General features: G+C 63.3%; 56 protein-coding genes, 1 tRNA gene and 1 pseudogene (2 of these 58 cut by a window edge). 36 read left to right on the top strand and 22 right to left on the bottom strand.

Annotated elements, in window-relative coordinates; genetic code table 11:
* Positions 1–509, bottom strand: partial view of an SDR family oxidoreductase gene (locus tag ACR9ZN_RS26575; protein WP_481273600.1) — the 5' portion only. 385 nt of this gene lie to the left of the window's left edge; the window shows 509 of its 894 coding nt (coding positions 1–509); the start codon lies at positions 507–509; its stop codon lies beyond the left edge, outside the window.
* Between the two features lie 92 nt (positions 510–601).
* Between ACR9ZN_RS26575 and ACR9ZN_RS26570 the strand changes: the two genes are divergently transcribed.
* Positions 602–1,471, top strand: a complete 870-nt coding sequence (locus ACR9ZN_RS26570) for a helix-turn-helix transcriptional regulator (RefSeq protein WP_481273599.1) — start codon at positions 602–604, stop codon at positions 1,469–1,471.
* A gap of 63 nt (positions 1,472–1,534) precedes the next feature.
* Here ACR9ZN_RS26570 and ACR9ZN_RS26565 read toward each other — a convergent pair whose 3' ends face one another.
* Entirely contained in the window at positions 1,535–1,891 is a 357-nt protein-coding gene (locus tag ACR9ZN_RS26565) for an endonuclease domain-containing protein (protein ID WP_481273598.1), read from the bottom strand.
* Between the two features lie 257 nt (positions 1,892–2,148).
* Here ACR9ZN_RS26565 and ACR9ZN_RS26560 point away from each other — a divergent pair, with 257 nt between their 5' ends.
* The 6 genes from ACR9ZN_RS26560 (at position 2,149) to ACR9ZN_RS26535 (ending at position 10,032) form a co-directional block, all read left to right on the top strand.
* Positions 2,149–3,000: a DUF1963 domain-containing protein gene (locus ACR9ZN_RS26560; RefSeq protein WP_481273597.1), complete on the top strand. Its 852-nt coding sequence runs from the start codon at positions 2,149–2,151 to the stop codon at positions 2,998–3,000.
* A gap of 86 nt (positions 3,001–3,086) precedes the next feature.
* Positions 3,087–4,622, top strand: a complete 1,536-nt coding sequence (gene amaB, locus ACR9ZN_RS26555; protein ID WP_454812219.1) for an L-piperidine-6-carboxylate dehydrogenase — start codon at positions 3,087–3,089, stop codon at positions 4,620–4,622.
* A gap of 20 nt (positions 4,623–4,642) precedes the next feature.
* A complete protein-coding gene (locus tag ACR9ZN_RS26550) occupies positions 4,643–5,404 on the top strand; it encodes a transglycosylase SLT domain-containing protein (protein WP_454812217.1) in 762 nt (253 codons plus the stop codon).
* 177 nt (positions 5,405–5,581) lie between these two features.
* Positions 5,582–6,325 carry a glycosyltransferase family 2 protein gene (locus ACR9ZN_RS26545; RefSeq protein ID WP_454812215.1) on the top strand — a complete coding sequence of 248 codons (744 nt, stop codon included), beginning with the start codon at positions 5,582–5,584 and terminating at the stop codon, positions 6,323–6,325.
* Positions 6,326–6,476: 151 nt separating this feature from the next.
* Positions 6,477–7,460 (top strand): TAXI family TRAP transporter solute-binding subunit, encoded by a 984-nt coding sequence (locus tag ACR9ZN_RS26540; protein WP_434959399.1) that lies wholly within the window; start codon positions 6,477–6,479, stop codon positions 7,458–7,460.
* 208 nt (positions 7,461–7,668) lie between these two features.
* Positions 7,669–10,032: a TRAP transporter permease gene (locus ACR9ZN_RS26535; RefSeq protein ID WP_481273596.1), complete on the top strand. Its 2,364-nt coding sequence runs from the start codon at positions 7,669–7,671 to the stop codon at positions 10,030–10,032.
* Between the two features lie 33 nt (positions 10,033–10,065).
* Here ACR9ZN_RS26535 and ACR9ZN_RS26530 read toward each other — a convergent pair whose 3' ends face one another.
* The 3 genes from ACR9ZN_RS26530 to ACR9ZN_RS26520 all read right to left on the bottom strand — a co-directional run bounded on the left by ACR9ZN_RS26530 (position 10,066) and on the right by ACR9ZN_RS26520 (position 12,442).
* Entirely contained in the window at positions 10,066–10,998 is a 933-nt protein-coding gene (locus ACR9ZN_RS26530) for an ATP-grasp domain-containing protein (RefSeq protein ID WP_481273595.1), read from the bottom strand.
* 10 nt (positions 10,999–11,008) lie between these two features.
* Positions 11,009–12,094, bottom strand: a complete 1,086-nt coding sequence (locus ACR9ZN_RS26525; protein WP_481274396.1) for a glycosyltransferase — start codon at positions 12,092–12,094, stop codon at positions 11,009–11,011.
* Positions 12,095–12,253: 159 nt separating this feature from the next.
* Positions 12,254–12,442, bottom strand: coding sequence for a hypothetical protein (locus ACR9ZN_RS26520; protein ID WP_454812208.1), 189 nt, complete (start codon positions 12,440–12,442; stop codon positions 12,254–12,256).
* Positions 12,443–12,832: 390 nt separating this feature from the next.
* Between ACR9ZN_RS26520 and ACR9ZN_RS26515 the strand changes: the two genes are divergently transcribed.
* Complete coding sequence (locus tag ACR9ZN_RS26515) at positions 12,833–13,552, top strand: outer membrane protein (RefSeq protein ID WP_481273594.1); 720 nt, start codon at positions 12,833–12,835, stop codon at positions 13,550–13,552.
* A gap of 105 nt (positions 13,553–13,657) precedes the next feature.
* Positions 13,658–14,611, top strand: coding sequence for a GDP-L-fucose synthase family protein (locus ACR9ZN_RS26510; RefSeq protein WP_481273593.1), 954 nt, complete (start codon positions 13,658–13,660; stop codon positions 14,609–14,611).
* A gap of 18 nt (positions 14,612–14,629) precedes the next feature.
* Here ACR9ZN_RS26510 and gmd read toward each other — a convergent pair whose 3' ends face one another.
* A complete protein-coding gene (gene gmd / locus ACR9ZN_RS26505) occupies positions 14,630–15,688 on the bottom strand; it encodes a GDP-mannose 4,6-dehydratase (RefSeq protein WP_454816656.1) in 1,059 nt (352 codons plus the stop codon).
* Between the two features lie 184 nt (positions 15,689–15,872).
* Here gmd and ACR9ZN_RS26500 point away from each other — a divergent pair, with 184 nt between their 5' ends.
* Positions 15,873–16,514, top strand: coding sequence for a YceH family protein (locus ACR9ZN_RS26500; RefSeq protein WP_434959392.1), 642 nt, complete (start codon positions 15,873–15,875; stop codon positions 16,512–16,514).
* 33 nt (positions 16,515–16,547) lie between these two features.
* On the opposite strand, the gene ACR9ZN_RS26495 is transcribed toward ACR9ZN_RS26500, so the two are convergent.
* Positions 16,548–16,880, bottom strand: coding sequence for a hypothetical protein (locus tag ACR9ZN_RS26495; RefSeq protein ID WP_434959391.1), 333 nt, complete (start codon positions 16,878–16,880; stop codon positions 16,548–16,550).
* 92 nt (positions 16,881–16,972) lie between these two features.
* Positions 16,973–17,716, bottom strand: a complete 744-nt coding sequence (locus ACR9ZN_RS26490) for an XRE family transcriptional regulator (RefSeq protein ID WP_434959390.1) — start codon at positions 17,714–17,716, stop codon at positions 16,973–16,975.
* Between the two features lie 291 nt (positions 17,717–18,007).
* On the opposite strand from ACR9ZN_RS26490, the gene ACR9ZN_RS26485 reads away from it, so the two are divergent.
* The 13 genes from ACR9ZN_RS26485 (at position 18,008) to ACR9ZN_RS26425 (ending at position 29,772) form a co-directional block, all read left to right on the top strand.
* Positions 18,008–18,175 carry a hypothetical protein gene (locus tag ACR9ZN_RS26485; protein WP_434959389.1) on the top strand — a complete coding sequence of 56 codons (168 nt, stop codon included), beginning with the start codon at positions 18,008–18,010 and terminating at the stop codon, positions 18,173–18,175.
* Positions 18,176–18,228: 53 nt separating this feature from the next.
* Positions 18,229–18,633 (top strand): hypothetical protein, encoded by a 405-nt coding sequence (locus ACR9ZN_RS26480; RefSeq protein ID WP_454812203.1) that lies wholly within the window; start codon positions 18,229–18,231, stop codon positions 18,631–18,633.
* A gap of 305 nt (positions 18,634–18,938) precedes the next feature.
* Positions 18,939–19,445 carry a hypothetical protein gene (locus tag ACR9ZN_RS26475; protein WP_454812202.1) on the top strand — a complete coding sequence of 169 codons (507 nt, stop codon included), beginning with the start codon at positions 18,939–18,941 and terminating at the stop codon, positions 19,443–19,445.
* Between the two features lie 413 nt (positions 19,446–19,858).
* Positions 19,859–20,224 (top strand): Bbp19 family protein, encoded by a 366-nt coding sequence (locus ACR9ZN_RS26470; RefSeq protein ID WP_481273592.1) that lies wholly within the window; start codon positions 19,859–19,861, stop codon positions 20,222–20,224.
* A complete protein-coding gene (locus ACR9ZN_RS26465; RefSeq protein WP_481273591.1) occupies positions 20,224–21,039 on the top strand; it encodes a hypothetical protein in 816 nt (271 codons plus the stop codon). Before ACR9ZN_RS26470 ends, ACR9ZN_RS26465 begins: the two co-directional genes overlap by 1 nt.
* Before the next feature lie 25 nt (positions 21,040–21,064).
* A complete protein-coding gene (locus tag ACR9ZN_RS26460) occupies positions 21,065–22,066 on the top strand; it encodes a major capsid protein (protein ID WP_434959384.1) in 1,002 nt (333 codons plus the stop codon).
* A gap of 232 nt (positions 22,067–22,298) precedes the next feature.
* Positions 22,299–22,739 carry a Bbp16 family capsid cement protein gene (locus ACR9ZN_RS26455; protein WP_481273590.1) on the top strand — a complete coding sequence of 147 codons (441 nt, stop codon included), beginning with the start codon at positions 22,299–22,301 and terminating at the stop codon, positions 22,737–22,739.
* A 1-nt stretch (position 22,740) separates the two neighbouring features.
* Positions 22,741–23,040: a hypothetical protein gene (locus ACR9ZN_RS26450; RefSeq protein ID WP_434959382.1), complete on the top strand. Its 300-nt coding sequence runs from the start codon at positions 22,741–22,743 to the stop codon at positions 23,038–23,040.
* A gap of 87 nt (positions 23,041–23,127) precedes the next feature.
* Complete coding sequence (locus tag ACR9ZN_RS26445) at positions 23,128–23,715, top strand: phage connector family protein (RefSeq protein WP_481273589.1); 588 nt, start codon at positions 23,128–23,130, stop codon at positions 23,713–23,715.
* Positions 23,715–26,180, top strand: a complete 2,466-nt coding sequence (locus tag ACR9ZN_RS26440; protein ID WP_481273588.1) for a discoidin domain-containing protein — start codon at positions 23,715–23,717, stop codon at positions 26,178–26,180. Before ACR9ZN_RS26445 ends, ACR9ZN_RS26440 begins: the two co-directional genes overlap by 1 nt.
* Before the next feature lie 2 nt (positions 26,181–26,182).
* Positions 26,183–26,704, top strand: coding sequence for a hypothetical protein (locus ACR9ZN_RS26435; protein WP_454812191.1), 522 nt, complete (start codon positions 26,183–26,185; stop codon positions 26,702–26,704).
* Between the two features lie 333 nt (positions 26,705–27,037).
* Positions 27,038–28,852: a hypothetical protein gene (locus ACR9ZN_RS26430; RefSeq protein WP_481273587.1), complete on the top strand. Its 1,815-nt coding sequence runs from the start codon at positions 27,038–27,040 to the stop codon at positions 28,850–28,852.
* On the top strand, positions 28,738–29,772 hold the full coding sequence (locus ACR9ZN_RS26425; RefSeq protein ID WP_481273586.1) for a hypothetical protein: 1,035 nt from the start codon (positions 28,738–28,740) through the stop codon (positions 29,770–29,772). The genes ACR9ZN_RS26430 and ACR9ZN_RS26425 overlap by 115 nt, the downstream gene beginning before the upstream one ends.
* A 245-nt stretch (positions 29,773–30,017) precedes the next feature.
* On the opposite strand, the gene ACR9ZN_RS26420 is transcribed toward ACR9ZN_RS26425, so the two are convergent.
* Complete coding sequence (locus ACR9ZN_RS26420; protein ID WP_481273585.1) at positions 30,018–30,944, bottom strand: glycosyltransferase family 2 protein; 927 nt, start codon at positions 30,942–30,944, stop codon at positions 30,018–30,020.
* 732 nt (positions 30,945–31,676) lie between these two features.
* Here ACR9ZN_RS26420 and ACR9ZN_RS26415 point away from each other — a divergent pair.
* From ACR9ZN_RS26415 to ACR9ZN_RS26400, 4 genes are read left to right on the top strand one after another with little or no spacing between them, the layout of a single operon-like run.
* A complete protein-coding gene (locus ACR9ZN_RS26415) occupies positions 31,677–32,480 on the top strand; it encodes a glycoside hydrolase family 108 protein (protein WP_481273584.1) in 804 nt (267 codons plus the stop codon).
* The gene (locus ACR9ZN_RS26410) at positions 32,477–32,746 is read left to right on the top strand and encodes a hypothetical protein (RefSeq protein WP_481273583.1); all 270 of its coding nucleotides are present in this window, start codon (positions 32,477–32,479) and stop codon (positions 32,744–32,746) included. Before ACR9ZN_RS26415 ends, ACR9ZN_RS26410 begins: the two co-directional genes overlap by 4 nt.
* On the top strand, positions 32,733–32,864 hold the full coding sequence (locus tag ACR9ZN_RS26405) for a hypothetical protein (protein WP_481273582.1): 132 nt from the start codon (positions 32,733–32,735) through the stop codon (positions 32,862–32,864). Before ACR9ZN_RS26410 ends, ACR9ZN_RS26405 begins: the two co-directional genes overlap by 14 nt.
* Entirely contained in the window at positions 32,861–33,175 is a 315-nt protein-coding gene (locus tag ACR9ZN_RS26400) for a hypothetical protein (protein WP_454812182.1), read from the top strand. Before ACR9ZN_RS26405 ends, ACR9ZN_RS26400 begins: the two co-directional genes overlap by 4 nt.
* A gap of 133 nt (positions 33,176–33,308) precedes the next feature.
* Here the strand turns inward: ACR9ZN_RS26400 and ACR9ZN_RS26395 are convergent.
* The 8 genes and pseudogenes from ACR9ZN_RS26395 to ACR9ZN_RS26360 all read right to left on the bottom strand — a co-directional run bounded on the left by ACR9ZN_RS26395 (position 33,309) and on the right by ACR9ZN_RS26360 (position 41,301).
* Positions 33,309–33,385: transfer RNA gene (locus ACR9ZN_RS26395), tRNA-Arg, on the bottom strand.
* Positions 33,386–33,443: 58 nt separating this feature from the next.
* Positions 33,444–34,166 (bottom strand): DUF2461 domain-containing protein, encoded by a 723-nt coding sequence (locus tag ACR9ZN_RS26390; protein WP_481273581.1) that lies wholly within the window; start codon positions 34,164–34,166, stop codon positions 33,444–33,446.
* 76 nt (positions 34,167–34,242) lie between these two features.
* Entirely contained in the window at positions 34,243–36,252 is a 2,010-nt protein-coding gene (locus tag ACR9ZN_RS26385; RefSeq protein WP_481274395.1) for an ASKHA domain-containing protein, read from the bottom strand.
* Between the two features lie 206 nt (positions 36,253–36,458).
* Positions 36,459–37,358 carry a methyltetrahydrofolate cobalamin methyltransferase gene (locus ACR9ZN_RS26380; protein ID WP_481273580.1) on the bottom strand — a complete coding sequence of 300 codons (900 nt, stop codon included), beginning with the start codon at positions 37,356–37,358 and terminating at the stop codon, positions 36,459–36,461.
* Positions 37,359–37,500: 142 nt separating this feature from the next.
* Positions 37,501–38,429: pseudogene (locus tag ACR9ZN_RS26375) on the bottom strand (prephenate/arogenate dehydrogenase family protein).
* A gap of 198 nt (positions 38,430–38,627) precedes the next feature.
* Entirely contained in the window at positions 38,628–39,332 is a 705-nt protein-coding gene (locus ACR9ZN_RS26370; protein WP_441772871.1) for a glutathione S-transferase N-terminal domain-containing protein, read from the bottom strand.
* Between the two features lie 65 nt (positions 39,333–39,397).
* The gene (locus ACR9ZN_RS26365) at positions 39,398–40,489 is read right to left on the bottom strand and encodes a pyridoxal phosphate-dependent aminotransferase (protein ID WP_454812152.1); all 1,092 of its coding nucleotides are present in this window, start codon (positions 40,487–40,489) and stop codon (positions 39,398–39,400) included.
* A gap of 17 nt (positions 40,490–40,506) precedes the next feature.
* A complete protein-coding gene (locus ACR9ZN_RS26360) occupies positions 40,507–41,301 on the bottom strand; it encodes a chorismate mutase (protein ID WP_454812151.1) in 795 nt (264 codons plus the stop codon).
* A gap of 337 nt (positions 41,302–41,638) precedes the next feature.
* On the opposite strand from ACR9ZN_RS26360, the gene ACR9ZN_RS26355 reads away from it, so the two are divergent.
* Positions 41,639–41,944, top strand: a complete 306-nt coding sequence (locus ACR9ZN_RS26355; protein ID WP_441772873.1) for a hypothetical protein — start codon at positions 41,639–41,641, stop codon at positions 41,942–41,944.
* Positions 41,945–42,092: 148 nt separating this feature from the next.
* Here ACR9ZN_RS26355 and ACR9ZN_RS26350 read toward each other — a convergent pair whose 3' ends face one another.
* From ACR9ZN_RS26350 to ACR9ZN_RS26340, 3 genes are all read right to left on the bottom strand, one after another.
* The gene (locus tag ACR9ZN_RS26350) at positions 42,093–43,454 is read right to left on the bottom strand and encodes an ABC1 kinase family protein (RefSeq protein ID WP_481273579.1); all 1,362 of its coding nucleotides are present in this window, start codon (positions 43,452–43,454) and stop codon (positions 42,093–42,095) included.
* Between the two features lie 107 nt (positions 43,455–43,561).
* The gene (locus ACR9ZN_RS26345; RefSeq protein ID WP_441772874.1) at positions 43,562–44,020 is read right to left on the bottom strand and encodes a YaiI/YqxD family protein; all 459 of its coding nucleotides are present in this window, start codon (positions 44,018–44,020) and stop codon (positions 43,562–43,564) included.
* 89 nt (positions 44,021–44,109) lie between these two features.
* Positions 44,110–44,841, bottom strand: coding sequence for a hypothetical protein (locus ACR9ZN_RS26340; protein ID WP_481273578.1), 732 nt, complete (start codon positions 44,839–44,841; stop codon positions 44,110–44,112).
* 152 nt (positions 44,842–44,993) lie between these two features.
* Between ACR9ZN_RS26340 and ACR9ZN_RS26335 the strand changes: the two genes are divergently transcribed.
* The 3 genes from ACR9ZN_RS26335 to ACR9ZN_RS26325 all read left to right on the top strand — a co-directional run bounded on the left by ACR9ZN_RS26335 (position 44,994) and on the right by ACR9ZN_RS26325 (position 48,877).
* Entirely contained in the window at positions 44,994–46,328 is a 1,335-nt protein-coding gene (locus ACR9ZN_RS26335; RefSeq protein WP_481273577.1) for an RsmB/NOP family class I SAM-dependent RNA methyltransferase, read from the top strand.
* Positions 46,329–46,751: 423 nt separating this feature from the next.
* The gene (locus ACR9ZN_RS26330; RefSeq protein WP_481273576.1) at positions 46,752–48,464 is read left to right on the top strand and encodes a heparinase II/III family protein; all 1,713 of its coding nucleotides are present in this window, start codon (positions 46,752–46,754) and stop codon (positions 48,462–48,464) included.
* 5 nt (positions 48,465–48,469) lie between these two features.
* Positions 48,470–48,877 carry a hypothetical protein gene (locus tag ACR9ZN_RS26325; RefSeq protein ID WP_481273575.1) on the top strand — a complete coding sequence of 136 codons (408 nt, stop codon included), beginning with the start codon at positions 48,470–48,472 and terminating at the stop codon, positions 48,875–48,877.
* 534 nt (positions 48,878–49,411) lie between these two features.
* Here ACR9ZN_RS26325 and ACR9ZN_RS26320 read toward each other — a convergent pair.
* Together ACR9ZN_RS26320 and ACR9ZN_RS26315 are read right to left on the bottom strand one after the other, a co-directional pair.
* Positions 49,412–50,104, bottom strand: coding sequence for a DUF899 domain-containing protein (locus ACR9ZN_RS26320; protein ID WP_481273574.1), 693 nt, complete (start codon positions 50,102–50,104; stop codon positions 49,412–49,414).
* Between the two features lie 2 nt (positions 50,105–50,106).
* Positions 50,107–50,343, bottom strand: coding sequence for a hypothetical protein (locus ACR9ZN_RS26315; RefSeq protein ID WP_481273573.1), 237 nt, complete (start codon positions 50,341–50,343; stop codon positions 50,107–50,109).
* 155 nt (positions 50,344–50,498) lie between these two features.
* Here ACR9ZN_RS26315 and ACR9ZN_RS26310 point away from each other — a divergent pair, with 155 nt between their 5' ends.
* The 5 genes from ACR9ZN_RS26310 to ACR9ZN_RS26290 all read left to right on the top strand — a co-directional run.
* On the top strand, positions 50,499–50,876 hold the full coding sequence (locus ACR9ZN_RS26310) for a hypothetical protein (RefSeq protein WP_481273572.1): 378 nt from the start codon (positions 50,499–50,501) through the stop codon (positions 50,874–50,876).
* Between the two features lie 364 nt (positions 50,877–51,240).
* On the top strand, positions 51,241–51,498 hold the full coding sequence (locus tag ACR9ZN_RS26305) for a type II toxin-antitoxin system Phd/YefM family antitoxin (RefSeq protein ID WP_481273571.1): 258 nt from the start codon (positions 51,241–51,243) through the stop codon (positions 51,496–51,498).
* The gene (locus ACR9ZN_RS26300; protein WP_481273570.1) at positions 51,495–51,878 is read left to right on the top strand and encodes a type II toxin-antitoxin system VapC family toxin; all 384 of its coding nucleotides are present in this window, start codon (positions 51,495–51,497) and stop codon (positions 51,876–51,878) included. The genes ACR9ZN_RS26305 and ACR9ZN_RS26300 overlap by 4 nt, the downstream gene beginning before the upstream one ends.
* Positions 51,879–52,077: 199 nt before the next feature.
* A complete protein-coding gene (locus ACR9ZN_RS26295) occupies positions 52,078–55,098 on the top strand; it encodes an HsdM family class I SAM-dependent methyltransferase (RefSeq protein WP_481273569.1) in 3,021 nt (1,006 codons plus the stop codon).
* Positions 55,095–55,529 carry the 5' portion of a hypothetical protein gene (locus ACR9ZN_RS26290; protein WP_481273568.1) on the top strand. It continues 291 nt past the right edge of the window, so 435 of the gene's 726 nt are visible here — the first part of the coding sequence; the start codon lies at positions 55,095–55,097; its stop codon lies beyond the right edge, outside the window. The genes ACR9ZN_RS26295 and ACR9ZN_RS26290 overlap by 4 nt, the downstream gene beginning before the upstream one ends.

Below are 55,529 nucleotides of genomic sequence, written 5' to 3'. Positions count from 1 at the left end.
ACGAGGCCCTGCCTGACGGTATCGTGGACCTGGGGAAGGCGCACGACCGAGACGTTCCCGCCCTCCGCGGCCACGGCCGCAGCGGCCTCCTCCGAGGCGGCGCGCGGGATTACTTTCGAACTGACTACGGCGCCGTCCTCCCGGGCCAGCTCGCCAGGCACGGTACTGGCCATGGCGGTGCCCGAGGTCACGATCAGGGGCCTGTCAGAGCCGGCAAGTGCGGAGCCGAGCGCCGCGATCACGCGGCGATCATCCTCGCAATTGGCGGCGAAGGTCGAGAAATCATGGTTGAAGGCGAGGTGGATGACGCCATCCGAGTTGTTAGCGCCGGCCCTGAGGCTGTCGAAGTCTTCTAGCGAGCCCCGATGGGCTTCGGCGCCCACCCCGGCCAGGCCAGCGGCCTTGTCTTCCGAACGGGCCAGGCCGAGCACCTGATGGCCTGCCCCGATCAATTCCTTCACCACGGCCGAGCCGACGAATCCGGTTGCGCCGGTCACGAATACGCGCATGAGCAAGTCTCCTATCTGGGTAGAAGACAAGCATCGGTGCCTGCGCTATCCTGGTAAAGTAGTGATCTTATCGTATTATAATGGCTAACAGGATGAGTGGGCAGCTCACGCAGGAAATCAGACTCGGCAGCTATCTGAGGGATCGCCGCGCCAAGCTCGACCCAGCCGCCTTCGGCTTTGGCCCGGCGCGCCGGCGCACGCCTGGCCTGCGCCGGGAGGAGGTCGCCCAGCGGGCCAATATCAGCCCGACCTGGTACACCTGGCTCGAACAAGGGCGCGGCGGGGCGCCCTCGGCCGACGTGCTCGACCGTATCGCCCGCGCCCTCCTGCTGACCGAGGTCGAGCGCGAGCACCTCTTCCTGCTCGGCCTCGGCCGCCCACCCGAAGTGCGCTACCGCAAGGGCGAGGACGTCACGCCACGGCTGCAGCGCGTACTCGACGCGTTGGAGCCGAGCCTGGCCCTGGTCAAGACGGCGACCTGGGACATCGTGGCCTGGAACCGGGCCGCCGCCGCGATCCTGACCGACTACGGCGCGCTGCCGCCCCATCAGCGCAATGTCCTGCGCTTCATGTTCCTCGATCCGCGCGTGCGCGCCGCGCAATATGACTGGGAGAGCGTGGCTCGCTTCGTGGTTGCGACCTTCCGGGCCGACACGGCGCGCGCCGGTGCGGCGGTGGAAGTGGAGCCCCTCATCGAAGAACTCTGCCGGCTCAGCCCCGAATTCGAGGCGATGTGGCGCGACAACGACGTCCGCGCCCATGGCGACGGCGTCAAGCGCCTGCGCCACCCCGTGCTCGGCCCGATCACGCTGGAATATTCGGCCTTTACCGTCGACGGCCGGCCCGATCTGAGCATGCTGGTCTACAACCCGACGCCGGAAGATCGCGACAGGATCAAGGCCTTCCTCGACGGGCTCGAGACGATCTCCCCTCTCCCCGGTGGGGAGAGGGGTCGGGGGTGAGGGAAGTCGCCTCAGAAACAGAAGTTTCCCTCTCCCCATTGGGCGAGAGGTTCTCGGCGCCTATCAATCAAGCTTCCCCGCAGCCGCTGCGATCTCGCGCAAAACCGGGTCGAGTTCCCCCATCACCTGCTCATTGGGGAAGCGCAGGACGATAAATCCCATGGCTTCGATGGCAGCCGTGCGCTTGGCGTCATAATCGCGCTGATCATCGTGATGGACGCCATCAAGCTCGACTACCAGATGTCGTTCGATACAGAGAAAATCGACCGTGTAATCCAGCAGGGGTACCTGTCGTCGAAACTTCAGCCCTTCGAGCTTTCGCCCGCGCAGCGCTTGCCAGAGTCGATCTTCCGGCTTGGTGCGGTTGACCCGTAGATGACGGGCAAAGCGGCGTTGCTCGGTGGCTAGGATGATACCCACGGATGGAATTCGGCAGCGACGAGACGAGAATGGGGCATGGGCGATTACGCAAGCGAAAAGCCTCACGTTATTGCGCACACCCCCTCTCTCGAGTCGGGAGAGGAGTCAGGGGTGAGGGAAACTGGCAAGCATTCATCAGCTTCCTCCCTCACCCCAGCCCCTCTCCCCACCAGGGAGAGGGGGGACACGTGGAGGTTTCTCGCGGCAGCCTCAGACGGTATGAGAATCCCCAACCGTCTTGATCCCCGCGAGCTCCCATGCCCGATCCCGTCCCCTCTCCCCGCCAATTGCTCGAGAATGTTGGCCTCGGCGCCCATGCCGAACGCATCCTGCCCCATGAGCTGCCCGCCATTGCGATCCTGCTGGGCACGGGGGCCGGAGACGCCGGCCAGAGCCGGATTGGCGGCTTGCCGGACCTGCCGGCCTCCTTGGCCTGGCCACGCACGGCCAAGGGCGAGGCCATGGAGTTCGCGCTCCAGATAGCCCTCGCCGAGCTCCCCGCCGCCGCCAGCGCATTGCCACGGACCGGCATGCTGTATGTCTTCATCGGCCTCGACGAACCGGCGACCAATGTCGAACACCGCATCCTGCTTCACACCGGCACGGAGCCCCTGCATCCGGCCGCACTGCCCACCGAGATTGCCTTCGCCAACGACATGTTGGCCGATGTCGAGCCACGCCGCCTCGAATTTGTGGCCGTCCCCGACTTCCCGCGCTGGGCCACGCAGGATTTTTCAACAGTGACCCGCGACATGAGCGAGGACGAGCACGACACCTACAACGAGGATTTCATGTGGTCGCTCGAGCCGAAAACGGCGAGCCCCATCCTCGGCAAGCTGTTCGGCCACGCCGCCGGCATCGGCTCGGACCCGCGCGAGGACGCCTATGTGGTGCGGGAGGTCAATCCGAAGTGGCTCTACAACGCCCGGGAACGCGCCAGGCTCGATCTTGCGCCGGCGCGTAGCTGGCGTCATCTGCTCACCATCGATTCCTGCATGCCCCTCGGTCTCGGCGTCTGGGACGCCGGTTATCTGCAATTTCTCCAGCACGAGAACGACCTCGAAAAACTGGACTTTTCCAGGGTCTATGCCGCCGTGGAGAGCAGCTGAGAATCCGCTCGACGTGCAAGGGGTTCCCCACGACGGCCAAAAAAGGTATGAGCGTCGCCATATCGCGTTGAATTGAGCGAGTCATCATGACCAGTCCTGCCGCCGAAACCCGCCAGCTTCTCGAGGCTCTCGGGGTTCCGGCCAACCGCTTCACCGGCGGCTCCCGCACCGTTCGCACCCCCCTTACCGGCGAGACCATCGGCGCCGTTCAGGAAGACAGCCCGGCTGAAGCCAAGGCCGCCATCGGCAAGGCGCAGGCCGCTTTCGAAACCTGGCGCAAGGTTCCCGGTCCGCAGCGCGGCGAACTGGTTCGTTTGCTCGGTGAGGAGCTGCGCGCCGCCAAGACCGAGTTGGGGCGCCTGGTCTCACTGGAAGTCGGCAAGATCGCCTCCGAGGGCCTGGGCGAAGTGCAGGAGATGATCGACATCTGCGACTTCGCTACCGGCCTGTCGCGCCAGCTCTACGGCCTCACCATCGCCACCGAACGCGGCGACCATCGCATGATGGAGCAGTGGCACCCGGCCGGCGTGGTCGGCGTAATCTCCGCCTTCAACTTCCCAGTCGCGGTGTGGAGCTGGAACGCGGCACTGGCCTTCGTCTGCGGCGACAGCGTGGTGTGGAAACCCTCCGAGAAGACCCCGCTCACGGCGCTCGCCGTCGAAGCCATCTTCAACCGTGCCGCCAAGCGCTTCGGCGGCGTGCCGGACGGCCTGCTCACCCTCATCCTCGGCGCCCGCGAGGTCGGCGAGGTGTTGGTCGACGATCCGCGCGTCCCCGTCATCTCGGCCACCGGCTCCACCGCGATGGGGCGCATCGTCGGCGAGCGCGTCGCCCGCCGCTTCGGCCGCTCGATCCTCGAACTCGGCGGCAACAATGCCTCCATCGTCACGCCCTCGGCCGATCTCGATCTGGCCTTGCGCGCCATTGCCTTCGCCGCCATGGGCACCGCCGGCCAGCGCTGTACCTCGCTGCGCCGCCTGATCGTGCATGACAGCGTCTATGACGCCCTCATCGGCAAATTGAAGAAGGTCTACGCCGGCATCAGCGTCGGCAATCCCCTCACCACCGAATCGCTGGTCGGCCCGCTGATCGACAAGGCCGCCTTCGACGGCATGCAGAAGTCGCTCGACGAGGCCCGCAAGGCCGGCGGCACAGTGCATGGCGGCGCCCGCGTCGCGGAAGCCGGCCCGCAAGAGGCCTATTACGCCCGTCCGGCCCTGGTCGAGATGCCGGAGCAGGTAGGCCCCGTCGTTAACGAAACCTTCGCCCCGATTCTCTATGTGCTGAAGTACTCGGCGTTCGACGAGGCCCTGGCACTGCAGAACGGCGTGCCGCAGGGCCTGTCCTCCTCGATCTTCGCCACCGACATGCGCGAGGTCGAGCGCTTCGTCTCCGCCCAGGGTTCTGATTGCGGCATCGCCAATGTCAATATGGGCCCCTCGGGTGCCGAGATCGGCGGCGCTTTCGGCGGCGAGAAGGAAACCGGCGGCGGGCGCGAGAGCGGCTCGGACGCCTGGAAGGCCTATATGAGGCGCCAGACCAGCGCCATCAATTACGGCCGGACCCTGCCGCTGGCGCAGGGCGTGAAATTCGATGTCGACGACGGAGGGACGAGCCCTTGAGGATGGCGGAGACGAGACGCTTGAGAAACCTTAAATTTGCGCTGGCCGGCTGTGTGACAGCCGGTTTCCTCACCCTCCCCGGTCTGGCACAGGCGCAGACGCAGGCACACCAGGCCCCCTCGCAGGCCGTGGCGGTTGAAGCGCCCGGCCCGGTCCTCAAGGCCAAGGCCAAGTTCGAAAAGCGCGCCAAGCGTTCCGGCGCTGCGGCTACCTCCGTTGCCAAGGCTCCCGAGACGATGAAGGCTGGCGAAACCACCCTCGCCGTCATCCCTCTGCCGCCCTCCCGCCCGCGCGACATCGCCGATACAGGCCAGGCAGCGCCCGCCGCACACGAGGCGGAGATCCAGACCGCCAGCATCCCCGCGGCGGCACCGGCGGCCATACAGAAGACTGCTGCCGAGCCTTTGAATCTCAAGCCCCTCGGCAATGTCGATTCCCTCATCACCAAGCATGCCGCCCGCTACAACGTGCCGGAAAGCCTGTTGCGCCGCGTGGTCAAGCGTGAAAGCGGCTTCAATCCCGGCGCACGTAACGGCCCCTATCTCGGCCTGATGCAGATGCGGCTCGATACCGCCCGCGGCATGGGCTATCAGGGTGGCCCCACCGGGTTGTTCGACGCCGACACCAACCTCACCTATGGCGCCGCCTATCTTGCCAATGCCTGGCGTGTCTCCGGCGGCAGCCAGGACAGGGCCGTGCGGCTCTATTCCAGCGGCTATTACTACGAGGCCAAGCGCAGGGGCATGCTGCCGCATCTGATCAAGGGCAAGCCCAGCCGCTAGAGCATAACCCAGAAAAGTTGCACGACTTTTCGGCCAAGATCATGCGTTGAAACAAAAACTTGGAGAGCACGATCCGATCAGTTTGATCGGATCGTGCTCTCCAAGGAGGGAACAACCCTTCTCCGCGAAACGGAGAAGGGTTTTCAACCTTCAGTAGCGACCCGCGCCATATTCGACATGTCCCAGCCCGAACTCAGCATCATCGTTCCCACCAAGGACCGCCCCGACCTTCTGCGACGGGCGCTGGCTTCGGCGCAGACTCAATCCTTCCGGGATTTCGAGCTCGTCGTGGTGGATGACGGCGACGGCAGTGGCGCGCGGCTGGCCGAGGAACTCGGCCTCGATCGCTTCCAGGCCCTGCTCACCGGTGGCAGCGGCCGGGTTCCGGCCCGCAATCTCGGCGTCGCAGCGGCGCGCGGCCGGCGCATCGCCTTCCTGGACGATGGCGACTGGTGGGCCGAGCCGGACCACCTCGAGCGCATGCTCGCCAAGGCCGATAACCGAGGCCTCCTCTATGCATCCGGCTGCATCGTCACCGAGGGCGATCGTACCGATGCCGGCAGCGAACTCACCTTCGACGCCCATGCCGACAGCCAGGCGATCCGTCGCGACAACCGCCTGCTGGTTTCCGGCGTGATCTATCCGCGCAGCCTGCACCAGAATCTCGGCCCCTTCGACGAGAAATTACCCTATTATTGGGACTGGGACTGGTATTTGCGCCTGTTCGCGGCCAGCGTACCGTTCTCCGGTCCCCTGAGCGGGGCCGTGCGCATCTCGGCCCGGGAGGACAGTGTCTCCGCCGCAGCCAAGCTCGCCACGCGCCAAGTCAATCTCGCTCGCTTCTCGGCCAAGCACGGACTCGGCCAACTGGTGCTGCGCAACCACGAGTCGATTGCCCGGGAGGGCGGCCGGCCTTCGTGAGGAAGCTCCGGCTGGAACTCTACTCTCGCCCTCATGAAAAATCTCCCGATTGCCGTAGCGTTTCGGCAAGGCGTCTCGGCATGCTTGCGGATCGACGATTGCTCCCTATGATCTGATGCAACCATAACGAACATCATCCAGGGAGATCCACATGTCCGCCATGCTCCTCAACCGTCGTCACCTGCTTTCCGCCGGCGCCGGACTTGCCTTCGCCACCATCGCGGGGCCTGCAATGGCGCAAAAGCGCATTCGCATGGTAATCGCCACCGGCGGCACCGGCGGCGTGTTCTATCCCTATGGCGGGGGCCTGGCCAAGATCCTGTCGGAGAAGGTCCCGAACCTGCAGGCGACTGCGCAGGTCACCGGCGGTTCGGTCGACAATGCCAAGCTGCTGCATGCTGGCGAGGCGGAACTCGGCTTTTCCACCCTCGATTCCACCTATGACGCAGTCGAGGGCCTCGGCGCCTATGAGCAGGACGGCAAGCAGGACATACGCGTGCTCGCCGTGCTCTATGATTCCTTTCTACACGTGGTGGCCGGCAAGGATGCCGGCATCACCAGCATCGCCGATCTCAAGGGCAAGCGCGTCTCCATCGGCTCGGCAGGCTCCTCTACTGAATCGATCGCCGACCGCGTCCTCCTCGCCGCCGGGCTCGATCCCAAGACGGACGTGACGCGCGACAATCTCGGCGTCGCCGAATCGGTCGGCGCACTCAAGGATGGCAAGGTCTCCGCTTTCTTCTGGATCGGGGGCGTGCCGACCTCGGCGGTGCGCGACCTTGCCACCACCGGCCAGCCGCCGATCAGCTTCATCCCTGCCGATGCCGAACTCGCTGCGGTGGAGAAGAAATATCCAGGCCTCTATCGGCCCTTCCTACTCAAGAAGGACGCCTATGCCGGCCTGAGCGGCGACGTGCCGGGCCTCGGCATCGCCAATGTCCTGATCGTCTCGGCCAAGGCCGAGGACAGCCTGATCACCACCATGCTGGACGGCATCTTCAACAATCTCGACGACGTGCACAAAGTCCACCCGGAAGCGCGCAAGCTCTCCCTTGCCACGGCAGCGACCAAGACGGCGGTACCCTTTCATCCGGCGGCGGAAGCTTATTACAAGGCCAAGGGCGTCTTGAAGTGAGGGGTTGGCTTTGAAGCAGCAGACGCGACCTTTGTCATTGCTGGGCTTGACCCGGCAATCCAGCCTTTCTTTCAACGTGAGGCCGGCGGAAGAGCTGGATGCCCGGGTCAAGCTCGGGCATGACAAAGATTGGAGCCTTTAATCACCCTCTATCTTCCATCGAGGAGCGGGGTTCACCGGCATTGCGCCCCATCACAAAGCAACCAGCATGCGTGAAACCGAAACCAGGGTCGAGCTGACCGAAGAGGAATTCGAGAGGCTCGCTTCCGACAATGAGGGCGGCCCGGCCGCGCATCTTTCCGGCTGGCTCGGGCGGGTGACCGGCCTTTCGCTCTTCGGCCTTTCTGCCTATGTGCTCTATTGGACGCAGTTCGCCGTCAACACCACGATCTACCGGGTCAGCTTCCTGGCCATCGTGCTGGCGCTGGTCTTCGCCCTCTTCCCTTTGGTGCGCGACCGCGCGCCGCGGGCCGCCTCGATCGAGGAATGGCTGGCCGGGCTTCTCGGCGCCCTCGCCTGCATCGCTTTGGCGCTGCAGAGCGGCATCTTCGCCCGCAGCCTGCCGGCAGCGCTGCAGCTCGTTGTCGTGGGTCTCACCTTTGCCCTGATGCCGCTGGCAACGCGCAGCCGGCTCTTGATCACCACCCGCGTGCTCGACTGGATCCTGGTCGCTCTCTGCGTCGGCACGGCGCTGGTGCTGTGCCTGACCATCGAGAACTACAAGGCCCGACCCACGCGCCCGACGCCGGAAGAACTGGTGCTCGGCGGCGCGCTGATCCTCCTGGTACTGGAGGCAACCCGCCGCACCGTCGGCTGGATCCTGCCGGCGATCGCCATCATCTTCCTGATCTATTGCTATTTCGGGCCATCGATCCCCGAGCCCTTCGACCATCGCGGCTTCTCCCTGCAGCGCATCATCGGCCAGAACGCCTTGACGCTGGAAGGCTTATTCTCGACGCCGCTCGACGTCGCCGCCACCTTCATCATCCTGTTCACCATCTATGGCGCAGTGCTGGAGCGTGGCGGCGCCGGCAAGTTCTTCATCGATTGGGCCTTCGCCCTGTTCGGCAAGAAGCCATCGCCCTCAGCGCCCGGCCGCGCCGTGGTGACCTCGGGCTTCCTGCTCGGCACCGTCTCGGGCTCGGGTGTCGCCACCACCGTGACCATCGCCTCCCTTGCCTGGCCGATGCTGCGCCGCTCGGGCTATACGCCCAACGTCGCCGGCGGCATGCTCTCGGCAGCCGGAATCGGCGCCACCCTGTCGCCGCCCACGCTGGGGGCGGCCGCCTTCATCATCGCCGAATATCTCAATGTCGATTATCTCGACATCCTGATCTACGCCACCATTCCGACCCTGCTCTATTACCTCTCCTGCTGGCTGATGACGGAGGCGGATGCCCGTCGCCTCAAGGTCACGCCGGTGAAGACATCCGACGCCTCGTTGTGGCAATTGACCCGCAGGGAGGGCTATCACTTCCTCTCCCTGGGTGCGATCGCCGTCTTTCTCATTCTCGGCTTCACCTCCTTCCTGGCGGTGTTCTGGTCGATCGCCATCGCCTTCGGCCTGTCAATGATCCGCGCGCATTCCCGCCTGGTGACGCCGCGCGCCTTCGCAATCGGTGTGGTCGCCGTCCTCGCCGCCTATGGCTTCGGCAAATCCGGCCTGTCGGCGCAGATCGGCTTGGTCAATCTCTTCGACGGGCGCATCTCGGTCTGCGTGTTCTGGGGCATGGCTGCAGCGGTGCTCGCCTCCGCGCTGGAAGCCTGGCTGGCCCTGCGCGCCGGGCGCACACCGACCCCGGCCTCGACGCGGATGATCGAGGCCTTGATCGACGGTTCGCGCTCGGTGCTCGGCATCGCCTCGATCTGCGCCTGTGCCGGCATCATCGTCTCCGTGGTCAACCTCACGGGCCTGGGCCTCACCATCTCCTCGATCATCGTCACGCTTGGTGGCGGCGAGCGGGTGGTGGTGATCATCCTCGCGGCCATCGCCATGTGGATCCTCGGCACCGCCGTGCCGGTTACGGCGAGCTACGTCATCGCAGCGGTGATGCTGGTGCCGGCACTGACCGGCGTCGGTGTCCCGGAACCGGCCGCCCACATGTTCCTGTTCTATTACGCGGTGCTGGCGGACGTCTCGCCGCCTACGGCGCTGGCGCCCTTTGCCGCTGCCGCGATCACCGGCGGAACGCCCTTCCGCACCATGATCCAGGCTTGGAAATACACGCTGCCTGCCTTCCTGGTGCCCTTCATGTTCTGCCTGACGCCGGACGGCCTGCGCCTGCTCATGCTTACCCCCAGCGGCGGCTGGCCTTCCGATCTCGGCGAATGGCTGCAGGTGCTGCTGACCACCGCGACCTCCTGCCTCGCCCTCGTCGGCCTCGCCATAGGCGCGACAGGCTATGCCCTGCGCCATGCCAAGGCACTCGAACGCATCTTGGCCACCATTGGCGGTGCTCTGCTGCTCGCCGCCGACGCCTTGGCCGATCTCGGCGGAACCGCCTTCCTCGGCGTGGCTCTCCTGCTGCACTGGCTGCGCGTGCGTCCCACACTCGGCGAGAAGGAAGCGTAGACGGGGCAAATACCCCTCGAAGAATTCCTCCGCCTACTCCGCCTCGGCCCGCGTGCGCTCCACCAGCAGGCGGGCACAGGTGCGGAAGGCATCGAATTCGGCCGTGAGGCTCTCAACACCAAGGCGCTCGCGATAGCGGTCCGCCAGCTTGCTGGAAAACATCCAGGTGCCACCGCCCGGATTGACCTCGATGATATAGAGTTCGCCCGTCTGTGCCCGCAGGATGTCGCAGGCCTGCAGAGCCACTTCCGGCATGGCCCGGTAGGCCTCGGCAGCCAGGGCCAGGATGTCGGGCTCATGGGTGGCATAAACGAAAACATCGGGCGGCGCCGGCATGAAGTCGGCAACCTCATAGGTCTCTTTGGTGAGATCGAGCGCCAGCGGTCTGGTGGATTCGCGCCCGAAGGTAAAGATGGTCTCACCGAACAGAGTCAGCACACGGCAGGTCATGGCATGGCCGCAATCGACGAATTTCTGCGCGATCATCGGCCCCTGGCGGCCAGGATGGCCAGAGGGATAGTCTCCAGGCTGCCTGTAGCGAATTTTATCGCTGTGCTGGAGCTCGACGCCCTGGCCCCAGGAGGCGAAGGGGTAGGACGGCTTGACCACCGCCAAGGGACCGTAAATCTCGGGCGAGAGCATCGTATCGGGGCCGATCTCCTCGAAGGGTGGCACCGGCACGCCGGCCGCAGCCAGCCGCTGCACTTCGACCAGTTTCGACATCGGCTGGCCCTGATAAATCCTGCCACGATCCGGCTTGAAGCGCAGTAGCCGGATCGGCGAAAAAATCAAGGCCGGCCGGGCGGCGGCCTTCTTGCGCGTATAGGAGGAAGGGGCGTCGTTGGAAGCGATGAACACCTCGATATCGGGCGCCATTTCCTCAACGAAGCCCTTGATGGCTTCGAAATCAGCCACGCTCTGCCAGCCTTCGCTATGCACCAATACGAGATTGTGACTCGGTTCCATCCGAAGGCTCTCACACATTCACTGGCGAGCCGCCGCCAAAGGCTGCGGCCTTGACGCGATAGGCCAGCACCTCGGGAGCAAGGCGCGATGCATCCGCAAAATATTTGCCGGCTTCGGAATGCCGCTGCAGATCAAGGCAGGCGAGCGCCGCCAACTCACAGGCCTTGTCGGTAAACAGCGCACGGTCGAAGGCGAGCCAGCCATCGGGCAACCCATCCGGGTCGATATCGCGCAGGAAATGAGCGACCTCAAGCGCCTGCTCGGCCCGACCGGCCGCCAGGAGTGCGCGGCCCTTGAGAAAATGCAGGGCATAGTCGTCGGGTTGGCGCGCCAGCGCGGATGCAATCAGGTCAAGCGGATCGCGTCCGTGCTGCAGTTCGGTCCGCGCCAGGAATTGATAGAGCAGGCTCGCGGTCGCACTGCGATTGTCGTCATCCTGCCCTTCGGCCCGCGCGAGGCCTTGCCGGGCGGCATTCTCGGCCTCTTCCAGCCGGCCGAGCCCGGCATAGGTCTCCGCCAGATGATGCCAATAGAACAGCCGGTCGGGATCGAGCGGCAAGGCCTGCTCCAGCAAAGCCAGATTGCGCGGATGCTTGTGGGAGATGTCGCCATCATAGCCCAGATGATCGATCTCGACATCCGTCTGCACCACCGGCCACCCTTCCTGCCGGCTCACCGCCTTGATGGCGGGTACCATGGTCTCATGAATCATGCCGGCAAAGCGGATGCGCGGATCGGCCCGGAACAAGCGCCATTCGCGATAGCGGGTGAAATTGGTCTTGGGCTGGAAGCGCACGAAGCCGGCGACGGCCTCGGGATCGATATAGTCAGCGAGGCGGCCGCCCCGCGGCAGGCCCAGGCGCTCATCGGCATCAATATAGAGCACCCAGTCGGTGCGGACCTGATCGAGGCCGAAATTGCGCGGACCGGCGAAGTCCCCTCGCCAGGCCTGGTGCAACAGCCGCACACCGGCGCTTTCGGCGGTCTCGATCGTACCGTCGGTTGAGCCGGTATCGACGATGACGATCTCGTCGACCTTTTCAGCCAGCGTTTCCAGGCAGCCCTGCAGAAATCGCGCTTCGTTCTTCACGATCATCGCCGCGGATGTGCTTACCCGGCTCTGCATCATGGGAAACCCGATATTTCAGATAAAACAAAGCCTCCGATGCAACAAGCGTCGCCGGAGGCCCTGCGTATAATAACGATGGAAATGGAAGAGCGTCGTTGGCGCCACCTTCTCAGCAGCGCAGCGCCGTCATTCCGCGTCGCCAACATTGCCCATCATCGACAAGGCATTGTCGGTCGACATTTCCTTGACGGACATCGACAGCACCTTGGGAGCCTCGTAGGGCGCGCGGGCAGCGAGGACGCCAGCCTTCTTGACGGAGGCCGTCGGAGCCGAGTTCGCGGCATTGAGCTTCATAGCGGTGGCAGTGGCGGCCATCTTAAACCTCGTCGTTTCTTGCAGCAGGCGGTATGCCATTTTGGAAACCGATGGATTCACGTGTAGGTAGAAGATAGGGAGCTGTCAATCGAGGAGACGGCAGCGGCGACGACGGCCCACCGCTTCCTCTGGGGAACTGTCACGGAAACGCATTCCGTGCCCATATTTCTATGACTGGCCAGGGCTTTTTCTAGTGCATGAGAGGTATGATTCGGTATCGGTACTCAAGTACTGTTACCGATCTGCCACATCCCATGGCGAAAATATGGCTGGCGACCGTAATGCCGGGCAATTCCTTTGACTTGGAATCGCAGCTCTCTCATAGCTTTGCATATAGGAATGTTTCGGGACCGAATAAGTCGCGGTACCGGGTAAGAGCGAGGGGCGTTGATGTTCAAGGCAATTTTCGTACCGACCGTGATGGCCGTGGCCCTGTTTGCGGGTGCAGCCAGCGCTGCCGACCTCGCCCCGCAGGCCGTCGAGCCCGTCGCTCCCGCCTACACCCCCTATAACTGGTCGGGTCCCTATATCGGCGTGCATGCCGGCTATGGGTGGGGCCGCGAGGACGACAACCAGAGTCACCTGTTCTCAGAGAACGGGCCGGTCCCCGCCGACAAGTTCAACATGAACGGCTTCGTCGGTGGCGCGCATGCCGGCTACAACTACCAGATCGACCAATTCGTGATCGGCGGCGAAGCCGATATCGACTACACCGATCTCAAGGGCAGCCATCTTTACAGCTATTCGGGCGGGGGCGTCACCGGACGCCTGCAGATGAAGAGCGAGTGGCAGGGTTCGCTGCGTGTTCGTGCCGGCTACGCCATCGACAATATCCTGCTCTATGCCACCGGCGGTGTTGCCTTCGCCAATGGTAAGCTCTCCGACCGGGGTCAGTCCTTCGGCACCCCCTATGCGTCGAGCGACGACAACACCCATATCGGCTGGACCGTGGGTCTGGGCGCCGAATATGCCTTCACGCAAAACTGGATCGGCCGCGCCGAGGTGCGCTATTCCGACTTCCAGAAGAAGGGCTATGAAACGGCCAATGGCCGGGTCAAGGCCGGCTGGAATCAGACCACAGCAACGCTCGGCGTCAGCTACAAATTCTGATCCGATCGACCACAATTCGACAAAAACCCGGCCCTGCGCCGGGTTTTTGTTTTGGCGGGCCTGCTATAGAGGGGATGGTGGAGACCGAACCGAGGTGAAATCCCCATGATGTCGCTGCACGGCAAACGGGTGTGGGTCGCCGGCCATCGCGGCATGGTCGGGGCCGCGTTGATGCGGCGGCTGCAGGGCGAAGGCTGTACCCTGCTGACGGCGGGCAGAGCCGAGCTCGACCTCAGGCGGCAGGCCGAGACGGAGGCCTGGATCGAGCGGATGCGCCCTGAGGTAATCTTCCTCGCTGCCGCCAAGGTCGGCGGCATCCTTGCCAATGCCAGTCTTCCGGCCGATTTCCTCTATGACAATCTCGCCATCGAGACCAATGTCGTGCATGCGGCCGCGCGGGCCGGCGTGGCCAAGCTCGTCCTGCTCGGCTCGAGTTGCATCTACCCGCGGGAGGCTGCCCAGCCGATTGGCGAGGACCAGTTGCTGTCGGGCCCGCTCGAACCGACCAATGAATGGTATGCGATCGCCAAGATCGCCGGCCTCAAGCTGGTCCAGGCCTATCGGCGCCAGCATGGCTGCGACTTCATCGCCGCCATGCCCTGCAATCTCTATGGCCCGCACGACAATTTCGACCTGGCGTCGAGCCATGTCCTCGCCGCCTTCATCCGGCGGGTGCACGAAGCCAGGCTGCGCGGGACACCCTCCATCGAGATCTGGGGCAGCGGCACCCCTCGGCGCGAATTCCTGCATGTCGACGACTGCGCCGACGCTTTGGTGCACCTCGCCATGAACTATTCCGACGAAAAGCCGATCAATATCGGGGCCGGACGGGACATCACCATCCTGGAGCTCCTGGAAGCGGTGAAGCGCGTCGTCGGCTATACCGGCGCCACCACGCATGACCGCAGCAAGCCGGACGGCACGCCGAGCAAGCTGATGGATTCCTCGCGCATCGCCGCACTCGGCTGGCGCCCACGCATCGGGCTCGAGGAAGGCCTCGCCGAGACCTATGCCTGGTATCTTGCCCAGGAGGGCAGGCTCAAACCTGCGCGGCCCTAGCCTTCTCGATCTCCGCCTTCATCCCGCCACATTATTGCCGCGCGCAGCTTCGAGATCGGCAGCCATCATCTCGGCCACCAGCCTCTCGAAAGTGGTATAATGTTGCCACCCAAGTACGCTCTGTGCCTTGGCTGCATTGCCGATGAGGCAATCGACTTCGGTGGGCCGGAAATAGCGCGGATCGATGGCGACGAGTTCGCGCCCGCTGGCACGGTCGAGCCCCCTCTTCTGCGCCCCCTCGCCGACCCAATCGAGCGAACGGCCGACATGGGCAAAGGCCAGTTCGACGAAAGCGCGCACCGAATGGGCGCAGCCCGTCGCCAGCACATAATCATCAGGCTGATCCTGCTGCAGCATGCGCCACATGCCCTCCACATAGTCGCGGGCATGGCCCCAGTCGCGCCGGGCTTCGAGATTGCCGAGATAGAGCCTGTCCTGCCGGCCTGCCTCGATCGCCGCCACCGCCCGGGTGATCTTGCGACTGACGAAAGTCTCGCCGCGCTGCGGGCTTTCATGGTTGAACAGGATGCCATTCGAGGCGTGCATGCCATAGGCTTCGCGGTGGTTCACCGTGGTCCAATGGGCATAGAGCTTGGCGATGGCATAGGGGCTGCGCGGATTGAACGGCGAGCTTTCGTCCTGCGGCTGGTCGCTCTGGCCGCCATAGAGTTCGGAAGTGGAAGCCTGGTAGAAGCGGCAATGCTTTTCCAGCTTGAGGGTGCGGATGGCCTGCAGCAGGCGCAGCGCCCCGACGGCATCGATGTCGGCGGTATATTCGGGCATGTCGAAGCTGACGCGCACATGGCTCTGCGCCGCCAGATTGTAGATCTCGTCAGGCTCAACGGCATCGACGACACGGATGAGGCTCTGCCCATCCTGCATGTCGGCATAATGGATATGCAGGCGGCGCCCCTCGACATGCGGGTCCTGGTAGATCGTGTCGAGCCGCGCCGTGTTGAAGGAGGAGGACGGCCTCTTGATGCCGTGCACCTGATAGCCCTTGGTCAGCAGCAGCCTGGCGAGGTAATAGCCGTCCTGGCCCGTCATGCCCGTGATGAGTGCCGTCTTGCCGTTCATGCCGCCCTCCCCTGCCGGCCTTGCACCCGTCGCAGAGGCAGCCATTTCACACATCCGGTATGGATCAGAGCGCTTTCCCCCGCAAGCCGGGAGGGCGGGAATGGTTGCCGCCCAGTTGAGTTATGGCCGGCAAGCGGGTAGCACTCGAAGCTGAACACCTTCGCGCAAACAGGCTGCTTTTTGCATGTCCCAGGAACCGCCCTTTCTCAACGCCATGGCAGCCCGCATCTTCGGCTGCCTGATCGAAAAGCAGCTGCTGACGCCGGATGCCTATCCGCTGACGCTGAACGCGCTGCAGGCCGCGGCCAACCAGAAAACGTCGCGCGAGCCGGTGATGGCCCTGGAGGCGGGGGAGATCGGCCACACGCTCGCAACGCTGGAACAGCAGGGACTGGTGCGCCGCGCCTTCGGCTCACGCGTGGAGCGCTATGAACATCTCGCCGGCCAGCGCTTCAACCTGACCAAGCAGCAATCGGCCCTGCTGGCGGTGATGCTGCTGCGCGGGCCGCAGACCCTGAACGAGTTGCAGAGCCGAACCGACCGCATGGCGAGCTTCGGCTCGGTCGACGACCTCAAACAGGAGCTCGATCTGCTCGCCAGCGCCCGCCCGCCTCTGGTCAAGGAGATCGGTCGTGCGCCCGGCCAACGCGAGGACCGCTTCGCCCATCTGCTTTCGGGCGATGTCGAGGTCTCCATGATCGCCAGCCCAGCCCCTCGCGCCGCCGCGCCATCCTCTTCGGCCCTGACCGAACTCGAAGAGCGCGTGCGCATGCTGGAAGAGCAGGTTGCCGACCTCAAGGCCAGGCTCGACGCGGTGGGCGCCTGAACGGGAGGGGATGGATCAAGGGGAAGGCGCGCATCACGCCGCCTCCCGGCGATCACGGGCGCGATCATAGGCGCTGGGCTTTTGCCGCCAGTACCCTTCCACGGCCTCGGCGATCAATGCGCCATAAACGGCATCGACGATGAGGGCGTTGCAGATTTCGTCAAACCAGGGATCGTCCTCTCTCAGTGTGACGAAAGAGGCCTTGCGCTCCTGGCGGTTCCAGACATTGAGTTTCAGGCTGTCGAAACGCATCGCGGTGCGGGAAAGGCCGAAGCCGATGTGAGCGGCGCCATCGAGAGGTCCGGCCAGCAGGCCGCCGATCCGGACGAGATGAAGCTCCTCGAAGGCCAGGGTATAGTCGGACATGGCTGACAGCTCCCATCATGGGCAAGACCCGCAGTGCATGAGAGAAATGTTCCCAATATGGGTACATTTTGTCAACCCATAATGGGACCAAATCAGAAAAAATGCCAGCCGGCGACGACCTTGCCGACGATCTGCAGCTCGTCCTCGCTGCGGGCGATCTGGACGTGGCCGCCATTGTCGCTGATCACCCGAATGGCGTTGTCGCCGAGGATCTTGGAAGTTTCGATACGCTTGGCCTGGATGTCGCCCCAGCGATCGCGGATGGCATAGATTCCATCGGGCGAGGGAATGCGATGGCGGGTATCGATGATCAGCGGCGTTCCCGGCGCGATGGTTGGGCGCATGGAATCGCCCTTGGCCTCGATGATCAGAAGTTCCCCGGGCTTGGCACCGATGCCGCGTAGGAACCAGGGCGGGAACACCCAGGCATCGGGCTTGACGGCATCGCGCGTCTCGAACTTGTCGCCGTCGCGGTAATAGGCATGCGCCACCTGCCCGCCTCCGCCCATGCCGGCGCGGGCGTCCACCTCGACGATGCCATTGCTGGGAATGCGCGGCGGCGCATCGGGGTCCAGCGCTTCGGGCGCCTCCGGTTCGAAGAAGCCGTCGGGCTGGTGCTCGTCGGGATCGAAGGAGGCGAGATGCAGGCGGTTCGACATCAGGTCGCCGGGATCGACCTTCAGCGCCGCGGCGGCCCGCACGATCCATATGTCCGACAGGCGCCGCTCGCCCCGCTCCAGCTTCACGAGCTGAGACCTGGTTGTACCCATTGCCTGGGCCAGCGCTTGCTGCGACAGGCCCTTGGCGTTGCGCAAGGTTTTGAGATTGTTCCCCATACGGGTACAATGCCTTAGAAATCAAACCCTGGCTAGAATTATTTTTGGGAACATTCCTCTTGTTTAATGAACCCATAATGGGTACATTAGAGTTATAGCCATTGCACGCTCCCTCCCGGACCAATCGCCCCCGAGCCCTTCGCATCGGGAGCCGATGTCTCCCGCCAGGCCGTGCGAAAAACCAAACCGGGCAAGCATTTTGCGCGCGCCGCGCGACCTCCGGAAGTCCGGAGGCGGTACGCGGCACCGTGACGCCCGACGGACTGACGACAGGAAGAAGGAGGCAGCCTCATGCAGCAGCCGGACGATCCGGGCTTCGCCCGCCACGACGTCGCAGGGGACGGATTGCCCGGCCCCAGCCACGACGGCGGCACCCGCCTCCTCGGCCTCGCTTTGTGTGCCCTCTCCGGCGCCTTCCTCGCAGCAATCGTCAGCCTCGTCACCGCGTGGCTGCGATGAGCGCTCCCCTTTTCAGCCCCTTTTCCTCGCAGCCCCTTTCATCGGAGATCGACATGGCGATGCCGAACAGCAAGCCCCGGCACTATCGTGCTGTGGACCAGCTCGAAACCGCGCGCGCCCTGCGCGCCAAGGGTGCCAATCTGCGCCAGATCGCCCGGGCCCTCGGCCGCAGCCATCGCGCCGTAACAGCTCTCCTGGCCCAGCTCGGCCCATCCCCAAACCAGGTCGAAGGCGACGAAAGCGAGGAAACGGGCGAGCAGGATCGCCAGGCGCAAGCGCTTCGCCGGGCCACGCTGCAGCATCTCAACGACATCCGGCGCGAACACGGCTTCGACAAGCGCTGGGAAAGCTATGCCCTGCGGCCGGAGACGGCGACGCCTCTCGATAGCTGGCGCGCCCTCGACTTTTCTCCCATCGGTTCGCCCGCCGAGATGTGTGCCGGCCTGCTCGAGCACTGAAGCGCCCGAAACAGGCTCGAAGCGACTCATCCAATACCAGTCTGCATAGAGGTTGCCCCATAACCGGATCTGCCACGCTGTCATTCCCGGCGCCGCCAAAGGCGGCGGGAAGGGAATCCAGGGGTCACGTGACTGTCTTGGGGCTCCTGGATCCCCTTCCCCTCGCTTCGCTCGGCCGGGGGTAACAGGTCACCTACTCCGAAAGCTGGCTAAGTCATGAGCCGGCTCGTTAATCTCGCGAAACGGGACGCCCGGTATTCGCCACCATCTACCCCCCTCTTCCCATAACCAGGAGGCCGCCTGAGATGCGCCCCTCTCCCTTCTTGAAGATCCGTCAACGCGAACCTTCGGGCCGGCTCCAGCGCGAGAGCGTCGCCGAAATCACCGCCACCGCCACCCGGAACCGTATCCGCATGGGCGTCCGGCCCGGGGAAGCACGCAGCCAGCTCGCCGGCTCGGTGTTCGGGCGCCTCTGCCTGCAGCAGGAGATCAATGCCCGACAATATGAGGCGGGCTGCCGCTTCGGCGCCGCCGTGATCCGCTACGCCAAAATCATGGGCTTTGCCTCGCCCAACCCGCGCTCGCTCGACATGCTGATGCTGGGCGGCGGCGGCCATGGCGAGGAAGCCAACGATCCCGAGGCGATCGCCAAGGCGCGTCGGCGCTATGAGGACATGTTCACAGCCCTCAATGACGCGCCGGACGGCAAGCGCTATCTCAAGGCACTCAAGACCTGCATCCTGCAGGATCGACATGCCGAGTTCGGTGATTTACGCTGCGGATTGAATATTCTTTGCCGACTATGGGGTTGACGGCGATCGACTGATATGGCAGATTAAGAGCATGAGATAAAGCGCCCGGCCGAAAGGTTCGGGCGCTTTTTTGTGCACGGCTCGCCTTCACTAAGAAGCGCGGTCGCCATCCTTGAGAGCTCTTTCGTCGAGAACACGGATCGAATTGGCTCGGCCATTGCCGGGCTCAACCCGGCACTCCAGCTAGCCCCTCCAGGCATTGAAGACAGCTGCGCTGGATGGCGCGACACCGGCACCGTCCGGGCGCGCCGATCCCAGTGACCTGCGAGCCTGTCGCCAGACCCGTTCCCGCCTTCTGCCAATCAATGGTTCCAGGGCCCGGCTGCACGCCCGCCCTCCCTCATCCTTGAACATTTCCGATCCCCAACCCCGCCCCCGGCGGGGTTTTTTGTTGCCCACATCGGAAACCCAGCATGCCCAATCCCTCCGGCGGCCCTGCGCGCGTCGCCCTTGCGATCAACTGGCTGGCGCTCGCCAGGCTGTTCCGGCGCGCCCGTGGCGACGAGGCCACGCTCAAGCTCGCCCTCTCCTATCACAACGTCTTCGATCCCCGGAGCGAGGACGTGCAGATCGTCCTCGCCGACCTCGCCGACTACACCGGTTTCTACCAGGTGAACGGGGAAGGCATCCCACCCGACGACCGCGCGTTTTCGGATGGTAAGCGAGCCGCCTTCGGGCGGCTTTTTCGTTTTCTCAACCTGACTGACGAGGAGAAGGCCGCGCTGGTGCAAGCCGCGCGCACCGAGGCCATCGCCAGTTCCAACCAAGGCATCATCTGATGACTGACGAGGCAAACCCTGGGGCCGCCATGGCGGGAACCCCGGACGGCGCCACCGTTCCCCCGGCCAACAACGGGTCGCCGGCCGGCGGCGCGACTGACTTCCTTGCGGGCCTGCAGAATGCGGAAAGCCGGCAATGGGTCGAAAGCAAAGGCTACAAGGCGCTAGATCCGCTGGTGGAGTCGGCGCGCCACGCCGACCGCATCCAGGCCGAGTACAACGAGTTCAAGGCCAAGGCCCTCACACCGCCGGCAGCCGACGCAAAGCTCGAGGACTGGCAGGTCTTCTATGCCAGGCTCGGCCGGCCCGAGACGGCCGAAGGCTACGAATTCCGCCTGCCCCAGGGCCTGCCCGACGGCTTCGCCTATGACGGCCAGAGCGCCAGCGCCTATCGGGGCTGGGCGCATGAGGCCGGCCTCACGCCGAGGCAGGCCCAATCCCTCCACGATCGCTTCGTACAGCACCAGGCCGGACAGCAATCGGCTTATGTGCAGGCCATCGTGCAGCGGGGCGAGGCCGCGCAATCGGCGCTGGTCAGGGCCTGGGGCGACACGAACACCGAGGCCTTCCGCCAGAACGTCGAGTTCGCCGACCGCTTCATCCGCCAGAACGGCGGCGAGGCGCTGATGGGCGAATTGAAGTCGAGCGGCCTGATCTCCCCCGATGGCTACGTGCTCTCCCCCGCCCTGGCCCAGGCCATGGCGAGGGCCGGCAAGGCGCTCTACGCGGAAGACCAGTTCGCAACCGGCGGTATGGCGGCCCAATCGCGCTCGGCAGCCGAGACCCTCTATCCGGTCGATCCGTTCCGGCGGTGAGACCTTTTCTCAAAGGAAGCAAACCATGGCCGTGATCGGCAATTCCTATCCCACGCTGGTTGATGTCACCAAGCGGCTCGACCCCAACGGCAAGCCCGCCGTGGTGGCCGAGCTCCTGTCCCAGCTCAACGAACCACTGCAGGACATTCCCTGGATCGAGGGCAATCTGCCCACCGGCCACAAGACTACGATCCGCACCGGCCTGCCGCAGGCGACCTGGCGGCGCCTCAATTACGGCGTGCCGCCGGCCAAGAGCACCACGGCCCAGATCACCGATGTCTGCGGCATGCTGGAAACCTATTCGGTGATCGACAAGGACCTCGCCGATCTCAACGGCAACACCGCCGCCTTCCGCCTGACCGAGGACACCGCCTTCATCGAAGCGATGAACCAGCAATTCGCCCAGGCGCTGTTCTATGAATCGGTGGGCGTCAACCCCGATCGCATCACCGGCCTGTCGCCGCGCTATTCCAGCCTCACCGCCGGTAATGGCGTCAACGTCATCGATGCCGGCAGCACCGGCGCCTCCAACACCTCGATCTGGCTGGTGGTGTGGGGGCCGAACACCCTGCACGGCATCTATCCCAAGGGCACCACGGCCGGGCTCACCCACCAGGACGTTACCACCTCGGCGCCGATCCTCGACCCCAATGGCGGGCGCTACCAGGCCTACCAGACCAAGTATCAGTGGAAGTGCGGGCTGACCGTGCGCGACTGGCGCTATGCCGTGCGCATCGCCAATATCGACACCACCACCGCGGCCGGCGGCCTGCAGTCGGCGACGCCGCCCAACCTCTACCGGCTGATGGTCAGGGCCATCAACAAGATCCCCTCGCTTAAGATGGGCAGGCCCGCCTTCTACGTGAACCGGGCGGTGAAGACCTGGGGCGACATCCAGGCCATGGAAAAGTCGACCCTCGCCTTCCAGACGGTGACGGACGCTCAGGGCCAGCCCTTCCTCAGCTTCCGCGGCATCCCGGTGCGGCTGACCGACCAGCTCCTCAACACCGAGGCTCGCGTGGTCTGAGATCCGCTGACTTTCCAGAATGAGGCGCTCAATCCTTCCCCGGCTGCGGGGAAGTCCGGAACATCTTCGCAAACGAAGATGTTCCTTCCATCGCTGCACGGCAGCGACGGAAGGGGGAGAGTGGCGCCACGCTCCCCCACCCGGCCCTTCGGGCCACCCTCCCCGAAACCGGGGAGGGATTGCCGCGCTTCACGCGTCTTTCCCTTTCCTTCCCATCATTGGAGCCATGTCCATGATCCTGGACCAGCAACTTCTGTTGTCGGACAAGCAGGCGATCACCGCCAGCGCCGTCTCGACCAATACCATCGACCTCACCCAGGCCCGCGATCCCGGCCCCGGCGACAGCCTGGAACTGGTGATCCGCGTCAACACCGCGCTCACCGGCGGCACCTCCGTGCAGTTCGCCTATGTCACCTCGGCCAGTGCGGATCTGTCATCCCCCAATGTGATCGTGCAGACGCCGGCCATCCCGGCCGCCAGCCTCACCACCGGTTCGGAATGGCTGCGCGTGCAGGTGCCGGCCCTTTCGCTCGATGCCCAGCGCCAGCGCTATCTGGGCGTGCAGTACACCGTGGCCGGCACCTTCGCAGCCGGCACGGTGACGGCGGGCCTCGTCGCCGATCGCGAGGCGATCGTCAACTACCCCTCCGGCCTGAATGTGGGGGGCTTTTGAGATGGCGCGCTATCTCGTCAAGGCCAAGGCCTATGTCGACGGCCGCATCGTCGAGGCGGATGAGGAAGTCGAGCTCGTCGGCAAGGTGCGCGAAGAGGACGAGCATCTCGAGCTCATCCCGGACAAGGCCAATGAGCGCGAGGCCAGGAACGAGGCCGAGGCGGTCGACGCCGCCATTCGCGCCGAGGCGATCAAGGCCAAACTCGTCGACGATGCCGGCAGCGCGATCGACGAGGCGACGCCGATCGAGATCGTGAACCGTCGGCTCGCCGAATACAAGCAGGCCAACGCCTTCAGGTAAGGCCAAAGCCTTCGAGTCAGACCGGGCGGCGCAGCGCTTCGCAAACGCGCCGCCCGGCGAGACCCATCTTCGCGGCCTGGAGGCCTCATGTCCGTCAATCTCGACATCACTGAGATCAGTAACCTGGCTCTGGATTATCTCGACGAGGTGCCTTTGGCCTCCATCGACGACAATTCGGCCGTGGCGCGCTGGTTCCGGCGCAATTTCTGGCCGATGGCCTGGAGCCTGATGCGCCGCCACCCGTGGAATTTCGCCATGGCTCGCACCCTGCTGCCGGCATCGGCCACACCGCCCGCTTTCGGCTGGACTTTTGCCTACGACCTGCCCGTGGATTGCCTGCGGGTGATGGCGCTGACGGTCGATGGCACCGAGAACGCCAGGAGCATTCCGCACAAGGTCGAGGGCAGCCAGATCCTCACCGACGAACCGGCCCCGCGCCCCGTCCGCTATGTCAGGCGCGTCGAGAATACCGGCCAGTTCGACCAGCAATTCACCGACGTGCTTGCCATGGCCCTGGCGCAGAAGGCGGCGCATTTCATCACCGGCAAGGCCTCCTATGCCGAGTCTCTTGGGCAGAAGACGCAAGCAGCCCTTTCCGAGGCGCAGGCGATCGATGCCCTGGAAGGCACGCCGGATGACATCGAAGACGATTTCTGGATCGAGGCTCGTTCCTGATGGGCGCTTATGAACTCAAGCCGGTCTTCTCGCGCGGCGAGCTTTCCCCCAAGCTGCACAGCCGTGCCGACCTCGAGCATTTCAAGACCGGGCTGAAGGAATGCCAAAATTTCATGGTGATGCGCCAGGGCGGCCTCACCCGCCGCCCCGGCACGCAATTCGTGCAGGAGGTGAAGAATTCATCGCGTACCGCCCGCTTCATCCCGTTCATCTTCTCGGCAAGCCAGGCCTATATGCTGGTGTTCAACGCTGGCGTGTTCCGGGTCTATACGCTGGGCGGGCGGGTCGGCACAGTGGAGGTGCCCCATCCTTACGCCGATGCGGACCTGTTCCAGCTCGATTTCGACCAGACAAATGATGTGCTCGACATCACGCACAAGGGTTACGCGCCGCGGCGGGTGAAGCGGCAGAACGATACGTCGTGGTCCATAGAGACAGTCAATTTTCGGTTTGGACCGTACCTGCCAGTGAATGATACAGCAACCTCGCTTACGCCCAGCGGGACCGGTAACCCTATCCCGAAGATGAACAGCAACACCACACCGAGCGGCACGGCGGCTGCTAGTGGCACAGCGCTAGGTGCGCCATGGAGTGCGTTTGATCGTGATGCTGGCACGGCCTGGCATAGCGATTCCGGTGCACAAGCCTGGCTCTCCTACACTTTCCCCGCTTCACACATCATCGTCGGCTATGCCGTACAGGCAACCACCCAGCTTGTCACCAGCACCCCCGTTACCGATCGCGCTCCTAAATCGTGGACCTTCGAAGGGTCGAACGACGGCATGAATTGGACAGTACTTGATAGTCAGTACGCTCAAAGCAACTGGTCAGCTGGTGAGACGCGATATTTCAGGTTCACCAATATCACGGCGTACATTGGCTATCGCCTTAACATTACATCCAACAACGGTGGTCAGTACGTTACAATCGGCGAGCTAGCATTTACCGAAGAACCAGTCGCAGCACCAGCGGTGACAATCACTGCATCATCAACTGTTGGCATTAATAGTGGCGCCGGTTTTACCGCTGACGATGCCGGGCGTATTGTGGCACTTCTGGGATCGAACGCAGTCTATCGCTCGTTTATCATTACAGCCATTATCTCGCCCACAGTTGTGCAAGCCAAACTCGATGACTCCCCTCTGCCCGTTGCACAGGGTACGCTGCAATGGCGCCTTGGCGCCTGGGGAAACACGCCCGGGTGGCCGGCGCACGTCGCCACCTTCGAACAGCGCAAGGTCTATGCTCGCACGAATGCCCAACCGTCCGCCATTTGGGCGACCAAGACGGGTGGCTATGGTTCTTTCCTCGACTTCTCCGTTTCGGTACCGGTGAAAGACGATGACGCGATTTCTTTCACCCTCACCGACGTCAACGAAATCCAGTGGATTGCCGAGGGCTCGGATCTCTTGATCGGCACCGCCGGCGCCGCCCGCACCATGGGCCGCGACAGCCCCAACCTGCCCTTTTCGGCCAATAACTTCCGGCAGTCCCTGTCCTCGACCTACGCCTCGCAGGCGATCAGGCCGGCCAAGGTCGGTAACTCGACGGTCTTCGTTTCCAGCTTCGGCAAGGCACTGCGCGAATTCGTGCCGGCCGACAGCGGGGCCGGCTATGCCACGCCGGATATCTCAGTGCTCTCCGATCACCTCTTCGTCTCCGGCATCACCGAACTCTGCTATGCCCAGGAGCCCGACAGCGTGGTGTGGCTGCCCAACGGCAAGGGCGAGTTGATCGGCATGACCTATGAGAAAGATCAGTCCATGGCCGGCCTTCATCGCCACGTAATGGGCGGCAATGGCTTCGTGGAAAGCTGCGGGTCGATTCCCGGACAGGGTCGCAACGAGGTATGGCTGATTGTCCGGCGCACGATCGGTGGCGCGAACAGGCGCTATATCGAACGGATGGCAGCGCCCTTCGAGGCGGCCGCCTCCACGCCCGACAAGGCCTGGTATCTCGACAGCGCCCTGCAATATAGCGGCGCGCCAACTACCGGCATCACCGGCCTCGGCCATCTTGAGGGCCAGCGCGTTGCGATCCTGGCGGATGGGGCGCGCGAGGCCGACCAGATCGTTACCGGCGGCGCCGTCTCGCTTGCCTCGGGACTGCCAGCCAGCACGATCACCGTCGGCCTGCCTTTTATCTCGCGCACCCGCCTGATGCCCTCGCCCACTTCGGCCGGCGATGGCTCGGGCCTGGGGCGGCGCAAAAAAATCGTCTTCGCCAAGATCGATTTCCTCGCAACCGGATCGCTGCGCGTTGGCCGACACGAAGCCACGGCCGAGGAGATCACCCCGCGTCACACTAGCGATGATCTCGGCGCCGCCGCCCCACTCGCCACCGGCTTCTACGACGCTCGCCCGCAAACGAGCTGGGGTGACGAGGGCGAACTCGTGCTGGTCGCCGACGGCCCCTTGCCGGTGACAATCCGTTCCATCAGCCTCAACACCGATCCGGAGCCCTGACCATGTGCCCACCGCTTTTCGCAGCCATTGGAGCCGGCCTGGCTTCTGCCGCCTCGGCCGCCGGCTCCGCCATATCCGGCATCGGCCTCGGTACGGCCGCCTCGATCGCTGGCACCGGCCTGTCGGCCATCGGCGCCATCCAGCAGGGCAACGCCGCCAAGGCCCAGTCCGACGCCCAGGCCGAGGCCTATCGCCGCCAGGCCCAGATCGAGACGATGACCGGCGAATACCAGGCCGGCCGCAAGCAGGATCAGGTCGACAGCACCATCGGCACGCAGACCGCGCTCACCGGCGGTTCAGGCGTCAATCTCGACGGCTCACCCTCCGACGTCATCGGCTCGACCGCCAGCGAAGGCGCGCTCGACATCGCCGCCATCCGATGGAACGCCAGGAACCAGGCCAACAATCTGAACTACCAGGCCAGGCTCGCCAACATCGCCGGCCGGAATGCCCAGACCGGCGGCTATTTCAATGCAGCCGGCAGCCTGTTCGGCGGACTCGGACGACTGGGAAAAATGGCTTGACCGCGCCGGTGAGGAGTCCGGGCAGAACGGGAATGAAGATAGCCTTTCCTTTCGGAAAAGCCGGATGCCGTCAGCCCAGACGATGGAAGACGGGTTCCATGACTTCGCATGGCGATAGCATCCCTGCCTTGCGTCTCCCAGCTTCCAGCGAATTTCACCTGATCATGCCTTCGGTTTGACCTGGCTCCACGATGCCGGCTGCGGGCCTTGGTGGCGACACCCGCACAGCTGGCTTCAATTCACTTTCCCAAGAAACTCCCGCTCCTCGCCCTTTCCTTCCACCCTTCATGTTCAATCCTGCCCCAAGGCGGCGATTTGCTTGCCGGAGCCCCCATGACCATTCCAAGCTATGACAATCGCCGTTCCTATGCGGGGGACGGCAGCACGACTGCCTTCGCCTTCCCGCCTCCCTTCACGGTCAACACCGATCTCGTGGTACAGATCCGGGCAGCAGACGGAACGAACACCACCAAGATGCTCGGCACGGACTACGCGGTCACGGGTGCCGGCTCTCCCGCAGGTGGCAGCGTGACCATGATGGCAGCGCCGGCAACCGGCACCATGTTGATTATCTACCGCGAGGTGCCGCTCACCCAATCGGTCGATCTGCAGGATGGCGGCCCTTTTCCAGCAAATACGATCAACCGCGCGCTCGACCGCATCACCATGTGGGGCCAACGCCTGAAGGAGCAGGTCGCCGTGCTGGGAACTCTGGCCACCCAGACGGCGTCCGGCCTGATGTCGTCGGCAGACAAGGCGAAGCTCGACGGCATCCAGCCTGGCGCCCAGGTCAACACCGTGACTTCCGTTAATGGCTATACCGGTACGATAGTGCTGGCGAAGGGCGATGTGGGCCTTGGTAATGCCGACAATACTTCGGACACGAACAAACCGGTTTCGGCAGCCCAGCAGACGGCATTCGATACCAAGCTGACACGGGCAAGCAACCTCTCGGACCTGACCAATGTCGCCTTTGCGCGCACGAACCTCGGTGGCGGTGCAACTGGCATCTCCGTCTTTCAGGCCGTCAGTACTTCGACTGCGCTTACGGCGATCGGTGCGTCGGCAACCGGTTTCTCACTGGTCACCGCGGCCAATGCTTCGACGGCCCGGTCCACGCTCGGCTTGGTTATCGGCGCAGATGTACAGGCCTATGATGCAGACCTGGCAGCCATCGCAGCGATAACCCCATCCCAGGGCGATATCCTCTACTACAACGGCACGGCCTGGGCTCGCCTCGCAGCAGGGACAAGCGGCTGGTTTTTGCGCGCGAACGGCACCGGCTCAAATCCAACGTGGGTTCCTGTTCCCGGCGGCGGCGATCTTCTGGCCTCCAATAATCTCTCGGAACTCGCGGCAACGGCCTCAACAGCTCGTGCGAACATCGGTGCCGCGGGCCTGTCGGGAGCTAACTTCACAGGTCCGGTGATTGTCCCCAACCAGTCTGTCAGTGCGGGCGACGGCAACGCCGCCAACACCAAATATGTCTTCGACTTGTTTAACTCCGTCTACAATGTGACGATTGCTCCGCTTGCCTCGCCGGCCTTCACCGGCAACCCAACCGCTCCGACGCCATCTGCCGGCGACAACGACACCAGCATTGCCACGACTGCATTTGTAAAAGGGGCAGTTGGCAATTTCGCCGGTTTTGTCTTTGCCAGCTCCAACATCACCCTTAACGCGGCCGACCACGGAAAGGCCATTCAGGCGAGCGCGGCCAGCCCGTTCAACATAACGCTACCCCTAGGCGGCACATGGGGGGCTGGTGTCGCGGGCCCTGCCGTTCGCGCGTTCAATCATGGCACGGCTGACGTGACGATTGTTCGGCAGGGTGGCGATTTCATCTATTGCCCCCCGGCCGGGCTAGGCGGGGCCAACACCTCCTTGACACTCCGCCCCGGCGAAGATGTTGAACTGATCAATCGCGGCGGGACGGAATGGGATGTCTGCGGCGGCAGCTGGCTTGCATCCAACGCAATAATCATCCCCCAAGAGCCCTTGCGGGGCTTAACGCCGGGTTTGCCGTCGGTGACATGCTTTATGCCGACTCCACCACCACGCTTGCTAAGCTGGCTGATGTTGTGGGTGGAAATGTGCTTCGCTCCGGCGGTGTGGGAGTGGCGCCCTCATGGGGCAAGGTTGGCCTGACCACACATGTGAGCGGAACATTGCCGATCACGAGCGGCGGCACGAACATCACCACTTTTGCAACGGGTGATATCCTCTACGCCAGTGCCGCCAACACGCTCAGCAAGCTCGCCATTGGTTCGACAGGACAGGTACTCGCCATCTCAGGCGGCGTGCCGACCTGGACTTCAAGCAGTTCCGCATGGCCAACTGGCACTCTCAACGGCCTGACTCTGTCGCAGGCATCCACGACAAGTGTCGGCATCGCGGCTGGCGGCTGTGCCAATGAAGATGGCGGCGCTGCCTACAATATGGCGTTGGGCATTGCCATCACGAAAGGGCTCGGAGCCTGGACGGCCGGCACCGGCAATGGCGGCCTCGACACCGGATCGGTCGCCGCGACCACTTGGTATCATGTCCATCTGATCCGGAAGGACAGTGACGGGTCGAGCGATGTGCTGCTATCGATCAGCGCGACCGCGCCGATGATGCCGGCGGGATACACAGCTCGTCGACGTATTGGCGCGATCAGGACGAATGGCAGCTCGCAGATGATGCCATTTGTTCAAGTGGGGGATCAATTCCTTTGGGACATACCGGTCGCCGATGCATTGTCGGCGGTCTCGTCGACCTCGGCCCAATTGGTCGCTCTTTCGGTTCCTCCGGCGATAAATGCCGAAGCTGAGATCGAGTTCAGCGCTGAAAGCACAACCTTCGGCTATGTCCTTGTGTCGTCCCCCTTGACGTCCGATCAAGCGCCTTCCTCCACGGCTGCTCCCTACTTTACGGTGATCGCGGCATCGGCAGGGAGCCGGGGTTACGCCCGACTGCGCATTCGAACCAATGGCAGCGGCCAGATCCGGCACCGTAATACCAGTAGCGCCTCGACCACGGTCATTATCACCACCCTCGGGTGGATCGACACACGGGGAAGGGTGTGATGCCATTCGTCAAACGAGAGAGCTGTGCTATCGGCAGCGTCTATCGCGCCATGCAGTCTGGGTCCGCTGAAGAATGGTTGAAGAGCTGTATGCTGAGACAGCCACAACCGACGCCCACTTGAACTCACAGCCTATTGGGTTACGGCGCATGTGGCGGGACGGCCAGATATTCACAACATCGGATGCAATGTACCCGATCGTGAAAAACCCTCGTATTATCAGATTGTTGGCGCCCGCAGCCTAGGTCAATAACGAAACAGAGTGCGCTTGATGATCTTTCGCATCGGATAGACGCGTTTTCCTGCATAGGCTCGATTGGCGATCTTGAGTGCGACTCGTGTGAAGGGATCAAAATCACGCTCGTCAACTAGGCTATCGCAATAAATGCGGAACTTCCTTCGCAATTCGATGAGATCTCCGAGGGGTTGGCGCTGACCTTGGCGTGGTCCATATGCTTTAGGCGTCTCACGCTGAATGAATACAGCATCCGGCGCCATGGCAACCTGACGGTCCAAGAAGTTGGGGTAGAGGGTTAGGTGATCGGCAGACCACGCATGGGGAAACTCTTCCCAAATGCGACTAGCCAGTTTTTGTATCGTAAGGGTATCCCACAAGCCATAGAACCAGCCCGCGTGAGATCCAAACATCAGACTAAGGATATCTAACAAGGCTACGGAGTGGCGGTGGGTCGTTGGACTGATACGTTGAATTCGGTGCCCCTCAGTTCTTTCGAACTGGATTGTTCCAGCAGCCAGGCAGGTGCCGGATTCGCGCTTTAAAGCCGCAACGAGTTTCTCAACATAATTCAGTGACGACAGATCATCATGGGCACGCCACATAAAATAGGGAGTCGTTGCGTGATTGAGAGGGTCGCTGAAATTTCGAAACGCTCCCACGTTTTCGGGGCGCCGAATGTATTTAATCCGGTGATCTCTGGCAGCGAACTCTTCAATAATCGACTGGGTGCGATCAGTTGACGCGTTATCATAAATCAGGATTTCGATATCTTGAAAACTCTGATTGACTATACATGCCAAGCACTCAGGAAGTTGTGCTTCTCCATTGTACACCGGAATTCCAATTGTAACTTCCGCCAAGGGTTCAACTTTCCATTCTAAAAATGCTGGAGATTTCCCTAGCGCGCTTACCGAAACAAGCCAAGGGGATTCCAATTTCGCTTCCGTTACCCGAGGCAGCAGTTCAGCCAGACACTCACGGTAAATCAAACACTTGCCGGTGTTCTCACTGAAATTTTGCCTCCTCGAATGAATTAAACATCGAAGATGATCGGCCTCCGTAGTGGGAGCAAGAGTAGTGAAAAACACAAAAACGGTCGGTTTTGAGTATGTCTCCGACCACCAATGGGGTCTGATTTTTCTTCATCTGGCCATTATGCGTCGGGATGTAGCTCTGCGAGCGATGCGCTGAATGTGTTCGAAAGTACGCGCGATGAAGCCATTTTTAGTTGGATTGCTCGCAGAAGTAACGACGGCGTTTTCCTTGTGATTGCCGAGGCGAGGACCGATGCGCCTCTCGAATTTGTTCAACTCACAGACATCTATCGCAGAAATGGAACCTGCGTGACAGGGATAGCTCTGTTGGAAGAGGCCTGCGTCAAGGGGTTTGGCTGAAAAGTCATGGTCATGCTCATGGGAAGAATGTTTCGAATATATTTGGAAAATTAGATCCGAATATATGAGTACTGTAACGTTGTATATATTTCAAGTATTTATATAAATTGACCTTATTGGATCATATTTCTTCGAAAATTTTCATATATTTAGTATATATTTAGTAAAAAAATCGAAAAATGTGATACATACAAATATATCGACAATTTATATTTATAAAATTTTATTGAACCTAACAATTCCGCTTCTTTTGAGTTTTTTATTGAGGTTATCATGAGCGACACCCTCGCCCAAACCATCAAGCTCGTCTTTGGCTCCGAAGGCGACTATGTGAACCATCCGCGTGATCCGGGCGGCGCCACGAAATATGGGATCACGGCTGCCACCCTGGGCGCCTCGCGCCGGCTTGGCCGCAAGGCCACGCCGGATGAGGTCAAGCGTCTGACGCTGACGGAGGCGGCCCGGATCCTGGACAAGCAGTATGCACAGCCCCTGCGCTATCCGGAACTGCCGGTCGGCCTCGATTATGCATTATTCGATTATGCCGTGAATTCCGGCCCAGCCCAGGCTGTGAAAACACTGCAGCGCCTCCTCGCTGTCGAGGCCGACGGCATAGTGGGCCTGAAGACGCTGGAGGCCATCCGCAGGCGCGATATAGCCGACCTCATCGACAAATTGCAGGACGCCCGCTTGCGGTTCCTGCGCGGCCTCAAGACCTGGCCAACCTTCGGCAAGGGTTGGAGCGCCCGAGTTGCGCATGTGCGGGAAAGTGCTCTCCGCCTGGCCGATGGCGTCGCCACCGCCATTCCTCCGTCTCCTGTCGGCCTGGAGAGCGCCACGCCCGCAGATGCCAAGGTCTCCTCGACCATCGCCGGCAAGGGCACCATCGTGGCCACGATCGGCACGGCCGGCGCCACCATCGGCGCCGCCAAGGACACGCTGCAGCCGATCACCGGCAATGGCGGCGTGGTCGACATCGTCTTCGCCCTACTGGTCGCCTGCGGCAGCATCGCGGCGATCGCGGGCCTCGCCATTATCGCTTATCGGCAGGCGAAACATCGGGAGGCAGCAGCATGATCGCCACCGCGCTCGCCTTGTTTCGCCTTATCCCACCGCCCCTGTTGCTGCGAGCGCTGGCAGTTGCCGCCGCCTTGGTAGCGCTCTGGCTTTTCATCCAAGATCGCGAGCGAGCCGCAACGGAGCGAGCCGCCGCCAACATCGAAAGGGCAAATCATGCGGCCAAGGAGCGCTTCGTCGATGCCAGCGGTGCGGTCAATCGCTGCTACAGCACTGGTGGCGACTGGGATCGCTTTGAGCGGGTGTGCAAGCATGCCACCCGTTGATCGCCCCTGCGGCGTGATTACCGACAGCCTGCGGGACGTGCAGGCCGTCTCGCGCGAGAGCAATCGCCGCCTGGCCGTTCACTACGAAGGTGGCCGGGCAGCGGGGTGCTGGCCATGAGCGAGAGAGAACATTGGAGTGTGGACAAGAAGATCCCACTCGCCCTGGTGATCACCCTGTTGATCCAGACTGGAGGTGTCGTTTGGTGGTCGAGCCAGCTCAACAGCCGTGTCACCGTCGTCGAGGAGCGCAACCTCAAGCTCGAGGTAGAAATAGGCAAGCTCAAGGATGGTAGTTTCGAAGTTCGCGAGCGCTTCGCAAGGGCCGAAACCACGATGCAGGCCTTCGTGGAAACGACACGCCGCATCGAGGCCAAGCTCGATCGCCTCATCGACGACAAACAGCCGTCGAGAACCGCCAGTCCTCGTTAATCGATTGGCATCTTTTCGGCGAACATGCCTCTTGCGGTCTTCGATCGGTGGAAATTTTGGTTTCGGATAGCGCAGACCATAGCTCGGGAACCCGGCTCGCGACCGAAGAATACAGAAAAATCAAGAGTTTGCGTGGCGTCCCGGAAGGGATTCGAACCCCTGACCTACGGTTTAGGAAACCGTTGCTCTATCCTGCTGAGCTACCGGGACAGCCTTGGCGCCACGAAAACCCGTTTGCGGCGCAAAGGTCAAGCCCTTTCCGTGTCATTCAACCGCGTTCCGGCTCCAGCACCGCCAGGGCTGCCCAGCCGAAGTCGAGCAGCGGCAAGGCATCTTCGATGAGGCCGGTGCAGGCATCGACGAGCTTGGGGCTACGAATCAACGTGTCCGGCAGGGGCCGCTTCACCACGATCGATTTCAGCTTCAGGGCGGCGATGAGATCGGCATCCTCGATGCCGGTGGCTTCACGCGGCGGGCGCTTCAGGCTCCATTGTGGATCGAAGGCGAGCCCCGCAGCGCCAAGCTTGGCGTTCATGGCACGGAAACGTCCGGGGGCGCCGACGATCGCCTGGCGAAAGGCGGCGAGTTGCTTCGGCTCGAGATCATAGAAACCGACGGCGGCAAAGCAGCCTTCGGGCGAGACGTGAAAATAAGTGAGGCCAGGGTCATTCTTGGCGCCTGAACGCGTCATCACCGCGCCGGCGTGGGTCTTGTAGGGGCGCTTGTCCTTGGCGAAGCGTACGTCGCGATGGATGCGGAAGAGTGCGCTCTTCGGCGTGCCGCGCATCGGCAGGCCCTTGGCGATGCAGGTCGCGTTGACGGCTTCGATCAGGGCCGAAAAGGGCGCCAGCACGTCGCTGTCATACAGGCCCCGATTCTCCTGGAACCAGTCGCGGTTCATATGGAATTCGAGCGCCTTGAGGAAGGGCAATGCCTTCTCGCCGAAGCCGGTGAAGGAAGCGGGCATGGGCAATCCTTGGAGTGCTGACATCACCCCTTCCTATCGCGGAAAGCCTGGTGTTTCCAAGAGAGGGGCTGATATCATGAGATGGGGCATGTCACTGCCATCAGCCCCTCCGGCGTCGACGCTCACGGCCCCCGCCCCCCTCGCCATCGCCACTGCCACGCTTGAAGGTGACGCCAAGCGCCGCCTCCAGATAGGGGAACGGGTCGGATTTGTGCGGGATCGCCATGGCGCCGACGAAATGGGCTTGGAAGGAAGGCTCGATCGCGGTCTCCACCTTCTCGATACGGCGCACCACATCCTCGATCTCCGTGCGGGCCGAGGCATTGAGCAAAGCGATGCGGGCTCCGGTGCCGGCGGCATTGCCGGCCGAGCCGACCTTGTCGAGTTCGCAATCGGGCACCAAGCCGAGGATCATGGCGTGCTTGACGTCGATATGGCTGCCAAAGGCGCCGGCCAGGGTGATGCGGTCGACAGCGGTGACGCCGTAGCGGTCCATCAGGAGGCGCACGCCGGCATAGAGCGCGGCCTTGCCGAGCTGAATCGCACGCACGTCGTTCTGGGTGATGGCGATGCGCGGCTCACCCTCGCGGACAAGATATTTGAAGGTGCGCCCATCTTCCTCGACACGCGGCGAACGGGCCGCCATGGTACCGTCAACGACGCCATCGGGCGTGATCAGGCCCGCGAGCAGCATCTCGGCGATCGCCTCGATGACGCCTGAACCGCAAATGCCGGTGACGCCGGTACGCACCACCGCCTTGTCGAAGCCCGGCTCGTCCGACCACAGATCCGAGCCGATCACCTTGTAGCGCGGTTCCAGCGTGACGGGATCGATGCGCACGCGCTCGATGGCGCCGGGCGCAGCACGCTGGCCCGAGGAGATCTGGCCGCCCTCGAAGGCCGGGCCCGTGGGCGAGGAGCAGGCGAGCAGGCGCTCGCGATTGCCCAGCACGATCTCCGCATTGGTGCCGACATCGACCACCAGCGACACTTCCGGCCTGAGATAGGGCCCTTCCGAAAGCACGACGCCGGCGGTGTCAGCCCCGACATGGCCGGCGATGCAGGGCAGCACATAGACATAGGCGCCGCTGGAGAGCGGCAGGTTGAGATGAGCCGCCCGCGTCTGGTAGGCGCCATCGATGGTGAGCGCAAAGGGTGCACCGCCGAGCTCGGTCGGGTCGAGTCCGAGGAAGAGATGGTGCATGATCGGATTGGCGACCACCGTCATCTCCAGAATGTCGTTGGAGTTGAGGCCGACCTCCTTGGTGACCGACACGGCGAGCTCGGCGATCGCCTCGCGCACCGCCGTGGTCAGCTCGACATCGCCGCCCGGGTTCATCATCACATAGGAGACGCGGCTCATCACGTCTTCGCCGAAGCGAATCTGCGGGTTCATGATGCCGGAAGAAGAGAGCACCTCGCCGCTGGCGAGATCGCATAGATGCGCCGCGATGGTGGTGGAGCCGATATCGACGGCCAGCCCCACCCCCTGCTCATGCAGGCCGGGCCAGATGCCGACGATCTCCCGCTTGTGCCTGACAGCCACCGTCACCGACCACTGCCCCTGGCGCAGGGACCATTGCAGCAGACGCAGCGATTCCAGCGGCGCCGTGACGTCCTTGAGTCCCCATTGCTGCTCCAGAGCCTCCTGCAGGCGGCGGAAATCACTGGAAGGCTCGTGCATGTCGGGCTCGCGTACCTCGACATAGTGCAGCGCCACGACCGGTTCGATGGCGATGTCGCGGATCGCCGCACTCTTGCGCACGACCTGGCGATGCACCTGGCTGTCGGGCGGTACGTCGATGACGACGTCGCTGCATAGTTTGGTCTGGCAGCCGAGGCGCCGGCCCTCGGCGAGCGGCCCACGCTTGGAAACGTAGCGCTCCTCCACCGCGTTCCATTCGGTGACGTGCTCCGGTGCCGAAACGATGCCGAGCTTGGGGAATTTGCCGTCACCGACCTCGATCTGGCAGCGCCCGCAAATGCCGCGCCCGCCGCAGACCGAATCGAGGTCGACGCCAAGCTTGCGAGCCGCTTCGAGGACGGAGGTACCTTCGGGAAAACGGCCGCGCTTGCCGGAGGGTGCGAAGAAGACGAGCGGATTGGTCATCGGCGGGGCCTTGAATGTCTGCCGCAACGGCCGATCCTCCTTCTCCCCTTGCGAGAGAAGGTGGCCGAGCGAAGCGAGGTCGGATGAGGGGAGCTTCGCGACCTTCTAATCTGGCTCTTCGTTTCTTGGCAACAAACCGATAGGTACGTCCACCCCTCATCCGCCCCTATCGCGGCCCCTCCCCACAAGGAGGGAGAGTGAGATCGTCAGCCGCGCGCGCGACGTCGTTCGCGGCGGCCGGCGCCTTCGGCGGCTTCCGGCTGCGGCTCGCGGAACTTCTTGATCCAGCTCATGCAGTTAGGATCATGACCCATCACGACGTCGGCGCCGAGGATGGCCTGGATGTCTTCAAGATGTAGCGGATTCATGATCGCCGAGGTCATGCCGGCGCCGATCATCATCGGCAGGAAGGAGGCGTTGAGGCCGCGGCGGTTCGGCAGGCCAAAGGAGAAATTGGAGGCGCCGCAGGTGGTGTTGACCTTCAGTTCTGTCTGCAGGCGGCGCAAGAGATGCATCAGCTTGCGGCCGGCATCGTTGATAGCGCCCACCGGCATCACCAAGGGGTCGACCACGATGTCCTCGCGCGGGATGCCGTAATCGGCGGCGCGCTCGACGATCTTCTTGGCAACCTCATAGCGCACATCGGGATCTTCGGAGATGCCGGTCTCGTCATTCGAGATAGCAACGACGGCGGCATTGTATTTCTTCACCAGCGGCAGCACGCGCTCCAGGCGCTCTTCCTCGCCGGTGACGGAATTAACCAGCGGCTTGCCCTTGTAAACGGAAAGACCGGCTTCCAGCGCCTCGACGATGGACGAGTTGATCGAGAGCGGCACCGGCACGGTGTCCTGCACCAGCTTGATGCATTCGGCCAGGATCTTCGGCTCGTCGGCAAGCGGGATGCCGGCATTGACGTCCAGCATCTGGGCGCCGGCCTCGACCTGGGCGATCGCGTCGGAGACGACACGCGAATAGTCGCCGGCCGCCATCTCGGCGGCGAGCAGCTTACGGCCCGTCGGATTGATGCGTTCGCCGATCATGACGAAGCGCTTGTCGAAGCCCAGCACGACCTTTTGCTTTTCCGAAGTAATAACCGTTTCGGTCATGGTCTTTCCGTTCCGCCTTGGAGAGAAGTCACCTGTTAATTAAGGTCGCAACCGGGCCAGCCGCTAGCCTGCAAACGACAGGATTTGGCGGCGTTGACGAGGCTGATGGCGGCCGTGCGACAGGCCTCATTGGCGACAGGCTTCATTGCTTGCCATGCGGACGACCGAAATCGGGAGCGGCCGTCTCCTGGCCCTGGTCGATGATCGAGCGGCGCACGGCGCGGGTGCGGGTGAACAGGTCGAACAACTTGTCGCCTTCCCCCAGCGGATCGCCCGCTGCAGATAGGCCAGGTCCTCCGAGAAGCGGCCGAGCACTTCCAGCACGGCCTTCTTGTTGTTGAGGAAGACGTCGCGCCACATGGTGGGATCGGAGGCGGCGATACGCGTGAAGTCGCGGAAACCGCCGGCTGAGAACTTGATCACCTCCGACTGCGTCACCGCCTCCAGATCGTCCGCGGTGCCGACAATGTTGTAGGCGATGAGATGCGGGACATGGCTGGTGACGGCGAGCACGAGGTCGTGATGCTCCGGCGTCATGCATTCCACCTTGGAACCGAGTCTTTCCCAGAACGCGCGATAGCGCGCCAGGGCCTCGGCGTCGATGTTCTCGGCCGGCGTGAAGATGCACCAGCGATTCTCGAACAGTTCGGCAAAGCCGGCATCGGGACCTGAATGCTCGGTGCCGGCCACCGGATGGGCCGGGATGAAATGCACACCCGCGGGCAGGAAGGGCGACATCTGCGCCACCACGGCGCCCTTGACCGAGCCGGTATCCGAGATGATGGCGCCGGACTTGAGATGCGGAGCGATGATCTCCGTCACCACGCCGAAAGCGCCCGAGGGCACGCAGAGGATGACACAGTCCGCGTCCACCACGGCGGCGCCGAAATCCGTGGTGGCGACATCGGCGATGCCGAGCTCTTCAACGCGACCAACTACATTCGGCGAAAGATCCGCCGCCACCAGCGTCCGGGCAAGCCTATAGCTGCGTGCCGCTCGTAGGATGGAGGAGCCGATCAGGCCGATCCCGATCACGCAGAGCCGGTCAAAGAGAAAGGGAGCGTCAGACATGGGAACCCTGGAACTTTCGCCTTCTGTGCACGATGAGACGGGGGAAGGCAAATCCTCCGCAAGAGCGCGGAGGATTTGCCTTCCCCCGAACCTTAACGTCTCGAATGAAAAGCGACGCGGCTGTCTTTAGCCGCGTCGCTTTTTTTCTGTATCAATAAAGGTTGAAGAGACGGCAGGAGGCTGGTTGTCCCGGGAGCGTCAGTCCCGTTTCGGGATCTCCAGCCCGCGCTGTACCGCCGGGCGGGCGAGGCCGCGCTCGAGCCAGGCCGGCACGCGCTCCAGGCTGGCATAATCAACCAGTTCGCCGGCGCCGTAGAAGCCGACGAGGTTGCGCACCCAGCCAAGCGTGGCGATGTCGGCGATGGTATAGTCGGCACCCATCAGCCAGTCGCGGCTCTCCAGGCGTGTTTCGAGCACGCCGAGCAGGCGCTTGGATTCGGCTCGGTAGCGTTCGAGCGGACGCTTGTCCTCGATCTCCCGGCCGGCGAATTTGTGGAAAAAACCGACCTGGCCGAACATCGGTCCGATTGCCGCCATCTGGAAGAACACCCATTGGATGGTCTCGTAGCGGGCAGCGGCATCAGCCGGCAGGAACTTGCCGGTCTTCTCGGCGAGATAGAGCAGGATGGCGCCGGATTCGAACAGGCCGAGTGGCTTACCGCCCGGGCCATCGGGATCGATGATAGCCGGGATCTTGCCATTGGGATTGAGCGAGAGGAATTCGGGACCCCAGGTCTCGTTCTTGCCGATGTCGATGAGATGCGGCTCATAGGCGAGCCCGGTCTCCTCCAGCATGATCGATACCTTCACACCATTGGGCGTGGGCAGCGAATAGAGCTGGATGCGGTCGGGATGCTGGGCGGGCCAGCGCTTGGTGATCGGGAAGGTGGAAAGATCGGACATGAAGGCTCCAGACTGGCTCCCCTTTCCCAGCTCGGGAAAGGGGTTGGGGTGAAGAGGAATCCGCTTTACTGGCCCAGAAACGCCCGCAGCGTTTCGACCACCAGCCGATTGGCTTCCTCCGGGCCGATGGTCAGGCGCAGGGCGTCGGGCAGGCCATAGGCGTCGACGCGCCGCAGGATCAGGCCGCGTTCGGTCAGGAAGGCGTCGGCGTCCCTGGCGCTCTTGCCGGCTTCCTTCGGGAAATGCACCAGCAGGAAATTGCCGACCGAAGGCGTCACGCCCAGGCCGAGGCCGGTGAGCTCACTGGTCAGCCAGGCCAGCCACTCGTCGTTATGGGCAATGGCGGCTGTGACATGGGCTTGGTCTTCGATGGCGGCGATGCCAGCGGCCATGGCTGGGCCAGAGACGTTGAAGGGACCACGGATGCGGTTGACCGCATCGATCACCGCGAGCGGGCCCACCATCCAGCCCAGGCGCAGATTGGCGAGGCCGTAGATCTTCGAGAAGGTGCGGGCCATCACCACATTGGCGCTGGTCGCCACCAGCTCGAGGCCGGACTCATAATCGTTCGCCCGCACATATTCGGCATAGGCGGCATCGAGCACCAGGAGGATGTCGGAACGCAGGCCGGCATGCAGGCGCTTGACCTCGTCGAAGGGCAGATAGGTACCGGTGGGATTGTTGGGATTGGCGAGGAAGACGATCTTCGTCTTCGCGGTCACCCGCGCGAGCAGGGCATCGACATCGGCCGTGTAGTTCTTCTCTGGAGCCACCACCGGCGTGGCGCCAGCCGCAAGGGTCGCGATCTTGTAGACGAGGAAGCCATGCTCGCTATAGACGGCCTCGTCGCCCGGGCCGAGATAGGTATAGGCCAGCAGCGAGAGAAGTTCGTCCGAGCCGGCGCCGCAGATCAGGCGGACGGGATCGAGGCCGTAGCGTGCGGCAATCGCGGCCCGCAGGGCGGAGGAAGCGCCGTCGGGATAGAGTTCGAGCTTCTCGCTTGCGGCGGCATAGGCTGCCTTGGCCTGGGCGCTCGGACCGAGCGGCGTCTCGTTGGACGACAATTTCCAGAGCCTGACGCCAGCAGGCGCCGCCGATTTGCCAGGCACATAGGCATCGATGTCGAGGATGCCCTTGCGGGGAACGGGACCGTTCATGTTTGGGGATTCCAAGATTACTTGAGAGGCAGGACGAAAGCCGGCGCGTGAGAGCCGACCGGCTCGAAACTGGTGCCCACCGGCAGGGCTTCGGCGAGCGCGACGACGGTCTGGCCAGGATGCAGAGCGACCAGCAGGGCCGCACCGGCATGAGCTGGAATGCTCCAGCCCTGCGGCAGCTTGGGCAGGGCAACCGGCAGCACGGCCGAGACCAGCCTGATATCGCTGGTCGAAGGGGGCTCGTCGATCGGCTTGGACAGCACATAGGTCGGTAACGCGGCCGGATGATCGGCCCGCTCGACGAAGGGGAGCCTGGCGATGATCTTGGGCGCTGTCTCCCCTTCAAGGGCACGCCACCAGGCACCAGGCGCCGCTACCGGCACCAGGCCGAGATCGCCGCGCGAATGGCTCAGAGCGTGAATGACGTCGCCGGCATCGTCATGCGTCTCGTAGGGCACGACGAAACCGAAATGGAAGCGGGCGACGTCGCGCATCGCCGCATTGCCGAGGCAGATGTCGCCATGCACCGTATAGGGCGCCTGCACATGGGTGAAGGTGGCGATGATCACCCGCCAGATCGATTCGACGATGTCGACCGGCAGGATGCCGTGATGGCGCCCGACGATCTCGCGCATCATCGAGGCTTCGCGTCCCGGCCGGAAAGCGGAGCCCGAGGCCTGAGAGCGCTTGATGGCGATGAGCTGGTCAATGATCTCGCCACGCTCCATCAGAAGCCCATGCATGGCGGCGTCGATGCGATCGATTTCTTGGCGGAGATCGGCAAGACTGGCAGCCGGTTGCGTCGGGGTCATGGCGGAATCGGAGCATCGAGGGTGGGAAGCCTGTCATAGGCGGATGGGCCGGGGATGGCAACCGCCTGCCCGATCGGTGGACTTCCCCCACAGACATGGCCATCGCCAATACGTTGAATCCTCCGTCATCGCACAACCATAAATAGTTTTCGATCTTCAATGAAAAGTTGCAACCAAAAACCCAAACAATCATTAATAAATATCTCAGCAACACTACAGAAACAAATTTCAAAACTTCGCGAACACTATGTTGATGCCTTACTTATGGCAAAGCTAGGCTCTACTTCTGACATCGCGATGACACGAGAGCACCGCAATATTCCAAAGGGTAAACACGATGAGAATTTTGATCACTTCCGTCTTGGCCGCATGTGGACTGGCAGCGGCAGCGTCCTGCGCCCAGGCCGATGGCATCACCGACTTCTATTCGATCCAGCGCGGCTTCGGTTATGACGAAGCCAAGACACCTGTCGCGCCGGCGGCCATGCCTTTGTGGAACGCCAATGCCGGACAGGGCGTCGATCCAGCGGTGGAGGCGGCGCCCGGCGTGGAAGCGCCCACTGCCCCGATGACGACGCGCCGGGTGCATCACGCCGCCATGCGGCATCCGCTGCATCACCGGAGCGAAGCCCCAGCTTCCTGAATAAGGGGGCAGGAGCGTCAATGGACGCTCCTCAGACCTGACTAACCTCCCGTCATTGCGAGCCCAATCGATCCTGAGGATCGATTGGGCGAGACAACTCGGGAGTGGCAGGCTTCACGCTCGGTGACACCTGGAGCCGGTTTCGGCTTTACAAACCAACCTCGGCGAGCGCGGCCTGTTGCCGGGCTGCCACGGTCTCGATCGAAAAGTCCTCGATCGCCGCCTCGAACAGGCGGTGGAAGTTCAGTTCCGCGCGCAAATGCAGGAACACGCCGCCGAGCCCGATCGCGGCGCGATCCATGAACACGAATTCGCGCGGCACCGTCACCGGGCCTTTCTGCTTGAGTGCCTGATGCACGGCATAGGCTTCCCTTCGGCCATATTCGGACGGGGCCACGCCATCGGCGATGGTGCGCACCCGATCGTCGAGCAGCGGGCCGAAGATGAAGCGTGCCCACAGGTTCAGCGTCTCGATCAGGTCCTTGCTCAGCTTGCGGAAGCCCCAGCTCTCATAGGCATGCACCACGCGCTCGGCCTCGCCGTGCAGGAGGCCGCGATAGAGTTCGACCACACCGCCCACGAAGGCCGGCGGGAAGATGCGGATGCAGCCATAATCGAGCAGGTTGATGCCTGCAGGCTCGCCCCCCTCGCTGAACACGGTGTAATTGCCCAGATGCGGGTCGCCGTGGATGATGCCGATATGGGCATAGGGCTGCCACCAGGCCGCGAACATCGACGCCGCCAGCCGGTTGCGCACGGCAAGGTCCTCCTCCTTGAAGGCGAGGATACGCTCGCCCGTGAGCCAGTCCATGGTGAGCAGCCGGCCAGTGGAAAGCTCGGGCCATACCCGCGGCGCCCGCACGTCGCTGATGCCGAGCGAGGCGAAGGCGTTGCGGTAGAGCGCGGTATGCTTGGCCTCGCGGCGATAGTCGAGCTCCTCGCGCACCCGCTCGCCGATCTCCTGGTAGATTTCGCGCGTGTCGATGGCCGGATCGAAGCGCCGGTGCAGGGCGAACAGCACCTGCAACTGGGAAAGATCGGCCTCCACGGCCGACTGCATGTCGGCATATTGCAGCTTGCAGGCCAGGGCGGTGCCGTCCTTGGCGGTGGCGCGATGGACCTGGCCGAGCGAGGCGGCCGCCGCCGGTTCGTGCTCGAAGCTGGCGAAGCGCCCGGCCCAGTCCGGCCCGAGCTCGGCCATCATGCGCCGCTTGACGAAGGCCCAGCCCATGGGCGGTGCCTGGCTCTGCAGCTTGGAGAGTTCGGCGGCATAATCAGGCGGCAGCGCATCGGGAATGGTGGAGAGCAACTGGCCGACCTTCATCAGCGGCCCCTTCAGCCCGCCGAGCGCCTTGGCCAGCGCCGCCGCATTGGAGCTCGAGGAAGCCCCGCCCCCCATGAGCCGCGAACCGGCCATGCGGGCCGCTACGCCGCCGACATTGACGCCGACCCGGGCATAACGCCTCGCTCTGGCCGAAAGCCGGTTCGCCTCGTCGTCATGCTCGGACATGAAAATCTCCTGGCTGCCCCACTCTAGATAGGCGCATGCCGCCGAAGCGCCAAGCGACAGGGTGGCGCAGGGAATGCGGGAACCCTTCTCCCCGCCGGACGGAGCCGTTACCCGCCCGCCCGCTTCAGCCGCATGATCGCCGTGTCCAGGGCCTGCAGGAAGGCCGAGCGGTCCTTGGCGGCAAAGGGCCTCGGGCCGCCGGTCATCTCGCCGGTGGAGCGCAGATGCTCCATCAGGTTCCGGGTGGCGAGCGCCATGCCGATGGAGGCTTCGGTGAAGGGCTTGCCGGTGGTGCCTATCACCTGGGCGCCGACCGCGATGCAGCGGCTGGCGAGCGGGATGTCGTTGGTGATGACCACGGCCTGCGGCGTCGCGCGCGCCGCAATCCAGTCATCCGCGGCGTCAGGGCCGGCCTGCACCAGCACGAATTCGATCAGGGGATCGCGCGGCACGCGCATGAAGCTGTTGGCGACGACATGGGTCTTGAGCCCGTGCCTGATGGACACGCGGAATACCTCGTCCTTGACGGGGCAGGCATCGGCGTCGACGAAGATCTCGATGGGCATGGTGAGGCGATAACGCCTTTTCGGCCTCAGGGCAAAGCGCGTTTTGGCGAAGAGCCCGTTTTGCCCTCACGCCTCGTTTCGGCGCGTCTTCAGGTGCCATGGCCCGAAGACGGGTCGTCCTCGTGCCCGAGGGATCCCAGCCCCAGGCCCATTCCTCCTCCCATTCCGGCACCGGTGCCGCCGCCCATTCCTCCTCCCATGCCGCCGCCACCGCCCCCACCTTGGCGGCCCTCCTCCTTGCCGCGCTCCCCCTTGCCGCCGCCGCCCGAGGCGGAGGGGCGTGCAGGCCCCTGCGCCGGCAGCTCGATATCGGCGGGGATCGGGGCGAGGTCGAGGGCCTCGCGGATGAAGGCGCGCAGGGAGATCACCAGTTCCTGGGTGTGGACGGGATGGCCGGCGACCAGTTCGCGCGCCGCGCGGCTGGCGAGGCGCACATGCTCCTCGGTGCCGAGCAGGACGATGTCCGACAAGGCTGCCTCGACCGCGTCGCGGATGCGGCGGGCCCTGTCGGAGCGCGCCACCTTGTCGGCGCTGAGGTCGAGCACGTCCGCCGCTCCCTCAGGCGGAGCAGAGGGCCGGCGCAGGTCGCGCAGATGCATCGGATCGACGGTAAGGTCGCCGGTGAAGGAGCCGCCGAGCGTGCGATAGGCCGCGATCAGCGTACGTACCCGCTCGTTGATCTGCCGGTTCAGGCGTTCGCGCCGCTGCTGGATGGTGACCATCGCCAGCAGGCGAATGCCGACGCCGATCAGCGTGAAGAGCGCGAGGCCGATCACCGTTGCCAGCAGGTTCTGCCAGGAGGTGAAATCAATGTTGCGCAAAAGCTCCTCCTCGCCCGCCCGCCCGGCATGCCGCTGCTTTTGATGATACGGATTGCCGGATGAGGCAAGGCGCGCGGCCGGCGATAGCCTGACAGGGGTTCCGCGTTGCGGCCAAATCCTCTATTGAGGCGGCAAATCGGATTGATAGCCCCTTGAACAAGCCCCCCTTTCCCGCCCGCCGCCCCTCCTCCGGGCCCGGCGTTCCCGGCCTTGCCGCCCGCGCCCTTGCGATGAAGGCCGTGGAAGGCGTCCTCGGCCAGGACCTTGCCCTGGAAGATGCCTTCGACGACGCCTCGCTGGACGCGCGTGATCTGGGGCTCGCCCGCATGATCGCCGGCGTCTCGATGCGGCGCTACGGCACCATCGGCACCATCCTCAGCGACCTGCTCGCCAAGGGCATGCCGCGCAAATCCGGCCCGCTGGAAGCCATCCTGATCACGGCGGCCGCCCAGATCCTCTTCCTCGACGTGCCCGACCGTGCCGCCGTGGACCTCGCCGTGCGCCTCGCCCGCGCGGACGATCGCGCCCAGGCCTTTTCCGGCCTCGCCAATGCCGTGCTGCGCAAGATCTCGGCCGGCAAGGAAGAGCTGCTCGCCGCCCTCCCGCCCGAGGCGGATACGCCCTCCTGGCTCTACAAGCGCTGGTCGGCCCAGTATGGCGAGGCGACCGCCGCGGCCATCGCGGCGGCCCAGCGCGTCGAGCCCTCGCTCGACCTCTCCGTGAAGGCGGACGCCGCCGGCTGGGCCGACAGGCTCGGTGGCCGGGTGCTGCCCACCGGCTCGGTACGCACGGCCCATAACGGCCCCGTCCGGGCACTGGAGGGCTTCGAGGCCGGGCAATGGTGGGTGCAGGATGCCGCCGCCGCCCTGCCCGCTCGCCTGCTCGGCGATGTCGCGGGGCTCCGGGTCGCCGATCTCTGCGCCGCCCCCGGCGGCAAGACCGCCCAGGTCGCCGCCGCCGGCGCCAGGGTCACCGCGGTCGACCGCTCGGCGGCGCGGCTGCAGCGCCTCACCGAAAACCTCAAGCGCCTCGATCTCAAGGCCGATGTGGTGACGGCCGACATTTTGGCTTGGAAGGCCGAGCCCTTCGACGCCGTCATCCTCGACGCCCCCTGCAGCGCCACCGGCACCATCCGCCGCCATCCCGACGTCGCCTGGAGCAAATCCGCCCGCGACATCGGCGCGGTGGCCGATCTGCAGCGCCGCATGCTCGGCCGCATGGTCGGCCTGGTGAAGCCCGGCGGGCTCCTCGTCTACTGCACCTGCTCGCTGGAGCGGGAAGAGGGCGAAGAGCAGATCGCCCGCTTCCTGGAGGGCAACCAGGATTTCACCCTGGAGCCGGTGCTATCAGACGATATCGGCGGCATCGAAGGCGCCATCACGCCTGAGGGCTTCCTGCGCACGCTGCCGAGCCTCCTGCCCGATCCCGATCCGGTGATGGCTGGCATGGATGGCTTCTTCGCCGCACGCATGCGGCGGAAGGGGTAGCGGAACGGGCACCGAATAAGGCACGAAAGCCCTCTCCACGAAGTGGGGAGGTCGCGAACACAGTTTGTGTGCGCTGGCCCGACGAAGCGAGGTCGGGTGGGGTGTGGCGAGCAATGCGCGCCCTCTCGGAAACTTGCACGACCGTCGTGCCATCCTCTCTTGCATTGCGCACTGCCCTCCACACCCCATCCGGCATTTCTTCGAAACGCCGCCTTCCCCACTTCGTGGAGAAGGCACCCGCGCCCTTCCGGGGAAGCTCCAAGATATTCCCCTCGTTTAAAACTGGGGCCATGTCGCTGAAAACACCGGCCCGAGGCTTGCGCGAAGCTCACGCAATGGCCACAAGGAGCCTATCGCCGACGTCGGCATGCCCGCTCCGGGCGCCCGTCCCTTCGTTCCCTTCTCTGGAGGTCCGCGTCAGGAATGAGCCGAGGCACTCTGGGCCCCAAGCTCCGTCTCTCCCTCACTGCTGCCGGCCAATCCGGCCGCGCCGTGCTGACGCGCCTTTACCTCCTGCCCTTCATGCGCTGGCGCTTCGGCCGCGGCGATCCCGAAAAGCTGGTGCTGGCCCCGCAGGATTTGAGGGCCGCCGACCCCACCCGCGCCGCCGAGCTGGTGGATGGCCGCTTCACCTTCGTCGCCAAGACGATCGTGCTCAACGAGGTCTCCCCCTTCGCCATCGCCCCGCCCTCGCCGGCCTGGCGCGAGACCCTGCTCGGCTTCACCTGGCTGAGGCACCTCAGGGCCGCCGACGGCAGCGCCGGCAAGCAGGTGGCGCGCCGCCTCGTCGGCGATTTCGTGCGCTCGAACCTGCGCTTCCAGCCCGAGGCGCTCGACCCGCTGCTGACCGCGCGGCGCCTGCTCGCCTGGGTCTCGATGGCGCCCATGGTGCTCGACGGCGCCGATCGCGGCTTCTACCGCGCCTTCCTGCGCTCGGTCGCCTGGCAGACCAGCTATCTCCTGCATGCCGGCCGCTCCACCACCGACGGCATGCCGCGCCTGCTCTGCGCCATCGCGGTGATGCAGGTGAGCCTCTGCCTCTCCAACAAGGCGGGCCTGCGCCGCCCCGCCCAGCGCTGGCTCACGGCTGAGCTCAACCGCCAGATCCTGGCCGACGGTATCCATGTCTCCCGCAACCCGCAGGCCAATATCGAGCTGCTGCTCGACCTCTTGCCGCTGCGCCAATCCTTCGCCGCCCGCAATGCCGTGGCCCCGCCCGAACTGATCGGCGCCATCGACCGCATGATGCCGATGCTGCGCTTCTTCCGCCATGCCGACGGCGCCTTCGCCGCCTTCAACGGCATGGGCTACACCCAGAGCCATTTGATCGCGACGCTGCTCGCCTATGACGATGCCCGCGGCAAGCCGGTGCAGAACGCGCCCCATGGCGGCTACCAGCGCCTGGAGGCCAATGGCGCCGTGCTGCTGGTCGACACCGGCAAGCCGCCACCGGTGAACGTCTCGCAGGAAGCCCATGCCGGCACGCTCGCCTTCGAGTTCTCGGCCGACAATTTCCGCATCGTGGTCAATTGCGGGGCGCCCGCGCCGGGCCGCGAGAACTGGCGGCATCTCGCCCGTTCCACCGGCGCCCATTCCACCGCCATCGTGGCCGACGCCTCCTCCAGCCATTTCGCCGGCGGGACGCGGAAGCCCGGCGCGACCGCGCCGAGCCTGGGCGGCCGGGCCATCCTCTCCGGCCCCAAGCATGTGCCGGTGCAGCGCGAGAACTCGCCGGCGGCCAGCACCATCACCGCCTCCCATGACGGCTACCGCCACGATTTCGGCCTGATCCACCAGCGCGAGCTGACGCTGAGCCAGATCACCGGGGCGCTGGAGGGCCGCGACAGCTTCCTCGACCACAAGGCCGAGCCCTGGAAGGGCAAGGAGCCGGTGCTGCTGCGCTTCCACCTCCACCCCGCCGTCGCCGCCCGGCCCGCCAATGGCGACACCCAGATCGTCATCACCCTGCCGAGCGGCAAGGAATGGCTGTTCCTGGCCGACGTGCCCTTCGCCCTGGCCGAGACCGCGCATCTCGCCAACCCCGAGGGCCCGCGCCGCAGCGTGCAGATCGTGATGACCCTGCCGGAGGGCGAGCACACCATGAGCTGGGCCTTCCTGCCGGCCGATCCGGTATGAGGGGAATGAGATCCATCCTCGCCGCAGCGTTGGCGGCCCTGACGGCCGGGTCGGCGATGGCCCAGGAGCGGCCGGATGAGTACATGACCTTCTCCTGCACCCATCTTCCGGCGATGAAGGTCACCCAGCAATTGGTGGCGCTCTATGGCGACAAGGGCGACAAGCTCGTCGTCGCCTCGGATCTCGAGACCTATCTGGCGCTCGTCTCGCTGGACAATGTCGCCAGGCTCAGGAAGGACAAGCAGGCCTACGAGAAGTTCTTTCCGGCCCAGCAGGTCGGCGGACAACACAAGGCGCCCGTCACGCTGAAATATTATCTCGGCAAGGACGAGAGAAGCGGAAAGCAGCGCCTGGAGGTCACGAACTCCGCCAATGGCACGAAGGTGATGGACTGCACGCCGGTGCAGAAATGAGCCGAGCTTCTGCGAACTTCTTCCGGCGTGATTCTCCCTGTTTGCCAATCTTCGTAAATCTTGACCGTTGCGTGTAGATGGAACGCTGTCATTCCCGGCGCCGCCAAAGGCGGCGGGAAGGGAATCGAGAGCCAAAACCTGCGCTCGCTGTTTCGACGCGTCTTTGCGATTCTTGGTGAATCCGTCGTAATTGCTCACCGGAGTGCTGTCCCTCACCGTACCTCTCCCCGTAAGAACGGGGAGAGGGGACTTCAACCGAGCACTTTTGATTGAAAGCGTCTCATCTCGCGCAGCCGTCGGGCCAGATGAGAGGTTTGAAGACAAAGCGCGACGCTTGTGCCCCCTCGCCCCGTTCTTACGGGGAGAGGTACGGTGAGGGGCTGCGCGACCTCGGTAGTAGGCGGTGAGCAATTACAATCCGTCTGAACGCACAACGCTATAGCCCCTGGATCCCTTCCCCTCGCTACCACTCACAAGCAGGGCTTGGTGAGGATACGGCCAGGGATGACAAGTCAGGCATTCTGTGGGTTGGTCTTACTCGTAGCGATCGTGGCGGCGCACCCAGTCCATTCCCTCGGCCTCGTTACGGCCTTTTGGTGCGAGATCGAGCATGGCGTAGGTGCCCATCATCACCTCGACGCCGCGCCCATAGGTGGAGTAGGTGCGGAAGACCTCGCCCGCCTCCTTCTTGTAGAAGGCGCTGACACCAGGCCATTCCTCGCCGGTTTCCCGCCATTCCCCGAAATTGTAGTCGATATGTCCGCTGGCGACCTCCTCGGGCGTGAAGCTGACGCGGAAGTCATAGTTGAAGTCGCTGCCGAAAGACGAGACCCATTTGAACAGCCAGCCCATGCGTTTGCGGTAGCGCTCGACCTCGGCGAGCGGCGCACGCGAGACGGCAATCATGGTGACGTCGTGATGCGCCAGATGCATGTTCATGCCGTCGGTGTGATCGGCCATGTAGGAACAACTCGGACAGCCTTCCTTCCATCCCGGCGCGAACATGAAATGTTGCACCAGAAGCTGCGATCGGCCGTCGAAGAGATCGGCCAGCGTGCGTGGGCCATCCGGCGTGTCGAACACATAGTCCTTGTCGATGCGCACCCATGGGAGGGCGAGCCGGTCTCTGGCGACCTTGTCGCGAAGATGGGTGAGCTCCTTTTCCGCCTTCAGGAAATTCCGGCGGGCGGTCAGCCATTCACCGTGTGAAACGACAGCGTTTTGCATTGTCAGTCTCCTTCGGTTTGGGAGGTGGGAACGTTGCGGCCCTGCAAACGGCCGGAAAGGAATTTCAGCCATGCCGAACCGTGAAAAAAGCTCATCAGCAGGTACATCAGGGCCATGTCGTTGATCGGGATGAAGGTCGAGACGGCGGAGCACATCGTCATGGCCGGCGAGTCCGCGGCAGAAATCGCGGCCATCAATGCGAAAGTCGGGGTAGCGGCAAGCCCGAGCCAGCCGGCCATGTCGGTCGTGGGCCCTCGCAACGAAGCGACTATCCCTGCTGATGCAGATATCGTCATTTCCGCTCCTCCGACATTTGCCGTTTCAGGGGTTGCGATACGAAGACGTTATCCCGGCCGGCGGGCCCTGCGAGAGTTACAAGTGTGACGGGATTTCAATGAACTCGCTTACCACTGCCACCGCACGCGCTCTCTCGGCTGAGCCCCTCGCTGCACTGAAGAGGGGCGCGTTGCACGATGCCCCTCCGGCACTGGCGTTGCGTGGCATCGCGTTGGCGCAGCGACGACCTCACCCGCGCGCGATCTCGGCCGGTCCCTGCAAACGCTCAACACAGCGCGGGCAGTATTCGAAGCTTTCGGCCCTCAACTGGCCGGATTGGGGTCAGCTTACCCTCGGCGGCGACCTGTTCTCCTGGCTGGCATTGGAATCGGTGCTGGTCAACCGCTTGATGCATGGGTCGGCTCTGCCGGAAAAGCTGCGTTCCACGCTCAGCATCCAACTCGCGCCGCCAACGATGAGCGCCCTGTCAGCTTAGGGGCCGGAAGCTGTCGGTCCGGTTCCGAAGAGCGAGGCCGACAAAGCAGACATCCACTGCGTGTTCGAAACATGAATTACCGGTTCGAATCTCCTCCGGCGGGACGTGCGGGATACCGATGGGCACGATATCTACTCTATAGCCCTCCCGATCGATGCTTAAATTAATTCCGAACACTATGAAAATGCGAGGAAGTTTCCCCTTCCATGCGGCAATAGGCGGTTTGCCGTGAAGCACATTACCGAGATCTGAATAGCCGCAGAGCCTGCGTGACGGATCATGGCGGGGCCATTGCCATGGACCATCAAATGGTCTAAACATAAGAAAAGATTGGACTGCCATATGGTCCAAATTGGAGTAAGCGATGCAAGTGTCTGTGACAGAAGCTAAGGGGCAGTTGACAGAGCTAGTTCGGCGAGCCGAGGCGGGGGATGACGTCATCTTGACACGGCACGGCCACGCTGCCGTGCGGCTGGTGCCGATCAAGGCGGCGACGGACCGAAAATCCCGTCGGGCGCTGCTTGAGGCTGTGCGGGCATCCGCCGCCGCCAAGGCGGCAGCCGGGCCAAGCGCGGCGCGCAGCCAGGATTTCCTCTATGGCGATGACGGCCTGCCCGAATGATGGCGGTCGATACGTCGGCTCTGATGGCGATCGTCCTCAATGAGCCGGGCGCGGATGCCTGCATCGCAGCACTGGAGGCCGATGGCGATCTCCTGATCTCCGCTGGCACGGTGGCGGAGGCGTTGATTGTCGCCGCTCGACGAAATGTCGGCGAGGAGATGGAGCGCCTCATCGAAGAGCTCGGCTTCGAGGTAGTCAGCGTGACGCCGGCATCGGCGCGGCGCATCGCGCATGCTTACGAAATCTGGGGCAAAGGTGTGCATCCGGCGGCGCTGAATTTCGGGGACTGCTTCGCCTATGAAGTCGCCAAGGAGCATGGGAGCCCCTTGCTCTATGTAGGTGAGGATTTCGCGCGTACCGATATCGCGGGAGTCCTTTGATGTTGTCTGGCCGTAAGCGGATTGCCGACTTTCGAGTACTTGAACACCAATCTCTGCGTTCGACCATGGGGTGGGAGTGCGCGTTATGGCTCAATGCGCGAACGTGGGTGGCGCGTAGTAATCGGCTATCAGGTCAGATTGCCGCTGGGACGAGTTGCGCAAGTAATGCCAGCATCAAAACGCGGCATTGGTGCTCCCGATGACCGGCTTTGACGACATTCTGCAACAGTATGGCGGCGATCCTGCGTCGCTGCTGAAATTCGATGTCGATGGTCCTGAACTGCTTCCCTACGCCACGCTTACCGCAGCGCGGCTATCTGGCGATGTCGATTTAGCGGCTTTGGGCGGCGTGTATGAATGGCAAGATAGGCCACTGCTATTCCTGGTCGACGGGACATTGCTTGATGACAACCCTCAACGACTAAGCCGAATCCGCCGCTTGGTGGCGATGCGCGGCGATGCTCCTTACCTCGCGGTCGTGACGCCTGGCGGCATGACGATATACCAAGTCGGTCTGGAGGGAGACGCCGCTCAAGCGCGCGTATCGATCGGCAACGCAAATGACGATCGGCGGATCGTCATTCCCCATCTCGGAAACCTCCGGCCTCAAACGCCTGCCAATCGACGTTGGATCAGCGACGTCATCCTCAGACTTCTGACCACCGCTCTCGACGAGTTGGCGCGCTTGGCGGTAGCCGATGGCGACGCCATCTCGCTCGTCGGGCGCGCTCTGTTTGTCCGTTTTCTTGCCGATCGCGACATACTGCCCGAAACCGTGTGCACCATCGCTGCCGATGGCGCCAGTGCGCTTTTTGACTCCGCGCCAACTGCGGTCGCGACCTCGGCGTGGCTTGATGAAACCTTCAACGGGGATTTTCTTCCGCTTACTGCGGCGACGATCAACTCTCTTCCTCGGCAGGCATTCGACGTTCTCGGCCACATTCTTCGGCGCGCGCCCGATGGTCAGCTTCAACTGGGCTGGCAAGAGAAATGGGACATGCTGGATTTTGCCCACATTCCCGTGGGCGTTCTCAGTCAGGCCTACGAGCGATACCTAAGCCATCACGAGCCAGAGAAGCAGCGAACGGAAGGCGGATACTACACGCCGAGACATATCGCAGACCTGATGGTCCGAGCCGCGTTTGCGGCGCTCAGTCGTGAAGGAAAAACGCATCAGGCGCGTGTTGTCGATCCGGCAGCAGGTGCCGGCGTCTTTTTGCTCACAGCTTTCCGGCAGCTTGTTGCCGAGCAGTGGCGTTACGACGGAAAGCGTCCGGACACTGAGACTCTGCGGCAAATTCTGTACGGCCAGATCACCGGATTCGACATCAACGAATCAGCCCTGCGCTTTGCGGCTCTTGGCCTCTACTTGATGTCGATCGAGTTGGACCCCAATCCCGAGCCTCTCCAAAAACTGCGTTTCAAAAATCTCCGCCCAGATGTGCTTCGCAAGTTCGGCGACAGCTCCGACGGGGCACAATCAAAGGCTCTTGGCAGCCTCGGCGATGAAGTCGGGATCGAGCATCACGCCGCCTATGACCTCGTCATCGGGAATCCCCCTTGGGCGACTGCAACGAAGCTTTCGAATTGGCAATCGCTGGAAGAGCGGATTTTGCGTCTCGCTCGCGAGAGGATTGGCGACGCTAAGGTTCGCGCGCCCATTCCTAACGAAGTCTTGGACCTGCCATTCGTCTGGCGTGCCATGGAATGGGCTCGCCCGGGTGGCCAGATCGCCTTTGCCTTGCATGCCCGCCTTCTGTTTCAGCGCGGCGAAACCATGCCGGAAGCGCGCAATGCGTTGTTCGGCGCTCTCGATGTGACAGGAATCGTGAATGGAACAGAGTTGCGCCGCACGAGGGTTTGGCCGGAGATCACCGCTCCTTTTTGCCTCCTCTTCGCACGCAACGCCGTACCATCGGTCGGTGCCGGGTTCCGCTTCACAAGCCCTCATCTTGAAGGCCCGTTGAACCAAAGCGGCGCTTGGCGAATTGACGCTGCAAATGCTGAAATCGTGACAAGCCAAGATGTACGCCAACGCCCCGAATTGCTGAAAATCCTATTCCGGGGGACGCGGCTTGATCTGGAACTCTATGACAGGATTTCTGCTAAGGCGTTTCCCACCCTTGATGAGTATTGGCGTTCCACGTTCGGCGTCTATCATGGGCGAGCTCAATACACCGGCAATGGCTATCAACGGCTGAGGAAGAGTAGCCGGACCCGAAAAGGCGCCAAACTTCCGGGTGCAACCGCTGATTATCTTCACCACCTTCCAGAACTCCCCAGCAAGCTCGAAACCAGCCTGCTTGTCGATGTAACGAGCCTCGGCCGCTTCGAGGCAGACCGCATCCATGACCCACGCCCCGTGTGGTTGTTCAACGGCCCGCTACTGCTAGTTCGGGAGTCTCCCCCCGTGCATCACGCGCGGATCAGAACGTCTGTTGCGCCTGACAGCGTCGTGTTCAACCAAAGCTTCCACGGTTACAGCACTCATACGCATGAGCATGGCGGTGAGTTAGCCCGCTATTTGGCTTTGGTTGTCGGCAGTAAAATCGCACTTTGGCACGCACTTATAACTAGCGGCCGGTTCGGCTTTGAACGTGAAGTCGTTGAAAAGTTTATCATCGACGAGATTCCTGTCCCCGTGTTCGACACGCTATCGGATGCTGACCGTAAAACCTCCGCCAGCCTGTTCGAGGCCTTGGTCCAAGAAGATAGCGAGGGAGGATGGGAGAAAGTCGATCGCTGGGTTGGCGCTCTCTTTGGCCTCACCTCGGAAGACGTGGAAACCATCGCCGATACCCTCCGATATCGGCTCCCATTTTCTGCGAACCTAAAAACGAGCCAAACGCCTGTCACGAATGCGCAGCACATAGCATTCAATAAGCGGCTTCATGCCGAGCTTCGGCCTTGGGGAGAGCGCTTCGGTCGCCCTATAGCGATCCATCGCGTTCCCATGCCTGCTTTGTCGCCGTGGCAATTCGTTTTGATCAGTGGGGAAGTCGGAGTTTCGACCGCGATTGAAGTGGATTGGATGCGGGCTATCGAACTCGCTGACAAGCTTTCTGCAACTGAGGTTATCTATGTCGACGAGCAAGCCAATCGTCTCGTTCTAGGGCGCCTCAATCAGGCCCGGTACTGGACCCCAAGCCAGGCGCGTCTCGCCGCGAGGCGCATCGTGTGGGAACACGTCGATTTTCTCGCCGGCAGAATCGCCAAATGAAGAGCCAGGCCCTTCGCCCACGCGACGATCAGATTGCAGAATTGACCCGTGGCCAGCGACTGCCGCTCGATCCTATCGCTGAACCCCATCTCGATGTGATATTCGAGACGGTGGCACGGGTTTGGCAGGAGTTGAAAAGCGAACGAAGCCAAGCTTTGATGTGCGGTAGCGAAGCTGAAATCAACGCCCTCTTGGAATCTCGCCTCAACAGCCTCTGGAGAACCGACCCCCTCTGGTCCCAATTGGTTTCGTCGGTTGCGCGAGGCAAAGAATCGCTCAGCTTCGACGGAACGCATCTGGAGAAACGGCCCGATCTTTCGATCTACCTGACGGGCAAACACCCCTCGTTTCCCGTGGTTGTTGAATGCAAACTCATCGACCGTGGATCTGGAAAGGGTGTAGATCTCTATTGCAGCAATGGTGTCGCCCGT

Source organism: Labrys sp. HAY1-8F, assembly GCF_056754975.1.
This window is presented reverse-complemented; position numbering and strand designations above follow the sequence as displayed.

Bases quoted from the DNA above. Each gene is read 5' to 3' on its own strand.
- ACR9ZN_RS26570 (WP_481273599.1), top strand. From the start codon at position 602: ATGAGTGGGCAGCTCACGCAGGAAATCAGACTCGGCAGCTATCTGAGG.
- ACR9ZN_RS26560 (WP_481273597.1), top strand. From the start codon at position 2,149: ATGCCCGATCCCGTCCCCTCTCCCCGCCAATTGCTCGAGAATGTTGGC.
- amaB (WP_454812219.1), top strand. From the start codon at position 3,087: ATGACCAGTCCTGCCGCCGAAACCCGCCAGCTTCTCGAGGCTCTCGGG.
- ACR9ZN_RS26545 (WP_454812215.1), top strand. From the start codon at position 5,582: ATGTCCCAGCCCGAACTCAGCATCATCGTTCCCACCAAGGACCGCCCC.
- ACR9ZN_RS26540 (WP_434959399.1), top strand. From the start codon at position 6,477: ATGTCCGCCATGCTCCTCAACCGTCGTCACCTGCTTTCCGCCGGCGCC.
- ACR9ZN_RS26535 (WP_481273596.1), top strand. From the start codon at position 7,669: ATGCGTGAAACCGAAACCAGGGTCGAGCTGACCGAAGAGGAATTCGAG.
- ACR9ZN_RS26530 (WP_481273595.1), bottom strand. From the start codon at position 10,998: ATGGAACCGAGTCACAATCTCGTATTGGTGCATAGCGAAGGCTGGCAG.
- ACR9ZN_RS26525 (WP_481274396.1), bottom strand. From the start codon at position 12,094: ATGATCGTGAAGAACGAAGCGCGATTTCTGCAGGGCTGCCTGGAAACG.
- ACR9ZN_RS26520 (WP_454812208.1), bottom strand. From the start codon at position 12,442: ATGGCCGCCACTGCCACCGCTATGAAGCTCAATGCCGCGAACTCGGCT.
- ACR9ZN_RS26515 (WP_481273594.1), top strand. From the start codon at position 12,833: ATGTTCAAGGCAATTTTCGTACCGACCGTGATGGCCGTGGCCCTGTTT.
- ACR9ZN_RS26510 (WP_481273593.1), top strand. From the start codon at position 13,658: ATGATGTCGCTGCACGGCAAACGGGTGTGGGTCGCCGGCCATCGCGGC.
- gmd (WP_454816656.1), bottom strand. From the start codon at position 15,688: ATGAACGGCAAGACGGCACTCATCACGGGCATGACGGGCCAGGACGGC.
- ACR9ZN_RS26500 (WP_434959392.1), top strand. From the start codon at position 15,873: ATGTCCCAGGAACCGCCCTTTCTCAACGCCATGGCAGCCCGCATCTTC.
- ACR9ZN_RS26495 (WP_434959391.1), bottom strand. From the start codon at position 16,880: ATGTCCGACTATACCCTGGCCTTCGAGGAGCTTCATCTCGTCCGGATC.
- ACR9ZN_RS26490 (WP_434959390.1), bottom strand. From the start codon at position 17,716: ATGGGGAACAATCTCAAAACCTTGCGCAACGCCAAGGGCCTGTCGCAG.
- ACR9ZN_RS26485 (WP_434959389.1), top strand. From the start codon at position 18,008: ATGCAGCAGCCGGACGATCCGGGCTTCGCCCGCCACGACGTCGCAGGG.
- ACR9ZN_RS26480 (WP_454812203.1), top strand. From the start codon at position 18,229: ATGGCGATGCCGAACAGCAAGCCCCGGCACTATCGTGCTGTGGACCAG.
- ACR9ZN_RS26475 (WP_454812202.1), top strand. From the start codon at position 18,939: ATGCGCCCCTCTCCCTTCTTGAAGATCCGTCAACGCGAACCTTCGGGC.
- ACR9ZN_RS26470 (WP_481273592.1), top strand. From the start codon at position 19,859: ATGCCCAATCCCTCCGGCGGCCCTGCGCGCGTCGCCCTTGCGATCAAC.
- ACR9ZN_RS26465 (WP_481273591.1), top strand. From the start codon at position 20,224: ATGACTGACGAGGCAAACCCTGGGGCCGCCATGGCGGGAACCCCGGAC.
- ACR9ZN_RS26460 (WP_434959384.1), top strand. From the start codon at position 21,065: ATGGCCGTGATCGGCAATTCCTATCCCACGCTGGTTGATGTCACCAAG.
- ACR9ZN_RS26455 (WP_481273590.1), top strand. From the start codon at position 22,299: ATGATCCTGGACCAGCAACTTCTGTTGTCGGACAAGCAGGCGATCACC.
- ACR9ZN_RS26450 (WP_434959382.1), top strand. From the start codon at position 22,741: ATGGCGCGCTATCTCGTCAAGGCCAAGGCCTATGTCGACGGCCGCATC.
- ACR9ZN_RS26445 (WP_481273589.1), top strand. From the start codon at position 23,128: ATGTCCGTCAATCTCGACATCACTGAGATCAGTAACCTGGCTCTGGAT.
- ACR9ZN_RS26440 (WP_481273588.1), top strand. From the start codon at position 23,715: ATGGGCGCTTATGAACTCAAGCCGGTCTTCTCGCGCGGCGAGCTTTCC.
- ACR9ZN_RS26435 (WP_454812191.1), top strand. From the start codon at position 26,183: ATGTGCCCACCGCTTTTCGCAGCCATTGGAGCCGGCCTGGCTTCTGCC.
- ACR9ZN_RS26430 (WP_481273587.1), top strand. From the start codon at position 27,038: ATGACCATTCCAAGCTATGACAATCGCCGTTCCTATGCGGGGGACGGC.
- ACR9ZN_RS26425 (WP_481273586.1), top strand. From the start codon at position 28,738: ATGCTTTATGCCGACTCCACCACCACGCTTGCTAAGCTGGCTGATGTT.
- ACR9ZN_RS26415 (WP_481273584.1), top strand. From the start codon at position 31,677: ATGAGCGACACCCTCGCCCAAACCATCAAGCTCGTCTTTGGCTCCGAA.
- ACR9ZN_RS26410 (WP_481273583.1), top strand. From the start codon at position 32,477: ATGATCGCCACCGCGCTCGCCTTGTTTCGCCTTATCCCACCGCCCCTG.
- ACR9ZN_RS26405 (WP_481273582.1), top strand. From the start codon at position 32,733: ATGCCACCCGTTGATCGCCCCTGCGGCGTGATTACCGACAGCCTGCGG.
- ACR9ZN_RS26400 (WP_454812182.1), top strand. From the start codon at position 32,861: ATGAGCGAGAGAGAACATTGGAGTGTGGACAAGAAGATCCCACTCGCC.
- ACR9ZN_RS26390 (WP_481273581.1), bottom strand. From the start codon at position 34,166: ATGTCAGCACTCCAAGGATTGCCCATGCCCGCTTCCTTCACCGGCTTC.
- ACR9ZN_RS26385 (WP_481274395.1), bottom strand. From the start codon at position 36,252: ATGACCAATCCGCTCGTCTTCTTCGCACCCTCCGGCAAGCGCGGCCGT.
- ACR9ZN_RS26380 (WP_481273580.1), bottom strand. From the start codon at position 37,358: ATGACCGAAACGGTTATTACTTCGGAAAAGCAAAAGGTCGTGCTGGGC.
- ACR9ZN_RS26370 (WP_441772871.1), bottom strand. From the start codon at position 39,332: ATGTCCGATCTTTCCACCTTCCCGATCACCAAGCGCTGGCCCGCCCAG.
- ACR9ZN_RS26365 (WP_454812152.1), bottom strand. From the start codon at position 40,489: ATGAACGGTCCCGTTCCCCGCAAGGGCATCCTCGACATCGATGCCTAT.
- ACR9ZN_RS26360 (WP_454812151.1), bottom strand. From the start codon at position 41,301: ATGACCCCGACGCAACCGGCTGCCAGTCTTGCCGATCTCCGCCAAGAA.
- ACR9ZN_RS26355 (WP_441772873.1), top strand. From the start codon at position 41,639: ATGAGAATTTTGATCACTTCCGTCTTGGCCGCATGTGGACTGGCAGCG.
- ACR9ZN_RS26350 (WP_481273579.1), bottom strand. From the start codon at position 43,454: ATGTCCGAGCATGACGACGAGGCGAACCGGCTTTCGGCCAGAGCGAGG.
- ACR9ZN_RS26345 (WP_441772874.1), bottom strand. From the start codon at position 44,020: ATGCCCATCGAGATCTTCGTCGACGCCGATGCCTGCCCCGTCAAGGAC.
- ACR9ZN_RS26330 (WP_481273576.1), top strand. From the start codon at position 46,752: ATGAGCCGAGGCACTCTGGGCCCCAAGCTCCGTCTCTCCCTCACTGCT.
- ACR9ZN_RS26325 (WP_481273575.1), top strand. From the start codon at position 48,470: ATGAGATCCATCCTCGCCGCAGCGTTGGCGGCCCTGACGGCCGGGTCG.
- ACR9ZN_RS26320 (WP_481273574.1), bottom strand. From the start codon at position 50,104: ATGCAAAACGCTGTCGTTTCACACGGTGAATGGCTGACCGCCCGCCGG.
- ACR9ZN_RS26315 (WP_481273573.1), bottom strand. From the start codon at position 50,343: ATGGCCGGCTGGCTCGGGCTTGCCGCTACCCCGACTTTCGCATTGATG.
- ACR9ZN_RS26310 (WP_481273572.1), top strand. From the start codon at position 50,499: ATGAACTCGCTTACCACTGCCACCGCACGCGCTCTCTCGGCTGAGCCC.
- ACR9ZN_RS26305 (WP_481273571.1), top strand. From the start codon at position 51,241: ATGCAAGTGTCTGTGACAGAAGCTAAGGGGCAGTTGACAGAGCTAGTT.
- ACR9ZN_RS26300 (WP_481273570.1), top strand. From the start codon at position 51,495: ATGATGGCGGTCGATACGTCGGCTCTGATGGCGATCGTCCTCAATGAG.
- ACR9ZN_RS26295 (WP_481273569.1), top strand. From the start codon at position 52,078: ATGACCGGCTTTGACGACATTCTGCAACAGTATGGCGGCGATCCTGCG.